Consider the following 57,671-nt stretch of genomic DNA (forward strand, 5'->3'; position numbering starts at 1 on the left):
AGTTCCAGCTCATGTTTTTGCTGACTCTCAACCAACAAAGTAGCATCTACATAACCTGCATCAACTAAGTGTTGTTTAGGTAATAATTCTTTGTCAGCTAAAGATTGATGAATCTCTTCTGTTTGGTCTACATCAGATAGATGAGCTTGGGTAGTCTCGATATTAGTAATAAGATGAATTTGATTTTTGTCACAAGTTTCCGTCAGATGTACCTTGTAGCCTATCCAAGTGGTATGACGCTTGCTACCATAACGAGCTTCTGTGTCATAAGGAGAGTTGCTTCTTAACCCAGAAGGAGGTAAGTCTTGATGATTGCGCCAATGAAGTTCACCATTATCTATCCAATATTGGTGTATCCAAGTAATTCGCAGAGTTTCTATTGCGGGAATTTCCCATAACCATAAAGGTGTATTTGGGTTGTCGTAAATTTCTTCTAAAATTCTCATTCCGTCGCACCCGATAGTGAGTGCCATGATTGTACGAGCTTCAGTTCCTCTAGGAAGACGGGATTCTTCCACTGGTCTGCTGTAGCGGTCAAACCAATCTTTTTCTACTACATTTGACAACCAATTTGGAGCTACTATAGCTAAAGCATTTAAAGCTGCTCTTAAAGTTTCTCCTACACATTCGAGTCGGTTGAGATTACGAATTGCAGCTAAGATATGAGTGGAATCAGTTCGAGCTTTTCCCTTGGCCTTGAGGAATCCTAGTTCTTGGCAGCGTTCTAAAAGTTTGTCTAGTAAGAGCTGTTCTTTACTTCCACTGAGTAATCGAGAGCGAAATAAACTTAAAACAGAAAAGTCAAAACCAGGGTCGGTTAGTTCTAGCCCTAAAGCGTACTTCCAGTCAATACGGCCTGCTACTGCTTCGGCAGCACCTCTATCGGATAAATTAGCCATATACTGCATCACACATACTAATGCTAAATTCCCAGGATGCAAGGCTGGTTGTCCTTCAATTGAATAGAGTTCTGCAAAATCGGTATCCTGATAAAATATACCTAATTCATCTCGAATGGTCATGTAGAGATTCCCTTTGGGAAAAGCTTGGTGTGCTATTTCTTTTGTTAAGGGTGGAACAGGTTTCATCGATTGAGGATGTAGAGCCATAATCTTTATCAGGACTTACGCAATCTTTCAACATTTGTTAAACTTAGTTTATACTTCGCGAATATAAATCGCGAATAATCTTCCCCTTTTCTTAATGTTTCTCCTGTATGAATCAAAAACAAGCATCATCAGACCAAATTGAACGAATTGATCGTATCACATCCGCGATCGCTACTCTTGAGAACCAAAAAAAACAAATTATTGCTCAAGGTGAAGTTGCTCCTCCAGGGACAGTAGTTTCTCGCTATCAAGTACGACAGCAGCAAAACATTTATTGGTACTACAAACTTCAAGCACAAGAGCCAATTTTTCCTAAAGCCAATGAGACTAGGAGTTTTAGTAAATATAAGCATTTAGGAAAACCTGGTAGTCAAGCTCATATTACCGCAGTAATGCAGGTGGTCAGACGTTCTCAAATTGATGAAATTCAACGTACTATTGATACTTTGTCACAAAATTTATTGGACATTGGTTTTGACGAGCAACCAAAACAAAAATCAAATAATTAACTGGACATATTCGCGGATAATATTCGCGAATACATCTCTTTTGTTAAGTTCATCAACAGTATCAGTTGCTACTCAAACCCCAGAACGTAAATTCACGAATTATGATTACTAAAAAGAATCAAAAAATTAAATATCTGAGCATTTATCTCTTAATGCTGTTAACTGCTTGTGCAACACCAGACAATACCAATACCACAAAAAACAATCAAGGTCTGGAAATTAAACTATTAATGGGAAGTGCTTTGGGAGACTTTTGTGAACAAGCAGCAGAACGTTTCAATCAACAACAACCAAAACTGAATGATGGTACTTCTTACTATATAAGTTGTGATGCTAAAGGTAGTGGGGATGTAGTAACCACAGTCATGTCTTTTGCAGAACAATTTCAAACCGGAATATTATCTGCTGATGCACCTGAATTTCCCACAATTATTTCTGTGGATGGTGAGATATATCATGCTCAATTGAAGTATCGAATGGAACAATTATTTCCTGGGCAAAACTATATTCCAGAAATTACAGATGCACCAATGTTAACAAATAGTCCGATGGTTTTTATGGCACAAGAAGACATTGCCAATGCTATAGAAAATGTTGATGATTTATTTAAACCTCTAGTGACAGCAAAAATCCATCGCGACATCAACTCTTCTGCACCACCAACTCCTATTTATTACGTTCACACCGCCCCCACTCGCTCCAATTCAGGTTTACAAACTCTTGTATCTCAATTTGCATCAGTATCTGGCAAGCGACCAGAAAATATGACAGTGGCAGATGTAACGCGCTATCAAAATCAGGTACAACAAATTCAAAGTAAAATTACTCGCTACGGTAAGTCAACCAGTTCCCTAGCGAAATCAATGGTCAAAAATGGGCCGTTTTGGGCATCTATTGGTTCGGTTTATGAGTCTTCGGTAATTGCTGCTAATACCCATCGGCAACCAGGACAACCAAAATACAGGGCAGTTTATCCTCAAGCAACTTTTACTTCTAATATGAGAGCAATTGTAGCTAATGCGCCATGGGTAAGCGAGGTAGAAAAAGCTGCTGCTACAGAAATTATTGCATATTTGCGATCGCCAGAAGTCCAAAAAATTGCTACTGATTTAGGATTACGGCCTGCTGTACCTGGTATTCCCCTCGGTACGAAGATTAGTCCGGCTTTTGGAGTTGACCCCAATGCTAAATATGACTCCTACCGCCCACCAAAACCAGAGGTAGTAGAGGCGATGTTAAAATCTTGGCAGGTGTATGCCAAAAAGCCTTCATTAGTCGTAGTATTAGTTGATTCATCAGGTTCGATGCAGGGGGCGAAATTACCTGCTGTTCAGAATACTTTACAAACTTATATTAATAGTCTAGGGCCTAATAACCAAATTGCTCTGATTGATTTTGATAATATGATTCGGCCTCCAGTAGTAGTTGATGGAACTCCAGAGGGACGCGATCGCGGTCTACAATTTATTAGTAATTTGAAAGCTGAAGGTGGCACAATGTTATATGATGCTACCCTTTATGCTCGTAACTGGTTACAGCAAAATCTCAGAAATCAGGCTATTAATGCCATATTAATTTTAACTGATGGGGAAGATTCTGGTTCTCAAATTAAGTTAAATCAGTTAAAAAATGAATTACAAAAAAGTGGTTTTAATTCTGACCAGAGAATTGCTTTATTCACAGTTGGATATGGTAAAGAAGGAGAGTTTAATCCTGATGTTTTGGAAAAAATTGCGGAATTAAATGCTGGTTATTATCGCAAGGGCAACCCAGAAACTATTTCTAAATTAATGTTAGATTTACAAGTAGAGTTTTAAAAGAAGGAAGAAGGAAGAAGGAAGAAGGAAGAAGGAAAGAAGGAAGAAGGGAGAAGGGAGAAGGGAGAAGGGAGAAGGGAGAAGGGAGAAGGGAGAAGTAAAAATCAAGGAATCAAATAAGGAAGGAATCAAATAAGGAAGGAAGAAGGAAAAAGGCAGAAGAAAGGAAGAAGTAAAAATCAAGGAATTAAATTATGAAATTAGTCAACCCACTTTATCATCCCCTTACCATTTTAATTGGTGGCATTACTTTAATTGTAGGAGTCAGATTTGTAGGTTTACCTAGCATAATTATGTTACCAACCGCAGCCCTAATTTCCACGGCTGGAGCAACATTATTAAATTCCTCAAAATCTGAATCCATACAACTAAAAAATCCAGCTTTAGTCAAAGAAATAGAATCTGTTAAACAGCAGGCAAATTTATTAGCAGAAAAAGCCAATAATCTTCGCCAAGAAGCTGGAAAACTTCTGACTGGAACTCCAGAAATGGAACTCTTAGGATTTGTACAATATGCTTGCGATCGCTCCTATGAACTTCCGATAAAAATTGACAAAATGGTAAAACGTTTACAAGGAGATGATTCTTTATTATCCACTTCTGAACTCCAGCGACAATTAAATGAAGTTGAAGCAAAAATGTCTAGTAGTAGAGGTATTGCCAGAGAACAATTAACTAAATTAGCAACAAGTTTGCAGCGAAATATTCAACTAGCAAATCAAGGGCAAGATGCTAGACAAGCACAAGTTATTAGTCTTTCTACTATGATTCAAGAGTCGGCTGGGGTTTTACAACAAATGCAAAATAAACTGAGAATGGCTGATTTAAGTAATTATCAACAACAACAAGAATTGCAGGCACTATCTCAAGAACTTCGCAGTTTTCAAGAAAATATTGATTTCTTAACTAGCTATTAGCTTTTAGCATTTCCTGACGGAATGCTCCGCAAACAGCTAGCCTCTTGCAGAGGAACTGCGTTAACAGCTAGCAGCTCTGGATTTAAGCCCCCTAAATCCCCCAATTTTGGGGGACTTTTAGAAGCAAATAGACTCTTGTTCCCCCCAAAGTTGGGGGGCCAGGGGGGCAAAATTCAGTATCAAAAAACTTTTCAGATATCCTCTAAACGTTTACTGCTGACCGCTTTTTTAATATGCTTCATTGACCTAAAAAATTCTATAATCAAACTAAAAAACTATGAAACCTACTAACAAGAAAAAATCTCTAATTACATCTTTAGCAATTATTTTAGCATCCCTGGGTTTAACATATATTCCACTCCCAGAAATCTCAAAAAATATTGTAGTTGTTAGTGGCACTGAACTACAAGAAATTCTGCCTGAATTAGAAACTAAATTTGAACAAAAATATCCTCAGATTAATTTAGAGCTCAAATATCAAGGCTCCCAAGATATTATTAATAAATATGTTGATGACCAAAATGATTTTACTCCCACAGTTTTAATTCCTGCTAATAGAGAAATTTTAGAAGAGTTAGAAACAAGATGGAAGGCACAAAATAATAGTGAACCTTTTTATGACAAACCACAACCAATTGCCAAAACAATATTAGTAGCGATCGCTTGGCCGGAACGCGGTCAAGTTTTATTTCCTAATAATCAATTTAGTTGGCGAAAAATTGCTCAAGCAATGCAAGTTGGAAATTGGGAAAAAATTGGAGGTAAACCACAGTGGGGTAGCTTTGATTTTCTCACTACTAATCCTACTCGCTCCAATAGTGGTCAATTAACATTAAGTTTATGGGCAAAATCAGAAATTGGAGGAGCAACTTTCACCAGTCAAAGTTTAAATAATTCCTCAGTCAAATCTTTATTTAGTTTAGTCAAGCGTTCAGTTTATTTGCCTCCACGTTCGACTGATATTTTGTTACAAGAATTTATTGCCAAAGGTGAAAATGATGCGGATATAGCAACAGTATATGAAAGTATTGCCTTGCATCGATGGGAACAGTCTCGCACTACCCAAGGGCAACCATATCAAATTTATTATCTCAATCCTACCATTGAAACAGTTTCCACAGCAGCGATCGCTAGGCGTGATGTTAGTAGTGGTATGGTTGACGCAGCCAGAAAATTTATTGATTTTCTCAGACAACCAGAACAGCAGAAACTATTTGTACAGTATGGTTTTCGTCCTGTAGACCAGAGTTTTGATTTGCAGAGTGTACCAAATAGTCCCTGGAGTCAAAATATCCCTGGAGTCAAAATGAATCCTGGGGTGCAAACTATGTCCACTCCTAACGCGGAGGTGTTGACAGAAATTAAGCGTTTGTGGGAGAGGGTAAATTAGGGAGGGGTGAGCAATTAATAATTACAGCAGTTATCGAATTGATGAGGTACAAAGTTTTATTGCTTTAGGCCACAGGCCACAGGCCACAGGCCACAGGCCACAGGGAATAGAGTTGTCGCTAAATAGATAGAAAAAATCGCTCAAATTAAGACACAGTAGTAATTCCAGACGTTTTTATCTAAAAATGGCGAAAATTCTTACATGATAAGGGTTTACCAGTTTTTTATAGTTATAAAGCGACAAGTCTAATATAGGAATAAATAGTCTTATAACTGTACCTCACTATCTTCAAAAGTGCTGTAATAATTAATAATTAATAATTAATAATTACTGGAGTTTAGACTAAATTGTCTTGAGAGTACAAAGTTCCTCTGAAAAAAATTTCTTTGACTTTCTCAAGAGTAATCCTCCTATATAGTTTCTAAACCCAGTTTTTTGAGATGAGTGTCTTTAATACATCGTTAAAGCGATTTGCTTACGCAACGCTACCGCGAACGCACCATCGATGGAAACAAGAGGGCATGGCCACTGAAGTTGTTTCTTTGATCAAACTTACCCCCGGCCAGTAATTAACGTAAAATATATACCTGATATGTATTATACCCTTTTTTTACTGTTTTTTCACTAAAGTCCCGTTAAGTCTCATTATGATTTTAAATCTTTTTTTTACGAAAAAGTGAGGTATAAAGCCTCCCCTTTTAAGGGGATGAAAAAATATTCAGTTCAGTATTTCAAGCCTCCGGCTTTAGTGGTCGGTACTGATAACTGATAACTGATAACTGATAACTGAAATGACCCTTGATCTTAACCCTCTTTGAACACAAGATATTTTCAGTTAAAAAACAGGAGTCAGGAGTTAAAATAAATAACTTAAATATCATTGATCCTTGTGAGTATCTCTTTTTAATCAAAGAGGTATCTTAACGATAATATTTTAAGTCTCATTATGATTTTAAATCTTTTTTTTACGAAACAGTGAGGTATAAATCCTCCCCTTTTAAGGGGATGAAAAAATATTCAGTTCAGTATTTCAAGCCTCCGGCTTTAGTGGTCGGTACTGATAACTGATAACTGATAACTGATAACTGAAATGACCCTTGATATTAATCCTCTTTGAACACAAGATATTTTCAGTTAAAAAACAGGAGTCAGGAGTTAAAATAAATAACTTAAATATCATTGATCCTTGTGAGTATCTCTTTTTAATCAAAGAGGTATCTTAACGATAATATTTTAAGTCTCATTATGATTTTAAATCTTTTTTTTACGAAAAAATGAGGTATAAAGCCTCCCCTTTTAAGGGGATGAAAAAATATTCAGTTCAGTATTTCAAGCCTCCGGCTTTAGTGGTCAGTACTGATAACTGATAACTGATAACTGATAACTGAAATGACCCTTGATATTAACCCTCTTTGAACACAAGATATTTTCAGTAAAAAAGAGATATTTTATTGGCAATTTGCAAATTATACCAATTCCCAAAAATAATTCTATACTTAATTAAGATTTCACTTATTAAGTAATAATTCGGTATTAAGCCAAGATATCTTATGTCTTTAAATCCTACTGCCTACTCCCTACTCTCAAGAAAACGTAGCAAAAATGCGTGAGATTTGATATTACCGAATAATTAAGGTTTAAAGCCTCTCCTTGGCTGCGCCACGAGCTGTCGCTCTACAAGGAGAAACAAGCGGTCGAGAGATGGCGAGGTCTCGGAGCCATATCCAATCGACCAAGAGAGAAAAATTTTTCATGATTAGTCAATCCTCTTCTTTTCAAGGAGAAGTAATAATTAATTATTAATTATTAATTGTTGAATATATCTTTTAATTGAGCGCCATAATCGTATAACTGCCAAATATTTTTAGAGTTTCCGTATAGGTTTTCAATTCCTCTATTGCTACCTCGATCAAATCATCATTATTCTTAGCTTCTATATCAATAAAAAATAAATAATCCCCCAGCGATCGCTTAGTAGGACGAGACTCTATTCTACTCATATTAATTCCCCTTTTAGCAAATACTTCCAAAGGCTTCACTAAAGCTCCTGGTACATTTGCAGGTACACTGAAACCTAGAGAAATAAAAACAGAATTTCCCGGTTGATTTATCCTATTAATTATTAGTTTTAAATCAGAATTCTCTATTTCAGAACATCCTTCTTTCAATACCCAAAAGCGAGTACAATTGTCAGGATAATCATTAATTGGATAAGCTAATATAGGTAATTTATAAAGTAGAGCCGCTCTTTGAGAAGCGATCGCTGCGGCACTCCGATCCTTACCTAAATGTCGCAATGCTTCTGTGGTAGAATTATCCGGAATTTGCTGGACTTGTGGCAAAAATCTTTCTAACCAACCTTGACATTGAGCTAAAGCTTGTGGATGAGAATAAACTGTTTTAATCTCCTCAAAACTATCAGCTAATGATATTAACCCATGAGAAATAGGCAATACTAATGCTGTTTGAATCTCTAAAGAGTCCAATTGCCAAAGTGTATCCAGAGTAACAGTAACACTCCCTTCAATAGAATTTTCTACAGGTACAACTGCCAAATTAACTTCCCCTTGAGAAACTGCCCATAAAGTTTGAGCAATACTAGGATATGGACACAGAAAAGATTTTTGACCAAGCTGACTCAGTTTATTAGTAAATGCTACTGCTGCTGTCTCGGCATTGGTGCCAGCAGGGCCAAGATGTGCAATTGATATGGTCATTTCAGTTATCATTTATCATTTATCAGTTAGCCTCCTGAGGAGGAGCTACGCTAACAGTATCTCCTGCAATAAGAAAGTTTGACATCAGGAATATTATCTTTTCTCTTGGTCAATTGGATATATCCAGGACACTCGCTCTTTACAGAACCGCTCCGCAGTCCGCCATTCCACCCTACGGGAAGCTCCGAAGATCGACCGCTTCTTATCCCCTTAAAATGGCAGGGCTAATTCTTTGTCATCAGAGAATATTTACAGCTCTATATTTTTGGTTAACTAATTCTAGCAAGATGTACGAAATTTCAAAGGATACAATTTTGCTCTAGTGACAATAAATTGACCCTACTTCCCCACTCCCCCACTCCTTTTATTCTCTAGTAACAATCAATTATCCTGCCTTAAAAGCTATCCATTGCCCACATCTTTCTTAATATAAAACTTGACAAAATAGACAAGTCATAAGTGACTCTTGGTTAGGCTTTTTCGGTAGAAAAAATGTATTTTTTCATACATTCTCTTTGATAACTTCAGTAGTTTTATTGAGCTACTATGATTCTTTCTCCTTTCTCCCCTGCTCCCTGCTCCCCTTCCCCTCCTGGGAGGGGGAGGGGCTAGGGGTGGTTCCCACAAGGGTTTCAAGACTTATGGGTAAGAGATAGCTTAAAAGGGAGAGGTTATTGACCAAAATTTTTCGGTCATAGAATCTCCATTTTATTTTAGATTTTAGATTAAACCCAATTTATTTTCTATATAGCAATGTGCGCTGGCATATTTAAAAATTGCAGGAGGTCTCCAATAGCTAAAAGTCTTATATTATCAGCTTTTTATCAAAATAATATGGGTCGCGCAACCCCGCCTTTTAAAGCGAAATATTTTTGGAGCGGGACTCAAATCCCCTACTTCCCCTCCTGGGAGGGGGAGGGGCTAGGGGTGGGTTAACTTATGACTTATGACTTCTGATTTTTGAGTTCTGACTTCGTCAACCCCCCAAATGAGCTATTGCTGCTTTCCGGAGCTGTTGCCTGCGCGCAGCGCTATAAAATTGAATAAGTTACACTTCGTAAAATTACGTTATATTTCTTCAATTAGTTCTCATCCATTAACGATTATGATTACTAGAATTACTCAATTTTACCTAAATCCCCTGCTGGTGAATGACTAAACTTGAGTAAATACTTCAGTATGATCCAAGTCACATGAATAAATGTGAAGATTTCATAAAATTTAGATATTAAAATATTTATTTTTTATACAAATAATGATTACTAGATTTACCGCATCCCAATCTGTAAATATTCCCGTAGTTGAGCAACAAGTTCCTATTCATCACTATCTTCGTCAACCGAAGCGCCTAGTCAATGCTTTAGTAGATCCAACAAGATTGGAGCAATTAGACAAAGATAGCTTCCGCCTCAAAATGCGTCCACTACACTTTATGATGTTAACTATTCAACCAACTGTAGATATACGGGTTTGGGCGAGCGCTAATGGCACAATTTACTTAAAGTCAGAGGGTTGTGAAATTCGTGGCGTAGAATATATTAATCAGCGTTTTGCCCTCAATCTAGTTGGTATTCTCCAAACCTACCAAATTAAAGGAGTTACTCATCTCAAAGGCAAAGCAGATTTAGAAGTTAAGGTAGAATTACCTCCTCCATTATGGTTAACACCTCTACCAGTTTTAGAAACAACTGGTAATGGTTTACTTAAAAGTGTATTAATGACAATTAAGCAAAGATTGACCCATCAATTATTAGCTGATTATCATCAATGGGCCTGTAATGAAACTGAGGTATTAGCTAATAGTCAACAAGGTTCTGTTTTATCTGCTGGTAGTCAAGCAATTTAACCTAGCAGTATTTAGTTCTCTCCACTCCAGCTTGACGGAAGTTGTTACAAAATTTAATATCTTCTAATATAAGGTAATTAATAGTTTTAATAAAAATTACTTAATTCTACTAGCTACTATGTATAATAATTTTTTTGCATCTCAATCCGTCAATATACCCGTTCCAGAGCAGTCTATAAGTATTAACAGTTATTTAAGTCAACCACAACGTATTGTAGAAGTCCTAGCAAACCCTAATTGTATAGAAAAATTAACTAACGATATATATCGTTTGAAAATGAACCCTCTCAAATTCTTTATGTTGAAAATTGAACCAATTATCGACATGAAAATTTTAACAACCTCTGAAGGAGTAGTCCAATTAAAGTCTGTTGGTTGTCAACTAAAAGGGATTGAAATGATTAATGAACATTTTAAATTGAATCTCAATGGTACAATGCAGCCTACCAAAATTCAGAATAAAACTATTCTAGAGGGAAAAGCAGAGTTGTCCTTAAAAATATTTTTGCCTCCTCCTTTCAACAAAATACCCAAATCAATTTTGCTATCCACAGGTAATAATTTATTAGGTAGTATCTTACTCAAAATGAAGCAAGGATTGATGCATAAATTATTATTAGACTATAGCAACTGGGTAAAGTCAGAAGAGAGGAGTTTACTAGCTGCTTAGTTTACTAAAAAAGTACTTTATGACCTTGTCACAAAGTTTATGGAAAAATTAGATTTAGGAAGTGAGTCAGAAACTACAATTAAGTAGCTTCCTAATTCCCACTACCAATTATTGAGCTATATATTCTATTAATAACTTTCTCTAAACAAAAGCCTTGAATTTATACATCATTCATTGCTAAAGTTTATTTTAAAGTATCTTTCAGAACAGTTCTAGCTGCAAGATGATTGCGAGTAGATGTGAGAATTTCTACTTCTCTTTCCAACCTAGTAGCAGTATCTTGCATCTCCAAAAGAGCTTGCTGTTCAGTTGCTACCCCATAAAGATTGCTAGCTACCCAATATGACAATTCTTTTGGTAAAGTAGGAATATCAGTGGGCAATTCTATACTCTGGTCCATAAGTTTACCTGAAAGATGAACTACATCTTTTAGCAAAGCTTCAACTTGATTTGATAACTCTCCAAGAGTATTTTCTGAAGAATCATCTTCTATCCACTCAACCAAACCAACTAGATAAGGTTTCTCTCTAATTGTGTCTAAAACTCTAAATCTCTGCTCACCTACTGTCAAAATCTTAATCCGATCATCAGGTAAGCGTTGGTAATTCTCAATCTTAGCGCAACATCCAGTGGCCACAACTAGGTCTTGAGTAGAATCCCACATCAAAATACCAAATCTACTATCGCTTTCTAGAACTGTATTCATCATAATTCTATAGCGAAATTCAAATATATGTAGTGGTAAAGGTCTACCTGGAAATAATACTACTTCTGGTAGGGGAAATAGGGGAAGTTCTCGAACAGCTACAGAAGAAGATGCCATTTTCCTAGTATTAATGATTTTCGATAGTTATAGTTCATAAAAATATAGTCAAATATGACATATCCTTATTTTGCAGCTATTGCCCTGACTGGGTGAACTACAACACCCTCTATCCCATAGCTAAAAGCATTTGAGACTGCTTTATCTTTTCCTCGTTGCATGATTATCTCCCTGATTCAATTTCTGCTTGGTCATAATACAGAGGCTTGGACTTAGGTTCTTATGTGTCTAGAGGTAGGGTGTCAGTCCAGGAATTTCACCCTATTGAACTCAGATCGTTGACTCTTGAGGATTTTTGATTTTCTATTATAAGCGATAAAGTTAGACTATCTCAATACCCGCCCCAATTTCTGGATACCATATGATTATATATAACTATATTTAACTATATTTATGTACAACGTTTATTATACATTCTATACTTTAGCAGATTTTTCTATGATTGGATATCTATAAACTGGAGAGTGCGAAGTTATCACAAAATACGACGAGCGCCCTGAAGCCGAAACCAATGCGGCGAGTGCTTACAGCCCGTAGTCGCCTGCCTATTGCCCCCTGAAGGTAGATCAGTCTCAAATGCCTTGTGACAAGAACTTCTCCAAAGAACTTCGCACTGTCCAGTTAGACTACTTAAGCCTCCATAAGGAATGTGCAATTCCAGGAGCCCAGTTAGGGTCCCCGTAATAAGTAAATTGCCGGATGCACATGTATTCATTGCCTTGATAGGACACTACATCGCCCACAAAGTATTCCTTCCGATTATTTGGATTCCATTCGCTGGTGGAGGATTCTGTGGGGGATTCTAGAGCGCTCAACGCCTGATTTCCCTGGACAACGCCGTAGCCACTGTGTTGATTCCATCCGCGCAATCCACCGATTTGTGCAGCCGTTTCTTGTAAAGCTGTTTTAATTTGCGCAGGTTGAGCGGAGGAGTTTGCTTGCTTGAGCAACGCGACGACTCCAGCGACAACGGGACAAGCTGCTGACGTCCCCGCATCGGAGTTAAAGTATCCCGTAAAGTGACTGACACCACATACATCGGGTTTATTCTGGTCTAAAGCCGCCGGCCCGGAACTGCTATATCCAATGAGTTGATAGTTTGAATTAACAGCGCCCACAGTGATGACTAACGGGTGACCGTTGGCTCCCCAAATATCCCTGCCTGGACCAGTCGAATCGCCACATCTAGGATCAGGGCAAGTGGCACCGCAGTTCCCCGCCGCAAACAACACAATAATGCCTGCATTGACAGCTTCGACGACTTTGCGATTAAAAGGGTGATTGGCATTATCGATGTAGTCAAGCGCCAAATTTTGCTGGTATATTCCCCAACTGTTAGACAGGATCTGAGGTGTCCCATTACTTTGGTATTGATTGATTGCCCATTGAAATCCTTGTAAGGCGTTTGAAAGCAGATCACTAGTGTCCCCCCCAGAAACTCGGATATCGTAAATTTGTGCTTGAGGTGCCATAGCCAAAGCATCAGTAGAACTCATATTTCCATGTTCGTCCCACTCAGCCCGAGTTCCCCAGTCATTATTAGGCCAACCACCAATAACATTTGGAATTCGACCGTTTTGTGTACGTCCTTCGGCGCTAATACCACCATCGACAATACCGATGACAATGCCCTGCCCTTGGTATCCCCTAGCCCATATTTGAGAAGCTCCCATTACCTGAGCGGCACGTAATCTATCGCCTTTTGGCGTTGTCGGAACACAATCGCAAGGTGGGATGGGACAATTCGTAAATGGTTCTATGGGTGGATCGCTCCATACTTTAATAACGTTATAAGACGACTCTAGTTGTTGAATGTTCCCTCTTGATACTGTCCCACGGACAACGACAATTTCTTCATCCGAACGCAACCTCATTGACATAGACTGTTCCGGAGTCGATTCTACTGTCACCGGAGCGTAACTACTATCAACTTGGAATCCTGGCAGGTTGATTGAAGAATCCAAATTATCCATTGCTAGACCCGCTCCTGCAGACCGGGGAACCAGCACCTCCACTAAAACCCTTACTTGTTCCGAAGGGTTTTCGCCACTAGCTACCATAGTGTATCCTTAAAAATCTACTCAACACCTCCATATAGTAACCTTCCGATCTTTTAGTGTCAATAGGGGCTTTGTGGCATAAAGAGAACAAATAGGGTGATTTTTTGCCTAGTTAGGGCTTGCTGAAAAAGTATGCATGGGTGAGGGCAGGAGTCAGGAGTCATATCAAATCCGGTTGAATACTTATTATATGGTTGGGGGGATGGGGGGATGGGGAGATGGGGAGATTCGGAGATGGGGAGATGGGGGGATGGGGAGATGGGGAGATTCGGAGATGGAGACCTACCCCAAACCCCTCTCAGGAGAGGAATTTAGGGAATGTAGGAAGATATCTATGTAAAGTAATTATAGAATTATCAATATATATCTTAAATATAGGATTCTATGTGCAATTAACCGGATTTGATATCAAAAGTCGTAGGGGCGAACGGCCGTTTAGCTAAAGCATAACTAACAATCGGAATTTTACGCAAACGTTAACGCTGCGCGACATGGAAAGCCTAGTATTCCGTAGGAAAACGCCCGTACTGGAGAATGGAATTACAGAGGATGTCGTTGGAATAATTGCCCCTTAATATCAAATCCGGTTAAACAGTTATAGATTCCTTAAGTCTTTAGGAGTCAGGAGTCAGGAGTCAGGAGTAGAAAGAATCACAGAGATTAAATGATTATGACGATTGGAGATTTTTTTTATGTCCAATCAAACGGATTTGATATAATTCCATAGCCCAAGTCTTGTCAAAATCCTAACATGCATGAGCATTTTCAACTGAAAATCCGGCTCTTTTTTCGCTCCTAAAAACCATCAAACCTTTATATGCCAATGCTTTTAGATTTAATCAGCAAACCCTAAATCTGTGTTTCGCTATGCTACATGAAACGCGTAGCGTTGCCTTAGCAAAACAAGAATCTTCCGTTATAATCTTTGATGTAACGGTGAAAGTCTCAAAGCTTCACTTCAATATCTACACCTGCTGGTAAATCAAGTTTCATCAGCGCATCAATTGTTTTTGATGAAGGTTGATAAATATCTATAATTCTACGGTGTGTCCTAGTTTCAAAGTGTTCTCGTGAATCTTTATCAACGTGGGGCGATCGCAGCAGACAGTAAATGCGTCGTTTTGTGGGCAATGGTATTGGCCCAATAGCTGTAGCTCCCGTTCTATTTGCCGTATCTACAATTTTTTCACAAGATGTATCAAGTAAACGACGGTCAAATGCCTTGAGGCGAATCCGAATTTTTTGCTGTTGAATTGTGGCCATTTATCTTCTTTAATTTTCTAGGTTCAGATTTTAATGAAGTCAGTAGTCAGTAGTTATTTTTGCAACTCGGACTTTGAGCAACCCCCTTTTTTTGAAGTTAGAAGTTGCTTTTGTAAAGGAGATTTTAAGTAACCCTCCAAAAAAATTATTATTTTGATCAAAATTAACCTTCATCAATAAGCAGCAGAAAAGCAAATATCAATAAGTTATGTATGTACTTTTCTGCCACTTAATCTTTGAGGAAGTTGTCCTACTCTATAATCTTAGAAACAACACCAGCGCCAATAGTTCTCCCACCTTCACGAATGGCAAAACGCATACCTTGTTCAATTGCCACTGGGTTAATTAGTTGAACCGTCATTTTAATCCGGTCACCAGGCATTACCATTTCTGCCGCACTGCCATCATCAGCAGTAAAAGACTCAATAGCACCAGTCACGTCTGTTGTCCGGATATAGAATTGAGGACGATAATTAGGGAAGAAAGGTGTATGACGACCTCCTTCTTCCTTTTTCAGAACATAAACTTCAGATTCAAATTTTTTGTGAGGAGTGATAGAACCTGGTTTGGCCAATACCATACCACGTTGAATATCATCTTTCTGCATACCACGCAGTAGCAATCCCACATTATCACCAGCCATTCCTTCGTCCAAAATTTTCTGGAACATTTCCACACCGGTAACTGTAGTATTACGAGTGTCTTTAATACCTACCAATTCCACAGTTTCACCGACTTTAACCTTACCACGCTCAATCCGGCCTGTAGCTACAGTACCACGACCAGTAATAGAGAATACGTCCTCTACCGCCATTAAGAAAGGCTTATCAACATCACGTTCTGGTGTAGGAATATATCCATCAACTTCATCCATCAGAGCGAGAATTTTATCTACCCACTCATTTTCACCCTTTCCTATGTTCGGGTTAGCCGTTAATGCTTCTACTGCCTGTAAAGCAGAACCAGCAGCGATGGGAATATTATCTCCATCAAAATCATAGTCACTTAAAAGTTCCCGAACTTCCAGTTCAACCAGCTCCAACAGTTCCTCATCATCCACCATATCTTGCTTGTTGAGGAAAACAACTATATTAGGAACCCCTACCTGCTTGGCCAATAGAATATGCTCGCGAGTTTGAGGCATTGGACCATCAGCAGCAGAAACTACTAGAATTGCACCGTCCATTTGAGCTGCACCTGTAATCATATTTTTTACATAGTCAGCGTGTCCAGGACAATCAACATGAGCATAGTGGCGTCCTTCTGTTTCGTACTCTACGTGAGCAGTATTAATGGTGATACCCCGTGCTTTCTCTTCTGGAGCTGCATCAATATCAGCATAATTCCTTGCCTTAGCTTTTCCTTGCGCTGCTAGACTCATGGTAATTGCAGCAGTCAAGGTTGTCTTACCATGGTCAACGTGGCCAATAGTTCCGATATTGACGTGAGGCTTATTTCTTTCAAATTTTGCGCGTGCCATTAATTACTTGTTCCTTTTTTTTTCCGTTGTTAATTCCGCCTCCCTTGGATTAGGAAACGGACGCACTGATTAATAATAGATAAATTTTGAAAACTCTGCCGAGCCGTTTAACTAATTAACTAATCTTTTTTGGCTGTTGCTCTAGACAATCACCTATTTTTTTAGTCAATTGTCAGTTTTCATTTAGTGGTCAGTTATTCTATTTTCACATTATTCAACCCAAAACTAAAATTTTAATCTAAGAACTAAATAAATTTCAGAATTGCTAGAGATATCCTTTGATCTTAACAATGATAGTCTCTGCCACATTACGAGGCACTTCCTCATAGTGACTAAATTCCATCGAAAATATACCACGACCTTGAGTTTTTGACCTCATGTCAGTAGCATAACCAAACATTTCTGCCAAAGGAACTTTTGCTGTTACCTTAGCCATACCTGATTCTACTCCCTGCCCCTCTATTTGTCCTCTTCTAGAGTTAAGGTCTCCGATAATATTACCAATATATTCTTCAGGTACTTCTATCTCAATTTTCATCTTTGGCTCTAATAACACAGGTGAAGCCTTAGTAACACCTTCCTTAATTGCCATAGAGCCAGCAATTTTAAAAGCCATTTCCGAAGAATCCACATCATGGTAAGATCCATCTACCAGAGTAGCCTTAACATCTATTAATGGATAACCAGCCAAAACCCCTGCTTCACAAGCCTCTTTCATTCCTTGTTCTGCTGGACTAATAAATTCTTTAGGTACTGTCCCTCCAACAATCTTGGAGACAAACTCAAAACCACTACCTAGCTCTCCTGGTTCCAGTTCTATGACTACATGGCCATACTGACCTTTACCACCACTTTGACGGATAAATTTACCTTCGGCCTCAACCTGTTGGCGAATAGTCTCTCGATAAGCCACCTGTGGTTGACCCACATTAGCTTCCACCTTATATTCCCGCAGCATCCGGTCTACCAAAATTTCCAGGTGAAGCTCACCCATCCCAGCAATTACTGTTTGGTTAGTTTCTGGATTAATACTAACTCGGAATGTAGGATCTTCGTCTGAAAGAGCCTGAAGTGCCTGAGATAGTTTCTCCATATCTTGTTTAGTTTTGGGTTCCACGGCCACAGATATAACTGGCTCAGGAACATAAAGAGACTCTAGAAGAATTTGATTATCCTTATCACAAACAGTATCACCTGTCAAGGTATGTTTCATACCTACAACTGCCCCCAAGTCTCCTGCCCGAAGTTCATCTACATCTATTTTTTCATCAGCTTTGAGAACAATTAGGCGAGAAATTCTTTCTTTCTTATCCTTAGTAGAATTGAGGATATAACTACCTTTGGAAAGGACTCCAGAATATACCCGCAAAAAGGTGAGACGACCATAAGGGTCTGACATAATTTTAAATGCCAGAGCTGCTAGAGGAGCTTCATCATCTGAAGGTCTTGTACCTAGCTCGCCATTTGGCAATGTTCCTTCAATTGCTGGGACTTCTGTCGGAGCAGGCAAATAATCTACTACTGCATCAAGTAGAAGTTGAACACCTTTATTTTTGAAAGCTGAACCACATAACATTGGTACAACTGTACCTTTAATAGTGGCTTGACGTAGAGCTTTACGAATTTCTTCTTCTGTAAATTCCTCTCCTTCAAGGTACTTTTCTGTCAGAGCATCATCTGTTTCTGCTACTGACTCAACTAGCTTCAGGCGATATTCCTGTGCTAACTCTTCTACTTCTGCTGGAATTTCCGTTTTTTGAATATCTGTTCCGAGGTCATTGGTGTAGAGAAAAGCTTTCATCCCCACCAAATCTACAATTCCCCTAAATTCATTTTCACTACCGATAGGAATTTGGACCGGGACTGCATTAGCTCGGAGGCGATCGCGAATTTGCTCATATACCTTGAAGAAGTTAGCCCCTGTCCTATCCATCTTATTAACAAAGGCCATACGAGGCACTTCGTAACGATCTGCTTGACGCCAGACAGTTTCTGACTGAGGCTGTACTCCTCCTACCGAGCAGAATACAGCTATTATTCCATCCAGAACCCTCATAGAACGTTCTACTTCTATTGTGAAGTCTACATGTCCTGGAGTATCAATAATATTAATTTGATGGTCTAACCACTTAGTGCTAATAGCAGCTGCAGTAATAGTAATTCCACGTTCTCGCTCTTGAGCCATCCAGTCGGTAACTGCGGTCCCATCGTGAACTTCCCCCATTTTATGTACTATACCGGAATAAAATAGGATTCTTTCTGTTGTTGTTGTCTTACCCGCATCTATATGAGCTGCGATACCAATATTTCGCACCTGCTCAAGTGGCATACTACGTCCCACAGTTACCTCCTTTATCTGTGCTTCAGATTTTTACGCTTAATTAAAATTCTATATTTTAGGGACAAGTGGTTATATTCTTCTTAATAACGATAGTGAGCAAAAGCCTTATTTGCTTCTGCCATTCTATGAGTTTCTTCTCGCTTACGAACTGCATTACCTGTTTCGTTAGCTGCGTCCATTAACTCATTTGCTAATTTCATGGCCATTGTTTTTCCCCCTCTCGTTCTAGAATATTGCACCAACCAACGCAGAGCTAGGCTAGTTCCACGATCTGAGCGTACTTCCATTGGCACCTGGTATGTTGCACCACCCACACGACGAGCCTTAACTTCTACTAAAGGAGTTACATTCCGGACTGCTTTTTCAAATAGCTCTAAAGGGTCTGAATCTGTCCTTTCTTCAATAGTTTTAAACGCATCGTACACGATATTAAAAGCTAAAGATTTTTTACCGTGACGCATTATGCGTCGTACCATCATACTTACTAATCGACTATTGTACTGTGCATCTGGAGGAACAGGACGTCTTTGAACAACTCTACGACGAGACATATTATCACAACCAATAAACTAAACTTTAAATAATTTATATTTGACTTATCAATACAAAATTCAATATCTATTACATACTAATTTTAGCTAATGTTTTCTTGAATTTTGCATTCTACTAACTTAAGCTTTAGGCTTTTTCGCCCCATACTTAGAACGACTTTGTTTACGATCTTTAACTCCTGCGGTATCTAATGTGCCACGAATAATGTGATATCTCACACCAGGCAGGTCTTTAACCCTACCACCTCTAATCATAACTACAGAGTGTTCTTGTAGGTTATGACCAATACCAGGAATATAGGCAGTTACTTCAAACCCCGAAGTTAGACGTACCCTAGCCACCTTACGGAGAGCTGAGTTAGGCTTTTTTGGTGTAGTGGTGTATACTCTTGTGCATACTCCACGACGTTGAGGGCAACTTTTAAGAGCCGGAGATTTAGTTTTCTTCTGAGTTTCTTGACGAGCTGAACGAATTAGTTGTTGGATTGTTGGCATGAGTTATGAGTAACAGTTTTTCTTGTGATTCTTCTTAATCCCCTCGCTACAAAATATAATACTTTTGGGCGAGCTTACTTAGAAAATTTGTTCCCAATTTTTTTCCTAATAATTTATTTAAAAAGCGTTTCGTTCTGGAATTATCCGCAAACACCTGTTCAGCTTTTAGCAGTTAGCTTTGCGCAAAGGTGATACGCGACCCCTCCTCAAATTAAACGACAAGCTCACAGAGAAGAAGTCGGGGATTTAAACCCAAGCTTTTAGCCTGCTGAAAGGTGAGTGCTGTTTGCAGAGCATTCCGGTACGGAAAATGCTGATAACTATTTAAAGAAGAAGTATATTTTGGTAAATTACTTTGATATTTAAAAAAATATCCACTTTATAAATTAGCCTCTTTAACTATTAGGAATAAATTACCGTTGCGCCATAGGAACCTTTGGTGCAACGGCCTATTTTTCAGGAAGTTTAGGGAAATTATCAAAACATTAATTTTTTGCTTTATCCCTTGTTATTCTAAAAAACTTTACAAACAATCTTTAATTATAGGTTAGTAATACGTTTTTGTCAACATCAAATCGAAAAGGAATTTCCACAACCACAGGTAGCTTTAGCATTAGGGTTGTTAAATCGGAAGCCTCCACCCATAAGGTCCTCAGAATAGTCCAAGGTTAATCCATTCAGATAGTTTAGTTGTTGAGAGTCAACTACGACTTTAACTTTCCCACAGTCATAAACTCGATCATTACTAGCTAACTGTTCGTCAAACTCCATTATGTAAGAGAAACTACAGCAGCCACCAGATTTAAACTTTAAACGAAATAAGGAATTTGGGCTTTGATGTTTGGACCTAAGACGAATAATTTCTTGGACTGCTGCTTCGCTCAAGTTAATCATTCACAAATTTTTTTTTGCTTACAAGTTAAAATTAGGACTTTGTGCGGGCATAATCATCTTGAAAACGAACAATATCATCTTCTCCAAGGTACTCTCCATTTTGTACTTCAATCAATACTAAAGGAATAACTCCTGGATTTTCTAAGCGATGAGAAGTACATTGAGGTACATAGGTAGATTGATTGTTTTGCAGAATTTCTTCTTTGTCTCCGCAGACAACCTTAGCAGTTCCTGAAACAACAATCCAATGCTCGCTACGATGGTAGTGCATTTGTAGACTAAGTCTATGGCCTGGTTTGACTTCTATTCGCTTGATTTTGTATCCAAGTCCATCTTCTAAAACTGTGAACGATCCCCAAGGACGTTCGGTGGTAGCCAGTCCTTTTAAGGAAGAAGGTATAGACAATTTAGGAGTTTGGGCTACTTCTTTAACTTGTTGTACCATTTTTTGACTATCTCCAAAAAAAATAAAATACTTATGGTTATTTATAATCTCCTGAACTCAGAGATTATGAGAGACTATATCTCTAAAATCTGGTAAACAAATAATTCTCCCGCCTAGTACTTCTAGAGGTTTGGACTGAAGACAAATAATCTAGGGGTCGAGTCAAATTATATACCATATCAACCATAGCAAAATTACCCCTATTACTGTCACCCCCTATTCAAGCTTTTTGAATATCTATATCAAATCTTCATATATCTATCTAGATATATAGAGTTAGAGAAAATCAAAAACTATTTATAGTAGACATCTGGTGAAAACTTAGTTTTTGCCCAGGTATGCCAAGGGTTTGAGATGAATTCTTAAAGAGGTCTAGTGCCTATAGCCCTCATAACTAAGTTTTGCTTAATTCTGCTTCAGATTTTTTAAGCTGTTTAAAAATCATAGATATTTTCGAGCTTTATACACTATGTATACTATTTACTCTAGTATCATAATTAACTCGATCCTGAAAAATTATACTGTGAGTATGTATAAGGCCACCATGATAGAAGTAAGGCCTAATTTTAGAGGTATGTCCTTAACGCGCGTCAGAAGTCAGAAGTCAGAAGTCAGATAGGGGAGCCGTCGGATTGGCGACGTACAGAAGTTATTTTTGTAACGGGGATTTGAGGAACTCTCCAAAAACCCGATCGCCATTTCCCGGCGGGGTTGCGCGACCCATATTATTTTGATAAGTAAATATTTTTTATCTAAAGTCTAAATATGATCATGGTCAAAAAGTTAAAAAATATATAAGCCTACTCGATCTAATAAACACTGGACTATAATAATTAAAATAATTCTAACTAAATGATGAGCTATAAGCGATAAGCATGAAAGCAAGATTCAAGCTCATATTCATATTAGGTTAAAACATAATTGGGAAAGATCGCACTTAAAAATTTAACTTAATCGACAAACAAGAAATTAGCGTGAGCTGCGTGTTTCATAATACATTAGTTGAGTATAACTTAGAGTATTTTTTGTATCATAATTATTTTGAAGGAATCATTAAGATAGTTGAGAAAATAGCAAAACAGCGGTTTTGTAGGCTTTCGTGCTTAATAATATAGCTTGCTATTTTTGTCAAATCTTATATCTTTATAAAGAATAATGAGGAAAGCACGAAATATTATACCAAGTATTATATTAACCTTCAAAAAATATTAAATTTTCACTCAATCAATTGTGTGGCTTGTTTTTTAGTGTATGTATCCCAAGCAAATAGCAATGGGATGAGATGAACACTTATGGTGAAACCCTTACTTAAAGTTTACAATATTGCGAGTAAATTAAACATGAATCAAATCAGTAACGATTCCCAACACAAACAAATCTCCGCGCCCATAAATCTCAAAGCAAACAAAGAAACTTATAACGGGCAAAGATGGCTAGTAGACGAACGAGATGCTTGTGGAGTAGGTTTCATTGCTCATCCATCAGGAAAAAAGAGTCATGAAATAATTATCCAAGCTTTACCTGCTCTCACCTGCTTAGAACATCGTGGTGGCTGTAGTGCTGACCAAGACTCAGGAGATGGAGCTGGTTTAATGAGTCAAATTCCGTGGAAATTACTGTCTGAAAATTGGGAATTAGATCCCGAATGCTGTGGGATCGGAATGATATTTTTACCCCAAACAGAAGATAAGGCAGCACAGGCACGCCAAATAATTGAAAAAGTAATTACTAAAGAAGATTTAAAAGTGGTTGGTTGGAGAGTTGTACCAGTCAGACCAGAAGTATTAGGAGCACAAGCACGAGCAAATCAACCAAAAATTGAACAGCTAATTGTAACTTCAGAAACATTGCAAGGTGATGATTTAGAACGATCGCTCTACTTAATACGGCGTAATATTGGTTGTGCTTTAGAAGCAGAGGATTTTATTTGGGGAGTAGATGCTTATATTTGTTCTTTCTCCAGTCGCACTATTGTATACAAAGGAATGGTGCGTTCAGCTGTTCTGGGAGAGTTTTACACAGACCTGCAAAACCCAGCTTACGAGAGCGCCTTTGCAGTTTACCACCGACGCTTCAGCACAAATACAATGCCTCGATGGCCTCTGGCTCAACCGATGCGTTTGCTTGGTCACAATGGAGAAATTAATACTCTGTTGGGAAATATTAACTGGATGAAAGCTCGGGAGTCTAGCCTAAGTTCATCGACTTGGGGAGCGCGGTTAAATGAATTAAAACCCTTTGTAAATGCTGACAGTAGTGATTCGGCAAATCTAGACAACGTGATGGAATTAATTGTACGTTCCGGACGTTCACCACTGGAAACATTGATGATCATGGTGCCGGAAGCATACAGAAATCAGCCGGACTTGTCAGAATATCCAGAAATTGTTGATTTTTATGAATATTACAGTGGTTTGCAGGAAGCTTGGGATGGTCCGGCATTATTGGTGTTTAGTGATGGCAAACAGGTAGGAGCAGCTTTAGACCGGAATGGTTTGCGACCAGCACGTTATTGCATTACAAATAACGATCTAATAATTGTGGCATCTGAAGCAGGAGTGGTAGAAATACCAGAGGCAGAAATAGTCGAAAAAGGTCGCCTCGGACCGGGACAAATGATTGCTGTAGATTTAGCGACTAATGAAGTTCTGAAAAATTGGGAGATTAAAAAACGTATTAGTAAGCAGTTTCCTTTGGGAGAATGGTTACAACAAAGAAAGCAGATAACAAAGCAACCTTTTGTTACTAATACTAAGTTGGATTCACAAATTTTGCTGAGGTCACAAACAGCTTTTGGCTATAGTTTAGAAGACCTAGAAATGGTAATTTCTGATATGGCAAATCTAGGGAAAGAGCCAACATTTTGTATGGGAGATGACATTCCTCTGGCAGTGCTTTCTCAAAAGCCTCATTTGCTGTATGACTATTTCAAGCAAAGGTTTGCTCAAGTGACAAATCCTCCTATAGATCCTCTCCGGGAAGGTATGGTAATGTCACTAAATATGTTGTTAGGTAAGCGGGGGAATTTATTAGAAATTAGCCCAGAAAATGCACGGTTATTAAAGATAGAATCGCCACTATTAAATGAAGCAGAATTAAGGGAAGTTTACGAGTCAGAATTTGCGACAGAAACTTTATCTACTGTCTTTCCTATAGCTAATGGACCGGAAGGATTACAAATAGCAGTAAATAATTTGTGCGAACAAGCAGCAACAGCAGTTAAAAATGGTCAGGAAATTATTGTTTTGTCTGACAAAATGGAAGGAGGAATTAGTGCGGAGTTTGCTTATATTCCTCCTTTAGTAGCTGTGGGTGCAGTTCACCATCATTTGATTAAAGAACAGTTACGGATGAAAGTGTCTTTGGTGGTAGAAACAGCTCAATGTTGGAGTACCCATCATTTTGCTTGTTTGATTGGTTATGGAGCTAGTGCAGTTCATCCTTATTTAGCATTAGAATCTGTGCGTTCTTGGTGGTCGAACTCAACAGTTCAAAAACAAATGGAACGGGGTAAAATTGCAAAAATTACTATCGAAGAAGCTCAAAAAAATTATCGCAAAGCAGTAGAAGCAGGATTGTTGAAAATTCTCTCTAAAATGGGAATTTCTTTGTTGTCTTCTTATCAGGGTGCACAGATTTTTGAGGCGATCGGTATTGGTGGAGATTTGCTGGAACTTGCTTTCCGAGGAACTACTTCTCGGGTAGGTGGTTTAACAGTAGCAGAGTTAGCACAAGAGACGATCGCTTTCCATAGTCGAGCGTTCCCAGAATTGAATATTAAGAAGTTAGAGAATTATGGGTTTGTCCAATATCGCCCCACTGGGGAATATCACATGAATAGTCCGGAGATGGCGAAAGCACTTCATAAAGCAGTTGCTACTTTTAATAATAGTAATGGCAATGGTAAACAGCCAGAAAAATCGGGGTACGACCACTATGAAGTTTACCGGAAGTCTTTGCAAGAGCGACCTATAACTGCTTTGCGGGATTTGTTGGATTTTAATAGCGATCGCTCTCCCATCTCTGTAGAAGAAGTGGAACCCGTAGCAGAAATAATGAAACGTTTCTGTACTGGTGGAATGTCTCTGGGAGCATTGTCACGGGAAGCTCATGAGACTTTGGCGATCGCGATGAATCGTATTAATGGTAAGTCTAACTCTGGTGAGGGTGGAGAAGACTCCACAAGATTTAAAGTGTTGGATGATGTAGATGCTGAAGGTTTATCCACTTTGTTCCCCCACCTCAAGGGATTACGAAATGGTGACACAGCTTCCTCCGCCATCAAACAAGTAGCTTCTGGTCGGTTTGGTGTTACCCCAGAATATCTGATGAATGCCAAACAAATTGAAATCAAAATGGCTCAGGGGGCGAAACCAGGGGAAGGCGGTCAGTTACCAGGTAAAAAGGTGAGCGCTTATATTGCTACATTACGTCGCTCTAAACCTGGGGTGTCATTAATTTCACCGCCTCCTCACCACGATATTTATTCTATTGAAGACTTGGCACAATTAATTTTTGACCTTCACCAAATTAATCCTAATGCTGGTGTGTCAGTGAAGTTGGTAGCAGAAATTGGTATTGGTACGATCGCTGCTGGTGTAGCAAAAGCAAATGCTGATGTGATTCAAATTTCTGGTCACGATGGCGGTACAGGTGCTTCCCCTTTAAGTTCAATTAAACACGCAGGTAGTCCTTGGGAGTTGGGTTTGAGCGAGGTGCATCGAGTATTGATGACTAATCAGTTACGCGACCGGGTGACTCTCCGTGTTGATGGCGGTCTGAAGACTGGTTGGGATATACTCATGGCGGCTTTAATGGGAGCAGAAGAATTTGGTTTTGGATCTATTGCTATGATTGCTGAAGGTTGTATCATGGCACGGATTTGTCATACCAACAGTTGCCCGGTGGGTGTGGCAACTCAGCAAGAAAAACTGCGTAAGCGGTTTACTGGTATCCCAGAAAATGTTGTTAATTTCTTCTGGTTTATTGCTGAGGAAGTACGGAGTATTTTGGCAAAATTAGGTTATCGCTCTCTAAGTGAAGTGATGGGTCGTGCTGACTTGCTGAAAGTACGGGAAAATGTACAGTTAACAAAAACAGCAGCTTTAAACTTAGATTGTTTGCTCAAATTGCCTGATACTCGCAGTGACCGGGGTTGGTTAAACCATGAAACTGTTCACAGCAATGGCTCTGTTTTAGATGATGTGCTACTGGATGACCGAGAAATTCAGGCTACAATTCGCAACCAGGGAACTGTTACTAAGACAATAAAGTTAGTCAATACCGACCGTACAGTGGGAGCAAGGTTGGCAGGAGCGATCGCCGAGCGTTATGGTAATACTGGTTTTGAAGGGCAGATTAATCTGATGTTTAATGGTAGTGCGGGTCAGAGTTTTGGCGCTTTCAACTTACCAGGAATGACTTTAACATTACGAGGTGAGGCGAATGATTATGTTGGTAAGGGAATGCACGGTGGAGAGATTATTATTAAGCCACCTGCCAAAACTGGTTACGACCCGGCAACAAATGTAATTATTGGCAATACTTGTTTGTATGGTGCTACTGGTGGAATTTTGTTTGCAAATGGTCAAGCAGGAGAACGTTTTGCTGTCCGGAATTCTATGGGTAAGGCAGTTATTGAGGGTGCTGGCGACCATGCTTGTGAATATATGACTGGTGGTGTGATTGTTTGTTTGGGTAAGACAGGTCGGAATGTCGGCGCTGGTATGACTGGGGGAATTGCTTATTTCTTGGACGAGGATGGTGATTTTCCAGCCAGGGTGAATAATGAAATCGTTTCTATTCAACGTGTTTGTACGCCAGAAGGTGAGGCGCAGTTGCAGGATTTGATTTCATTACACGTCGATCGGACTGGAAGTGAGAAAGCGAAAATTATTTTGGCGAGTTGGTCTGAGTATTTGCCGAAGTTTTATCAAATTGTGCCTCCTTCTGAAGCTGATACACCACAAGCAAGTGTTGGTGCTGAGGAGAAGGTTGCTGTGAAGGTTTAGAATATTCAGGTTCAAACTGAAGGTAGAGTATTGAATAATTGTAGGGGCGATGAATAGCGATCGCCTCTTTTTTGATCGAGACAAAGCACAAAATATTGTGGAATATTCCAAAGAAATACCAGAAAATTTGAGAAATGTTTGGGGAAAATTACAGAAACCGAATAATTGGAAAAAATAGGAAGAGCGATCGCTATAATTGTAAATATTAAAAATAATAATGAGTGAGGTTGGCCAGAAAAGAAACTCTTATTTCAGGAATTTTCTGGGACAAGGGACGAAATATGAGGGAGCGATAATGATCCGTATCGCTTAAGCGATCGCTTTTTGGCTAAAATTGGGAAAACTGGAGAAAGTAAATTGGGAGTAAAATAGTAAATGCAAAGTACAGAAAAACAGTATATGGAAGCCCGGCAGCAACGAAGTAAGAGATTGAAAAAGATAATGTCCCTAATTGGGATTGTATCTTTTGGTGGTACAGCCTTGTTTGGGATAGCAAATATGTTTAAGAGTGCTTTTCAGGAGTCTCCACAGGTAGAGACAGCAGCAGTTGTGTCGGTAGAGGAGCAGTTGCAGAAAAGAGCGCGGGGATATGAGAGTGTGTTGGAGCGGGAACCTGAAAATGTGACTGCTTTAGAGGGGTTGGTTAAAGTAAGGTTGGAGATGGGGGATAAGGAAGGGGCGATCGCTCCTCTGGAAAAATTAGTGAATTTGTATCCTGAGAGGGAAGATTATAAAGTGGTGTTGGAGCAGGTGAGGTTAGAGGTTGGAGAGAATAATTTATGAAAATGACCAATATTATTCTTTTATTTGATATTATGAGTTGAGAAAAAGTCATAGATTATTCGATGATTACTATTTACTATTGGTTTTATTATGCAGTCAATAAAAGGTATTTTTAAAGATGGCGTGGTTCATCTAAGTGAGCCAGTTTTTTATCCCGAATCTCACCCAGTTATTATTACTTTCTTAGATGTAGCGACGAGTTCTAAAACTGTAAATGAACAAGAAGCAAAAAATCAAGGCGAGTGGGATAAGTTATTCTCTGTGATAGAAAGTTGTCAGATGGAAACAGGAATATCAGATTTAGCAGACCAACACGATTATTATTTGTATGGTACACCAAAGCATGATGATTAATTCCCAGAAAGTTTTTGTGGATACATCAGCTTGGATAGCCTTGATTAATAGTAGTGATAACTTAGCAGCTAAAGCTAAACAAATTCTGGTTAGACTGAACCAACAGCAAGTTATTTTAGTAACAACAGAATTTATTTTGTTAGAAGTAGCTGATGCTTTATGCAAAACTCATCTACGTCAACAAACTTATGCGTATATTAATGGAATTAAACAAGTTCCAGATATTATTAAAATTATCCCTTTAGAACAAAGCTTATTAGAGGAAGGTTGGGAAATTTACCATCAGTATTCTGATAAAGATTGGGGATTAACTGATTGTATTAGTTTTGTTGTGATGAGGCAAGAAGGTATTACAGAAGCTTTTACATCTGATAGACATTTTGAGCAAGCTGGATTTATTAAATTAATGTAGCTAATATATTCGTTGGGGCGATCCTTTGGAAAATTTGATATAGCTGAAGGCTACAAACGGGATTGCTAGAGATAAAAATAAAGATTATTAAAGGAATGAAAAATGTCAAAGGATAAAGTATTGGGTGAATTAGAAAAAGCTCATAAATTTTTTAGGCAAGGCAAATTTAAAGAAGCAGCACAGTCATATAAAGAATTAATTACTAATAACTCTAATTTAGTCAGGAGTGGAATCAATATAAACCTAGCCCATAGTATTATTTTATCTATAGATTGGTCTGATGTTTCACAAAATTTACCACCTGGTATAAGTTATCCAGAATCATCAGGCTGGATAAAGTCTTTAATGACTGGTTTACCTATCAATTATGATTCAAAACCTATTCCGTGGTACACCTATCCAGCTATAGAGTTTATAGAAAGTAAGATAGCATCAAATTTTCGAGTTTTTGAATACGGAAGCGGGCAATCAACATTGTGGTGGGCTGAAAGAGTATTACAGGTGATTTCGATTGAAAGTAATCGAAATTGGTTTTCTTATCTTCAGGAAAAAATGCCCAAAAATGTAGAACTCAATCTTAGTGAGAATGAAGAAGAATATGCAGCCAACATCAATAGATATCAAAATAACTACTTTGATGTAATTATTATAGATGGTATTAATAGAAATAAATGTGTAGAATTTAGCTTAAGCAAGCTCAAAGAAACAGGGTTTATTATTTTTGATAATACAGATGATTGTAGGTACGACTTGGGTGTAAAACTTTTAGAATCAAAAGGATATAAAAGAATAGATTTCTATGGAATGATTCCGGGGTACACTTACAAAAATTGTACGTCAGTCTTTTTTAAAGATACTAAAGTTTTAGATAGAGGAGGATTACCTAGCGAGAAAGAGTCTTGCTTAGGACTTTCCTGTTTTCAAGTAACTAACCCCAGACCTAAAAATAATTATATGTTAACAGAATCTAATATAGCTGAATGTCAAGCTAAATTTCACTTGAGTTATCACGTTACTTTTGCCCGTATATGTCAAGATTTAGTAGGTTTTGAAGGTAAAGATGTTTTAGAAGTTGGTGGGAGTCTACCACCAGAATTTGTGTTTGATTATCTTCATGTTAAGTCTTGGTCAGCAATAGAAACTCCAGATTATGAAGAGTCCCTCAAGGAAGCAGGAGGTTTATCTCATAGGGGAACAATTATTCCTAATATTAAAGATACTTCTAATTTAGGTTTTGATAATAGAAAACTAGAAAAATATAACTTTTTTTTGGAAAACATAGAAAACCTTCCCCAAGAATACTATGGAAAATACGATCTAATTTTTTCTATTGCAACTTTTGAGCATATTCATAAATTATCTGCTGCTTTAGATAAAATGTTTCTGGCTTTAAAACCAGGAGGCAAACTATTCTCTATGTTTTCACCTATTTGGTCAGCATACGATGGTCATCATTTACCAAAAATAACCGATCGAGCAGGCAAAGTTTTTGACTTTGGTAATTCGCCTATTCCTCCTTGGGGACATTTGTTAATGAAGCCTGATGAACTATGCCATTACCTATACCAATATACTGATAAAGAAACAGCAGAATTGATGGTTGATTATGTTTATAATTCACCTCATATTAATCGTTATTTTACAGAAGATTATCTAGAAATTATTAAAGCAAGTAAATTTTTAAGTAACCAAGTAGAATTAATATTTGAAAATCCTATTGATGAGAATACTAAAGAGAATTTAGAAAGATTATATCCAGGTCGGAAAAAATTTAAAAACAATGGGTTATTGGTTGTACTAGAAAAACTAAAAAACAAACTCGGGAAACAACAAATAATAGACAGTAAAAAAAATATGACTGATTCATATCAATCGCCACTAGAAAGAATAATTCCTCCTGAAATCAAAAATGATGAATTTTATGTCGCGATTGAAAAAATTGTCAGAGAAAAAAATATTAAAACTGTTTTAGAAATAGGTTCTTCATCAGGAGAAGGTAGCACCGAAGCTTTAGTTAAAGGCATAAGTGCTAATCCCAATAATCCTACTTTATTTTGCATAGAAGTTTCTCAAACTCGGTTCAAAGAACTAGAGAAGCGTTATCAACATCAATATTTTGTGAAACCCTATAATGTTTCATCAGTTGATGTTAAAGACATACCAAAAGAACAAGAAGTAATTGATTTTTATCAAGGCTACAAAAGTGGGCTGAATAACTACCCCCTAGAAACTGTTTTAAGGTGGTTTAATGAGGGGAAAAAGTATGTCATAGAGACAGGATTAACTGATAATGGAATTGACAAAATAAAGCAAGAAAATAAAATTGATAGTTTTGATGCAGTATTAATAGACGGTTCAGAATTTACAGGTAGTCTAGAACTAGAGCAAGTTTATGGTGCAAAATACATTATGCTGGATGACATCAATACTTTCAAGAATTATAAAAGTCATCGTCGGTTACTAGCAGATGCAAATTATGACCTAGTAGCTAAAAATTTATTAGTGCGTAATGGATATTCTATTTTTAAGAGAAACGAGCAAAAAATAGTTAGTCAAGATTTAGATTTACCCATTAATTTCTTTACCATTGTTATTAATGGCGAACCATTTATCCGTTACCATATTGACATTTTTAAACAGCTTCCTTTTAAATGGCATTGGCATATTATTGAAGGTGTCGCCGACTTAAAACATGATACAGGTTGGAGCTTGCAACTAGGCGGAAAAATAACTGATGAAATTCATCAAAAAGGTAGGAGTAAAGATGGTACATCAGAATATCTAGATGAACTTGCAGCCAAATATCCGGATAATATCACTATTTACCGCAAACCAGAGGGGGAATTTTGGGATGGCAAACGGGAAATGGTGAATGCACCTTTAGCAAATATCAAAGAAGAATGTTTGTTGTGGCAGGTCGATGTGGATGAAATTTGGAGTTTAGAGCAGATTTGTAATAGTCGGAAGTTGTTTATTAAAAATCCAGAAAAAACAGCAGCGTTTTATTGGTGTTGGTATTTTGTAGGAGAAAATTTGGTTATTAGTACCCGCAACTGCTACGCTCAAAATCCTAAACAAGATTGGTTACGCACTTGGAGGTTTAAACCAGGGTATGTTTGGGCAGCTCACGAACCACCAATATTAGTAGAAAATTTGCCGGACGGTGAACAAAAGAATGTTGCCACTGTTAATCCTTTTATGCACCCAGAAACGGAAAAAGAAGGTTTAATTTTCCAACATTTTGCCTACGTTACTCCAGAACAACTAAGCTTTAAACAGCAATACTACGGTTATCGGAATGCAGTAAGTCAATGGCAAGCTTTGCAGTCACAAACTAAGTTCCCAGTTTACCTGCGCGAATATTTTGCCTGGGTAGGAGATAACACAATGGTCGATCGCGCTGAATCATTAGGTATAGTTCCACTGGTGCAAAAAGATATAACTGGAAATAATTGGAAATTCTTGCAACCAGAATATTTACAACAACCAGTAAAGATGGAAAGGCGATCGCCAACTATTCTTATTGATGGTGTATTTTTCCAACTTTATAGTACGGGTATTGCTCGTGTGTGGCGCTCTGTATTAGCAGAATGGGCGAAAACAGAATTTGCCCAGCATATAATTGTACTAGATCGCGTCAACACTTCACCTAAAATTCCTGGCATCCGGTATCGCCAAATTCCGGCATATAACTACAACAATACTGACGCTGACAAGCAAATGCTACAGCAAGTCTGCGATGAAGAGGGAGCAGATTTATTTATCTCTACTTACTACACGACTCCCATATCTACACCTTCGGTATTTATGGCTTATGATATGATTCCTGAAGCATTGGAAACTGACTTAAACAAAGCCATGTGGCGAGAAAAACATCACGCTATTAGTCATGCTTCCTCCTACATTTCCATCTCAGAAAGCACTGCCCGCGATCTAGTTAAGTTTTTCCCAGATATTCAACCGGATGAAGTGACTGTAGCTCATTGCGGCGTTGCTCCCACTTTTACTCCTGCTACAACAACAGAAATAAATGGGTTTAAATATAAGTACGGTATTAGTAAACCCTATTTTCTTTTGGTGGGCGCTGGTAGTAACTATAAAAATGCGATTTTATTTTTCCGAGCTTTTGCCCAACTATACAGCAAACAAGGATTTGAAATAGTCTGCACTGGTAGTGGTTTAAACTTTGCTAACGAATATAGGGAATATACTGCTGGTAGTGTCTTACATTCACTGATACTCAGCGATGAGGAATTGAAAGTTGCTTATTCTGGTGCAGTAGCTTTAGTTTATCCTTCTTTATACGAAGGTTTTGGGATGCCAGTTGCTGAAGCATTAGCTTGTGGTTGTCCGGTGATTACTTGTGCTAATTCTTCTATTCCTGAAGTTGCAGGGGAAGCTGCTATATATGTTGATGCTAATGATGTTGATGGTTTAACGGACGCGCTGTGTGAAGTACAAAAGCCAAAAGTTCGTAATTCTCTAATTTCTGCTGGTTTAGAACAAGTGAAGCAGTTTTCTTGGGGTAAAATGGCAGATATTATGAGTGCTGCTTTAATGAAAGTGGGGGCGAATGCCATTCGCCCCTACATAGGGGATTTGAATCTCAGGGAAATTAATTTGATTATTTTCCCAGACTGGTCGCAACCAGAAGAAACCGTGGGATTAGAATTACAAAAGGTAATCAAAAGTCTGGTGACTCATCCAGATAGAGCTAAGATGACTATATTAATAGATAACAGTAATATTTCTGCTGAAGATGCAGATTTAATTTTATCTAGTGTGGCGATGAATTTGTTAATGGAATCAGAATTAGAGGTAGATGAAGGACCAGAAATTTTTTTGGTTGGGGAGTTGAGTCAAATACAATGGTCTGCTTTAATTGCTCAGTTGCAAGGTCGGATTAAATTAGAACATGAGAATGAGGAAGCGATAACTGTTGTCGATGAAAATCTGGCTGTTTATGAGATTCAAGGTATAGAGAGGTTGCGAGCTATTAAGCTAGAAACTGGTGGATGGGAACTTTTTAAACTAAGTGAAATTAATTTGATTATTTTCCCAGATTGGTCGCAACCGGAAGAAACGGTGGGATTAGAATTGCAAGAAGTAATCAAAAGTCTGGTGACTCATCCAGAGAAAGCTAAGATGACTCTATTAATAGATAACAGCAATATTTCTGCTGAAGATGCAGATTTAATTTTATCTAGTGTGGCGATGAATTTGTTAATGGAGTCAGAATTAGAGGTAGATGAGGGACCAGAAATTGTTTTAGTTGGGGAGTTGAGTCAAATGCAATGGTCTGCTTTAATTCCTCAGTTACAAGGTCGAATTAAGTTAGAGCATGAGAATGAGGAAGTAAAGGTTCAAGTCAAAGCAGACAGCATTCCATCGATAGCGGTGGATAGCTTAAAAGAAAAGTTGGATTGGATTGATTTATCATCAAAACAAATTATTCCCAAGCAGGATAATTTTGAGAATCAATCTATTAACAAAATTAAATCTGAATCATTAACTGAGAAAGATGAAGCTGAAAAGATTTTAAGTGAGTTAGAAATTTTAGAAAAAGGAACGATTGAAAGTGGTCAACCTCTAGGTTTTTTTAGACAAATAGGAGATGTAGAAAGTTACTACGAACAGACGCAAAAAGTAGTCAATGATATTCATTCTTTTATTTTCCAAAACCCAGATAATCAGACTGCTCATCAAATAGCTAAATGGTTTACTCTCAAAGCAAAATTATTTCTCTATTTTAGTCAAGCAAATTTAAAAGAAATTTATCAAAAACGGGCAGAAATTATCGAATTTGCTTTAAAAATTGAAGGGTATCAGGTAGATTACAACTTTCCAGAAAGAACAGGCGATCGCCAGAAGATTCGTCTGGGAATTATTGCCAATAATTTTGCTCCTCATCCAGAAACTTTTGCTACTTTGCCTGTATATAAGCACTTAAACAGGGAAGAATTTGAAATTATTCTCTATTATTTACAAGCAAGCGGTCATCCTCTGGAAAGATATTGTTTCGACCATGCTAATGCAGCAATTGAATTGCCAGAAGACCTCGAACTTCAAGTAAAAGCTATTCGTAAGGATGAGTTAGATATTCTGTTTATTTCTACTAATATTACTTCCCAAACTAATGCCATAACTTTGTTAGCATCCCATCGTTTAGCACGAATACAAATTGTGGGAATGAATTCTCCTGTTACTACGGGGATGCGTCATATCGATCGCTATATTTCAAGCAAACTTACTGACTCAGAAACTAATGCTAAAGAACATTACACAGAAAAATTAGTAACTTTAGACGGACCAGATCAATGTTTTGATTTTGGGACTGAAAAGGAATTGTCGGTAACAACAACTATTAGTAGGAAAGAACTAAATATTGATGAGAATACAGTAGTTTATATATCAGGTGCTAATTTTTATAAAATAATCCCAGAAGTAGAAGCAACTTGGGTACAAATAATTGCTCAAGTTCCTAACTCTATGCTCCTGTTATATCCATTTAATCCTAATTGGGCACCAACTTATCCAATTGAAGCTTTTCAAGAGCGATTTTCAGCTACTTTAAGTAAGTATGGAGTTAGTGAAAAGCGACTACTTTTTCTCAATGCTTTACCAAATCGTGCTGATATTAAAGAATATTTGAAACTAGCAAATATTTATTTAGATGCTTATCCATTTTCTGGGATGACTTCATTAATCGATCCATTACAGATTTGTTTACCTACTGTTGTTATGCAAAAAGAATCAGCTCGCTCTCGGAGGGGAGCATCTTTGTTGCGCTATCTGGAGATACCAGAATTAATTGCAGATAGTGAAGATAGTTATATTCAATTAGCAGTTAATTTGGGAAATAATTATGATTTACGAGCAGCTTATCGAGACAGAATAGAGACAAAAATGCAGGCTAATCCGCAGTTTTTGGATAGTCGCTATTACTCTACTCAAATGGGATATTTATTTCAAAAAGTATTTCAGGAATATTTAGCATCAGATAATTAGGGATCGAATATTGTCTGCTCAAAATATCAGTATTTAACAACTCCAGTGACTGAAAGTTGGCACTTTAGCAGGCACTAAATAAGGTTTGCTGAAAAAGTATTTTTTAAGGAGTAGGGGAGCGGGGAATTAGGGGAGTAGGGGAGTAATTTTTTGGCTATACTCTTGCCCAAAATGCTAACTTTTTGAGCATAAAGAGCTGAAAACCGGGTGCATCTCAATTTTGAATAAAGCCAAAAATTTATCACTTTTAGTAAATGGGGAACAGGTGAATAGGGAATAGAAAAAAAAGTATTTTTGCAAATATGAGATGCGCGGTGAAAACCAGGTACTTTTTCCAGACCTAAAAAGACACTTACCTTTATCTGTAAATGCTTTTAGATTTAATCAGCAAACCCTAAATAAAGCCAAAAAAACCAAATATTTAAATTTATGATGTAAATTATGATGAAAAATTTTAATCAAAACCAGAAAAAGATATTATTTTCTGTCGGTGTGGATAAACTTGAATCAAAATTTAGGAAACTTTCTAGTCCCCGCTTTCGAGAGTATGCCTCGTTTTACGATTTTGAATACCACGAAATTACTGATTATCCTTCCCTCGATAGAAAACCTCATTGGATTAAGGTTCACTATATTCTTAAACTGATGAACCAATTAAATGATGGAGATTTAATTGCTTTTTTAGATGCCGATATTGCAATAGTCAGAGGCGACATAGAATTAACAACATCTAAAAGCATAGGTTTATCCAAAGCTTGTGGTGACGTTTTTAATACAGGGGTTATTGCAGTTAGAGTTAATGATTTTAGCCGAAAATTTTTTGAAGCTGTCTGGAACAGAACTGATTGCTTTGAGCACCTTTGGCAAGAAAATTTAGCTGTCATTAAGTTACTGGATAATCTCTCAGAAGCAGAGATAGAAAAACACATTGAGATTTTGCCAAACAGTCTCAATGTCACCCTAGTCAGGGGAGAAGTTCCTGCGTATGACAAATATATCACTAATCCTTGTAAAGAACCCATTTCTAATAGTTAAACTTAAAAAAAACTAAACAAAAGAGGATATTTTAAGGATGCCAATATTCGTTGATAACTTAAATAAAAATGGCAAAATAGATGATATTCATTTAACCATAGCCATTGTAGGTTCTAGAAAGTATCAAGGCCAAGATTATGAAGGTACAAATTGGGATTTAATGTCTCCTAATTTAACGATATATGGCTTTGATGCCGATCATAAATCCTGCGAGCAAATGAATTCCAAGCTGCAAAAACAACAAATTAGTCACCAATAAAAACACATACCTCTAGCTCTTTGGGATTCAGTAGGAACTCAAACTTTATATATTACTAAATCTCCTTACTGTAGTTCTTTGTATCCTCCTAATAAGTCTTATATTGATCGCTTTATAGAGAACCCCAGAATAATAGAGTTAGTATCTACAGAAAAAATTCAAACAACTACTTTAGATGATTTTTGTCATTCTGAGGGAATCAATGAAATTGATTTTATGCAAGTTGACACCCAAGGTGGAGAACTAAAAGTTTTAGAAGGTGCTAAGGATATTTTAAAAAGCGTTCTCTTCCTAAAAGTAGAAGTAGAGTTTACAAGTATGTATGAAAATCAGCCTTTGTTTGCTGATATTGATTTATATATGAGGAAAAGCGGCTTTACCTTCTTAGATTTTGAAACTTTGTATAGAGATTACCGTCGTAGAAGTTCCATAATTTCTCAACAGCATCCCGGTCAATTAATATGGACAGATGCTTTTTACTTTCAGGATTTGATTCAAAAGTCATCCGATGAGGAGTCGTTTAATAACACTCCAGAGAAGTTGTTAAAGTTAGCTTGTATTGCTGATATCCTAAATTTTTATGACGTAGCAATGGAAACCCTAGAGTGGTTAACTTGGAAATATGGCGATAATCCTAAGTACAATTTTGCTAACAACATAGCAGAGGTTTTATCTCAATTCCCTGATGTGGTTAAGCAAGAAGTGGGTGCTTTACCAGCGATGGAAAGAATCAAAGGTTATCTTGATAGTAAGTATTTTTTAAATCATCCAGTAGTTAAAGAAGATGAGTTATATTCAAATTTAAAATTAAGAAAATTTAATCTGATAATTTTTCCAGACTGGTCGCAACCAGAAGAAACGGTGGGATTAGAATTACAAAAAGTAATTAAAAGTCTAGTGACTCATCCAGATAGAGCTAAAATGACTCTATTAATAGATAACAGTAATATTTCTGCTGAGGATGCAGATTTAATTTTATCTAGCGTAGCAATGAATTTGTTAATGGAGTCAGAATTAGAGGTAGATGAGGGACCAGAAATTGTTTTGGTTGGGGAGTTGAGTCAAATACAATGGTCAGCTTTAATTCCTCAACTGCAAGGTCGGATTAAATTGGATAATGAGAATAAAGAAGCGATCGCTAAGGCAAAAGTACAAGAATTTTTTTCAATATAGAAAGCTAAAGTTATTACAGGATAATTTATTAATATTATGATAACTGAAATTGTCGAAAAAGGTGTTTACTTTATCTTTTCACCAGTTAAAAAATGCTCTCATATATCAATTTGTATAGCAGAAGGTTTGAAAAAACTAGGAATTCCTATTTTTTCTAACATGGATTGTTGGTTAATCGACTTGAAAAATCAAGAATATTTGTTTAAAAACGATCGCCAATTACATCCTAACAATTGTGCAATCGTAGTGGCCGATATTTATTTCATAGAAATGACAAATAACCACCCTTTATTTGATTTATTTTACGAACTCAATGAAGAAGTTATTTTAGTTATAATAGATCCCAATGATAGCGATCATGTATTAACTGGTAGAACAGAGAGATTAACAGCCGTAATTCGCGTGCATATGCACAAATTTAGGAAGTATCCAAGCCAATATATTCCCTGGGCATTTGGCATTTCTGAAAGGATAAGAATTGCTACGGAAAATAGTAAATTATTTTCCGAAAGAAAGCGACAAGTTTTAGCGGTATTTAGAAGTTCTTTAAACCAAAGTGTTAGAGTAGCAATGAATTTCTGTTTTATTTCTCATCTGCAAGATAAAATTGATATTAATCAAAATCAAATTACAGAAATAGGCAATAATATTTCATTAAATGATTTCGATTACTTATATTGGTCTCAATTCCCGACTCATCACATACCAAAATGGTTTGATTCCTTAAAAAACTCTATGTTTTGCTGCGCTTATGGAGGCAATTTTTATTACGCAGATTTAGATGAAAAGCTGTTAGAAAATTCTAATTTAGGACAAAAACCAGCTATAGCTAGATGGGATAGCTGGAGATTTTGGGAATCCCTGGCGGCCGGCTGTGTTTCGATTCATTTAGACTTTGATAAATATGGTTTTTTATTACCTATAAAACCTGTTAACTGGAAACATTATGTAGGAATAGATTTAGCCAATCCCCAAGAAGCAGCGCAAAGAATTATCGACGAACCAGAACTAATGGTTCAGATTGGATTAGAAGGTCAAAGATGGGCTTTAGAAAATTATGGTTCTGTACCTGTAGCTTGTCGCTTTTTAGATATTGTCTTAGGAGAAGAATTTGGCACGATAGAAAATTTGATTGATGCTGTAGAAGATATTTCTTAGTTTCGAGAAAAACATTTTCTTTTGATTTAGTATTAGCAATACCCAAGATTGGTCGCAACCGGAAGAAACTGTGGGATTAGAATTACAAGAAGTAATTAAAAATCTGGTGACTCATCGAGAGAAAGCTAAGATGACTCTATTAATAGATAACAGCAATATTTCTGCTGAAGATGCAGATTTAATTTTATCTAATGTGGCGATGAATTTGTTAATGGAGTCAGAATTAGAGGTGTAATATAAAATCCGGATAATTACTATAGCTTGCGTCATTGCGACTGGAACGGAGTGGAAGGAAGCAATCTCCGCGCATCCCTGAGATTGCTTCCTATCGTCGCAATGACCACTATTCAACCGGATTCAAGATAAATTGGATAATGAGAATAAGGAAGCGATAATGCTGCGCATCACTACCGTGAACGCTCAAGCTAAAGCTGAGAAAATTCCATTATTCAACTAGACAACTAAAAATCAAAATAAAAATTGATTATGACAACCAGTATAGCTACTGAAAAATTGAATAGTAAACACAGTTTTTCTGGTTCAGTTTATTTTTATCTATGCCATGAACAAGCTTATGAGCATTTAATGATTAATATCGCTGATGGCTTGAAAATATTAGGAATTCCATTTTATGCTAATTTCAATTATTGGAAAACAGGATTAGATTCAGAATCATATCTTTTTAATTATGACTATAGTGTCAATCATTGGGATTGTTCAATTGTAGTTTTAAGTAATCACTGGTTTGAAAATCATCAAAGCATACCTGAAGGTTTGTTCGATCAGAAAAGAAAATATATAACTGTTTATTTAGACGATACAGATGGTCCTAGCCTCCTATTATATGACCTAAATCCTACTTTAGTGAACAATTTTGATATTGTTTTAAGAACGGGTTGTAATAATTTTTTTCAACATCCAAATAATTTACACCCTTGGTTTTTTGGCATTTCTAATCGAATTTTAAAATCAATTCAACAAGTTAGCAGATTTGAGGATAGAACCAAAAACCTACTAATTAATTATAGAGTCAAACATGACACATTATTATTATTTGGTATAGATGCTTCGGTGCAGATTCCAGGAATACAAAGAACGAATTATATACAAGATGATAAATGGGTAGAATACACTGTAAATTTTCCCCTAAGAAACATTGCTGACGAACGTTTTTACCCTTTAATTAAAAATATTCTCAAACTTGACTTTTCTCGTGAAAATTTTGATACACCACCAGAAGATATTTATGATTATTTTCTTTGGCAGCAAACTGGTCAACGTCATCATCCAGCATATTATCAAAGACTAACTAAATCTCTTGCTTGTGCTGCTTTTGGAGGTTGCGTGGTTCAAGATAACGATAGTCAAAACTTTCATGCAGAATGGTGGGATAGTTGGAGATTTTGGGAGTCTTTAGCTGCTGGATGTGTCACTTTTCATATTGATTTTGATAAGTATGGTGTTAATTTACCAGTAATGCCAGAAAATTGGAAACATTATATCGGTATTGACTTAGATAATATACAGGGAACGGTCGATCGCCTTGTCGAGGAACCTGAAATTTTAGAAAGCATATCTATTGCAGGTAGACAGTGGGCAATTGAAAATTATTCACCTGTTCCTACCGCTTTGCGTTTTCTGGAAATAGTCAGCGACAAGCAAAAAACGAAAACTAGAGGGAAAATTCTAGGACACTTTGTTACCCAGAGATTGCCCTTTTCACTAACAGAAATCAATTTAATTGTTTTCCCAGACTGGTTGCAACCGGAAGAAATAGTAGGATTAGAATTACAAGCAGTAATTAAAAATCTGGTGAATCATCCAGATAAAGCTAAGATGACTTTATTAATAAATAACAGCAATATTTCTGCTGAAGATGCAGATTTAATTTTATCCAGCGTGGTGATGAAATTGTTAATGGAGTCAGAATTAGAAGTAGATAAGGGACCAGAAATTGTTTTAGTTGGAGAGTTGAGTCAAATACAATGGTCAACTTTAATTCCTCAACTGCAAGGTCGTATAAAATTGGAAAATGAGAATGGGGAGGCGATAGCTCAAGTTAAAGCAGATAATATTCCCCTAATTGAATTATCAAATTTCTCAGATAAAACCTCAAATAAAATTGATTGATGACTAGATTTTTTCACGACCAATTTGCCAAACAATATTTAGAAGAATTACTATCAACTATTGGAGAAGTTAAAGCACCCCAGAAACTCTCTGGCTGAGAATTTTGGGTAGAGGAAGAGTTCAATCAACAGCAATTGATGAATTAGAAGCATTGCCAGCGGATAATTTGTTTCGTTCAAATGCGCTATTGTTATTAGCAGATTTGCTAAGTAATATAGAAGTAAATCAAAATTTAGAATCAGAAGATAGGGAGTTAATTATGCGATTATCACCACTTTTTTCACAAAGATTAGAAGAGGCTACAAAACAAGGTATGCGAGAAGAACGCCGAGAACAAATAGAAAATATTCTCAAAGTTCGTTTTGGTACAATAGATAACCAACTAGAGGCAATAATTGAGCCATCACTTTCTCTTTTACCTGCTGAGTTAGTACCTTTGTTATTGCAATTATCTCGTGATGAATTGTTAGCTAGATTTGTTGGGCAAAATGGTACTCAAAATTGAGTAGTTTAATCCTGAGCTTGAGGAAGAAAAACCAAGCTACACAATTTGAAATATTGCTTTTACCTTATTCGTGGTTGACTAGCAGTTACAACCTGTTCTACAGTCAACTCTAGTTCTGGGAAAGTAGGGGAAATAATCCGATCCTTTCCCCGAAATACTTGACTCTGATATTCGCCGTTAATAAGTTGATAAACAAAAACGGTGGGAACTTTAGAACGACCTAAATAAGACCGAGAAGCGATCGCTAAATAATCCACTATCCAATACTCGGAAATCCCTAAACGCCCATACTCGTCCAATTTGTCAACATAATCGTCCTCCCAGTTAGTAGATGTTACCTCCACTGCTAGTCTCAAGGGTTCCCTAAACCCCTGATATGTGTAAAGGTATCTGTCCCAAATCTCACCATCCACCACAGACACATCAGGAATTCGCCCTTGTTCTTGCCCTTCTTTTGTTACCGTTCTGACCAATGCGGTGCGCGTCACCACTAAACCCAAATTTAGCCGTTCGATTTCCCGGTCCATAGTTCTCTGGATTAAATTCGCAACGTTTTCATGGGCACCAATGGGTCGCATTTCTCTAATTTCTCCATCCACAAGTTCGTAAATAGCCCCATCTTCTGGGTATTGGTCGATAAATTGGTCAAAAGTTAGTCTAGTTTTTGTTGTATTCATGGCGATCGCTCCTATACAAAACTGGGGTAATTAACTGTTAAACTTAAACTGTAGAAAATAGTTGTCAAACGTAGAAAAGTATTGTAATATTAAACAGTTAATAGAAAACGTAAATTTAGGCAATGAATGATTTCGAGCATTATAGTAATCACGGGCTCCGGGCCACTTTATTTGAATAGACAGACCCATGAAAGTTGTTGACAGACATATAATTAGACGAACACATAACTTTTGGCAGGTGTGTGATGAGTTAGCTTTTAAGTCAAAAAACTTATATAACTTAGCTAACTATCACTGTCGTCAGCATTTTTTCTGTACTGGTAAAAGTCTCTCACTAACTAAACTGTACCACGCCACTAAAGATAGCGATGCTTACAGAGCATTACCAACTAAAGTATCAAAACAAATAATAAAATGCTTGGTGGCAAGTTGGCGTGGCTATTTTCAAGCTATAAAAGAATGGTCAAAATATCCTGGGAAGTTTTTAGGTAAACCCAAAATACCAAAGTATAAGAATAAAACTCAAGGTAGGAATGTAGTTATATATTCCAAAGAATCAGTCTATAAAGCACCTCTCAAAGACGGTATTTGTCACTTATCAATGAGTGAAATCAAAATACCTGTAATTGTAGAAACTGTAATCGAAGTCAGGATAGTACCTGCTACTAGCTGCTATATAATTGAAGTAGTGTATGAAAAAGCAAATCAGCCACAAATACACTCAACATATGTAGCCGGCATAGACTTAGGGATTGACCGATTAGTTGCTCTATCTACAAACAAGCCTGGTGTTAAGCCTATGCTTGTTAACGGGAAGCCACTAAAAAGTGTTAATCAGCTTTACAACAAGCGAAAAGCCAAGTATCAAAGTCATCTCAAAGGCAACAGAAAAAGCAGTCGTAAGATTGAGGCGTTAACCTATCACCGAAATCGTTTTGTAGAGAATTATCTGCATAACACCAGTAAATTAGTTGTCAATTATTTAGTGACTAATAATATTGGTACTGTAGTCATAGGCAAAAATGATAACTGGAAACAAGGTGCAAATATCGGCAAAAAAAACAACCAAAATTTTACCCAAATACCACATGATAAGCTACTCAAGCAAATTACTTATAAATGTCAGCTAGCAGGAATCAAGGTGATTGAAACAGAGGAAAGCTATACAAGCAAAACATCTGCTCTTGACCTAGAGCAACCAATAAAACATGAAACTTATAGGGGTAAACGAGTCAAACGTGGTTTATTCAGGAGTGGAACTGGTATAGTGATTAATGCCGATGTTAATGGCAGTCTTCAAATAATTAGAAAGAAATTCCCAGAGGCATTTAGTGCCGAGGGAATAGTGAGCTGTGCCGTACAGCCAGTATTGGTTAATCCAATATCAAGATAAAAGCTGTTACGATTTTCTACAGTTTTTTTCGTACGGTGAATAGGCAAAAAAGCCTAAAGTATTCAACTGGACATGATATAATTAGACAGTTCCCGCAGCTACTACATTTGCTTCTCGTCCTAAATATTCTCGATGTTGGGGATGTATAAAACCCAAACTAATTTTATCTTCAGAAATACCCATTTCTATTAGCTTGGTAACGATGGGTTCTTCCGTATCGTTACACTGAATCAAAATACAATGGCTTTCGCCCATGTCTAATATCATGTCCGGTTGAATAGTTATAATTAAAGCTTGTAGTAGGGCTTCAGCCCGAAATATAGATAGATAGGGCTAAAGCCCTACTACAAACAAAAACTTTTTTATCACTGATTATCCGGACATGATATAAATTACTATCAATAATATCAATATGCAAAACACATTGATGAATGGGTTTGTCATCAATAAGCGTGTTTTCTGGGTTAGGAAGTTTCATAACTTTTCTCAAACATTCTTTTCTGGTTTATTTAACTTTAAGTTTGACCATACATTAATTTAACAGTGGCGATCGCTTATCGGCTAAATAAACTAGAATCTACTTTAAAAAAATCCCCTAATATTTTAGCTTGTTCAGTATTAATCTCACCTCTACCATTAATCAACTCAATTACTATACCCTCCGAGCCAATAATTTCGACTAAATTTTCAAGTTTTACTCCCTGTTGTTCCATCAAAAATCGTAACATTGAATCAGGAGTTGATGCGGAACCTGGATGATAAAAATCTTGCTCAAACTTTTCAATTAAAACAATTAATAATTCATACAAAGTTTCTTGCTCTGGAGTAAGATTTTGAACGTGCATTAGTTCCTCTACAACTGCCAGTGCTTTTTCATTTTCTTCCTCTGTTTTTATTAGTTTCGGCTGATATTTAACTAACAACTCACTATATTTTTTTGAACTAAAAGTAAGGGTCATTTTTCCAATACTCCTTATCGTATTCTGCATGGGTAAGAATGTATTTAATATAAATCAATTTTCTTTGATAATCAATGCTAACAATTAAACGATATTTATTGCCCTTAATATTAAATACTGTAAAATTACCAACTGCCTCTGCTGAAGGAAAAACGGATTGTACCTCAATCAAATTTGACCAATTAGCCTTGCTGGCAACTTTATACCAATTATCTAAAGTATCACTCGAATCGCTATGGTTAAGTGCATATTCTCTTAAACGTCTATAGCTAATAACGTGCATTTGAAAACAATTTATTAGTAAGTGTAGGTTGGGTTGACGAAAGGAAACCCAACATATATGCGCTAGGGATTAGAGTAGCCATCTTAATTAAAGCATTTAGCGTGTATCTGATATTGCTGCGAAGGCAATAATTTGCTAAAATAATAGTCACTTCAAAACCATCCCTCCTCGCAATGACAATCAAAAATCATCAACTCTCACCTTCAATATACCTCTGCCACATTCCTTCGTAAGCTTTCTCCATCTCACGGGTAAACTGTTTGGCATTCCACAACGGAGCAGTTTGCCTGGACTTTCTCAATTTCCAGGATATCTCCTGACGTAACTTTTCATCTTTCCCTAATCTAATTCCCCACTCCACATATTCTTCATCACTCCAAGCAATACCTTCGCTGATGCCAGCATTCATCATCATTGTGTAGCTGTTACGTGCTGCAAATTGTTGGCCAACTCGCGTTACCATTGGAATGCACATCCAGAGAGTTTCTAATGTTGTTGTTGCACCGTTGTAGGGATAAGTATCTAAAACAATATCAGCAATACCTAAGTTAGCTCTGTGAATTTCCTCTAGAGCAACTTCTTCTATAGGAATTAAGCGATCGCTACTAACCCCCTCTGATTCGGCAATGTCAATTAATAATTCCGATAAAACGTCTGACTCACCAAATTTTTTAAATAAAAAGTAACTATTAGGAACTTCTTTGAGGATTTTCATTTGCAGTCGAGCAGTATCGGGATTACACTTAAAACCTCTCTGAGCAGTAAAATAAACCACTGCATCATTGGGAATTCCTAAATCTTGTCGTTTCAGACTGGGTATGTTTACTTCAAAACCATCTACAGCAACATAAGTTTGAGGTAGTCGCCAAATTTTATGTGGGTAATAATCTTGAGCATTTTCTGGCAGCACATAAGGATCGGCAATATAGTAGTCAATGGTTGGTATTCCTGAAGCATCCCACCCTAACCATGTTGCTTGAATAGGTGCTGCTCTCATTGCCATAATCGAACAACTATTAGTTAATGTTGTACTATCTAAATCAATTAAAATATCTATTTCATCTTCATAAATATCTTCTGCTACTTCTGTACTGACAATACCGTAAACATGAGCTTTTGTAGCTTGATTAATATACCACTGTTGCATAGTATCGTTACGGTTTTCTGCTGCTAGTAGATACAAATAAATTTCATATTTATCTTGATTATGATATCTAAATAACCACCGGGCAATCCATCCTACAGAATGTCTTCTCAAGCAGTGGGATAAATACCCTATCCTCAGAGGTTTTGTCTTTGAACTTATATTCTTTCTTTTTTCTAACTTTTTATGGTATTTGCTAACTTCTTCCTGACAAGCTTTTTCTAAATTTACTTGACAAAGTTGTGCTACCTGACTACGAATTTTGATATTTCTTTCTGGGCAATCTCTAGCATAGGGGAAGAAAAAACCCATATTATACAAACGCATAACAGCTCCACCCAGTTTTTCGGAAGCTTTTGCTACTAGTGATTGAATTAAAGACTCTTGCTTCTCTAATGTTTCTTTAACTTTTTGATCGCATCCTCTGAATGCTATCAGCGCTCGACAAATTTGGAGATGAGCGATCGTCTTTTCAAATAAATCTGTAGATAAGGAATAAGATTTTTCTGCATATTCTAATCCCAAAGCATAGTCGGTTAATTCTACACTAAACTGTGCCATGGTTCTTAATAATTCTCGATTATCTGGGGCAACATTTAATAATAATTCTGCATATTTCCTGGCAACTCCTACTGCTGCAAAAGAATATGCTATTTGATATATAACTGGAATTAGAGAGTTGACAAGAGTATTTCGAGCTTCTATTCGAGGAATGGCAACTGAGGCAAATTCTATTGATGATGAACTGGTCGGGTCATAAACCAATAGTTCGATCAAGATATGTAGCAATAAATTTTGCTCAATTTCTATAACTGTTTTATTTTCTAATAGCTCAATAACTCCATACTCACTTAGTTGTTCTCTTGTATAGTTTTTGAGAGCGATGGATAAATCAATCAACTGTAATAAATTATTAATATCAGTAGGGTCAATTTCCCTAATGTGTTGTCTGATGACCCAAGCGACAGAGAAATTTTCTGTTGCTACTCTTCTATTTGCTTCTGTTGTCAATACCTCTACTAATTCTTCTGTCCATAGCTCAACCTCTTCTGCTTCTCCATCTGCCATACCCAGCAGCCAAGTTGTCTGTGCTTCCTCTTCTTGCCCTTCCAACAGTAACATTAGCCCCAATTGCCAATAGTATGACTTATTTTGCGGTTCTGTAATTATCGCTTTTTCATATAGGTTAATAGCTTTGGCATAATTACTATTAACCAAACATTGATTTACCTGTTGTTGCCAATCAGTAGGTAATTTATCAGCAATCATAAAAATCTATAAGTTAATCAATCTAGCTAAAATTTAAAGGTAGCGCAGATAACGCTACCTTTGAGTTTTTGGGGTTAAAGGCTAGAGCTATAGAGATATTGTAAAACCACCAGTATCTTTACATTCAGCAGCATCTGTAGGTTTAGCAATATCAGCTGTTTCATCTGTTGATGCAGTCTCACTTTCACAAAGAGTTGTTTGGGAAGTCAGAGCACCATCAGCATCTGTTAAATATACTAAACCAGCATAAGGTCTCAAACCTTTGGCAGCTTTTGCTGTCCAAGCATTTGCTCCTGCTTGACCTTCAACAGTGCTTTCTACGATGTCATAGGTATAGTTGCCTGTAGCCGTTTTGATGCCTAGACCTAATTTTCCGATGTCATCTATTTGTGTGACAAAATTGCCTGTCTCTGCATAAGAAGCTTGCTGGCCCTTACTAATAGAAGCCAAATACTGCTTTGCTTCAGACTGCTTTGCCTTGTTAGCTTGGTTCAAGAATGAAGGCAAGGCAATAGCAGACAAAATCCCGATAATAATGATAACCACCAACAATTCAATCAGGGTGAAACCCTCTTCTTTTCTCTTCTTAGCAACGTGCTGTAGGAACTTGGCCTTAAATTCAGTCTTCATGTTTTCTCCTATAAAAATTGGACAAATAAAATTTATCTCCTGAATCTAACTTACCCAGTTTTGGATACCTTCATATCATCCTGACTGAAATTTTTTCAGAGATATCTAAATAACGTGTCACAGAAGCAAAATTAAAAATTAAAAATTATTAAATTTAACTATGTCATTGCGACTGGAACGGAGTGGAGGGAAGCAATCTTGAGAGTATCTAATAACTCCTTTGGGATTGCTTCGTTCCTCGCAATGACAAGCCAAAAGTAGGTTGGGTCGAGGGACGAAACCCAACACCATTAATCCAAAACCAATAAAGATTTGTTGGGTTTCACTATTGTTCTACCCAACCTACTAACGTTCCAAAAGCACATACAAAAAAGGGTCTAGGGTATCCAACAATTCCCTAACTTCTTCCCAACCCCTCTCCTGACTCACAGTTTCCAGAGTAATAGGGTCTAATGGCCGAATCTTCATCCACCGTTCCACCAAAGACTCAAAAGTACAAACACCATCCCACAATGGCAGTAGACAAACAGCAATACTACTATCTATATGGATAGGTTTTAAGGTGGGCAACTTCACATAACTGCTAATCTCGAAAGGTTTATGGTTATTGATACAGTTAATTAAATCCTCCCTAGCTTGAGAATTTTGCAACTGAGGATGGAGTTGTACTTTGGCCTTTTGCCAGTCAGAGTCAGTCCATTCTGAAACAGGGAGAAAAGACTGACTTTGTTGGGGATGACCACACCAAAAGTCCAACAGACGGTGCATGGGTTGTAACAGTTCAAATAAATGGAGTCGCTCCTCCACAGATATTTCTGGCAAACTCATTCCTAAAAAAGCTGGCAAATCATCCTCATTTTTAAACAAATCCATTATTTCCCACTGTCGCCACTTAACCATATTGATAAATTCCAGCTCGGCACTTTTCAAAGCAGCAAAAACTTCTGGGATGGTATAACCTTGATCCCCTAGAAATAAATAATTCATCTGTATCCATTCTTCCTCTTTTGCCTTTTCAGGATTCCAAACTTGCTTTTTAAGCATGATTGAATCTTTCAAAGCTGCGAGAGTTTCTCGCGCAATTTCCATCTCCATTTCTCCAGGATTTTCATTCATTAATCCCATCATTTTGAAAACTTCTTGCACCTTAAAATAGTTATGACGTTGAAGGGAACTATGGAGATTTGTTCTAATAATTCCATCAGGTTTTAAAACAGATTTCATTGCCTGTAAACCTACAACTATATCTGGCAATAAATAAAGCACTTCATCACAATTAATATAGTCAAATTCTAAACATAAACTAGACAATTCTTCTATGGGCAATACATGAAACTCTGCATTATCAAAACCATGATATTGCAGGCGCTGACGAGCTAATTCTACAGATTTTTCTGAAATATCAATACCAACTATTTTCGCTCCTGGATTTGCTTCTGCTAATACTAATGCTTTATAACCACTGCCACATCCTGCATCTAAAATTATTTTGCCTTCAGTTTCTATTACTTTTTGATTACTCAGATAATATGGTGTGACTAGATTATGAATAAAAAGTAATTCATAGTCATCTTTGGGAGATTCTTCTACAGGTATTCTTGGATAAGTTACTACATCAAATTGTTGACGAATTTTTGCTTGTAGTTCTGATTCTTGATAGTTCATAATTGTTTGATTGGTAGTGCTGAGTTATAAATATACCTATTCTGTATAATTAGGGTTTGCGTATGGAAAGTCTTTTTGCTGAGGTAGGAGACAGGAGACAGGAGACAGGAGACAGGAGAAAAGGGTCGGGAGCGAGGAGGTAGGAGCAAGAATTGTCAGAATGATTTTTCTGCCCAACTATGCGCCTAAAATACTAGCTTTTTGAGCGTTTTCAACTGAAACAGGGACACTTTTTTCGAGCATAAAAATGCTCAAACCTTTATATATCAATACTTTTATAATTAATCAGCAAGCCCTAATTATCAATCTTCTTAAATTTTGATTAATATAAACGTTTATCGTAACATCGTAATATGAATAATCAAATAACTTTCATTCTCAAAGTCCTAATTCTCTCTGCTGGACTGTCTTTGCTAATTAAATATTGTGGCCCCTATCTTTACATTTCCTCCACAGCAACCAACGCCATTATTGCCGTACTCACGCCTCCAATAGTTGTAGGGATATTATTGGGGTTGCGACTTTTGGAGCAAGTTGAGAATGTAGAGTGATATAGAATCCGGATAATTACTATAGCTAAGTCATTGCGACTGAAACGGAGTGGAAGGAAGCAATCTCAGGGGTTGTGCGAGATTGCTTCCTATCGTCGCAATGACGACTGTTCAACCGGATTTTATATGAGCGATCGCTCCAATCAAAACATTAAATATATTCTCAATTCAAGTTCAAATAATCACTATTTCTTCAAGATTAACTAACCAAGTATATCCAAGATAAATAAGCTTTTACAGTGTTAAATAAACGACGATCAGCAGTGTAAAAATCTGCCGATAATTATTCTGCAAGAGCAAGATAATGAGCATCATAAGCTGCTGAGAGGGTTAAATTTTGAGCTAGATTTAAAGCACGTCGATGCAAACTAGCATTACCGTGAAGGATAATTTCTAAACTCAAAATATATTCCAAAGCTTCTGTTGCTTCTTCTGAAGTCAATAAACCAGAAATAACGTAGCGATGAAAAGCATTAGTTACCTCGTAATAAAAGAAAGTAGGAGTAATTTTAGAATAGCCTTGCAATTCCCACTGAGTCCATAGATTACTAAAACGAGGTACTTCAGTACCAATAGTTGCTAACCTAATAATAAAACTTGATCTATGCAAATTATTTTTTTTTCATTCATTCTCTCCTTCCGGAAAGCAAACTTTCATTAATTTTTCTGTGCGTTCTTCTCTCATTTTGAGAATCAATTCTTCAGGAGTTATTTATAATACTTTTTTACCTCGACGCTTTTGTATTTTATCTCCTAGTTCTTGGAGTTTTTGCAACGTGTTTTGCTTTTGATATTTATGTTGAAGTTAAGTCTCTAATAAAGTTCTTTCTTCTTCTGGAAGAGAACGAATAACTTGAGCTAAAGTTTGTACTAATTCAAAATTCATAATCAAGATAGATATAATTTATGGATTTTTAACATGGTATAGCGGTACGCATTAAAGCGTTTGAAATTTCTAGAAGCTGTTTGCAGAGAATTCCGTAAAGAAAAACCTCTTGTAATAAACTTTTGCTTCTTGCCTGCTGTGTAGTAATATACTTTCTGAATATTAAGGATTGACAATAATTATTTCTATAATAGCATTAATAACTATAGTTTAATATCTAAGTTTTAGAAAAGCAAGAAAATTTGATGACCAGATTCCCTTATGACCAATTTGCTAAACAATTTTTAGAAGAATTACTATCAACTATTGGGGAAGTAAAAGCACCTCGTGAAGTTAGAGGAGAAGCTAGGCAAATCGATGTTTGGTTTTCACCTCAACCACAACTTCAAGGAAACCTAGAAATATTAGGATTATTAGGCCGTTTTGCCACAAAAAGTGCTTTATTTGAACCTTATCGAAATCCTGTCACCTCTGATGAAATTTGTAGTTGTTTGCTGAAATTACTAGAGGTGAGGGGAGAATTTCAAAGAGAAGCGAAGCGTAATAATAATCGTATTTATGAAGATGATTATCCGAAATTATGGATACTTACTCCTACTGCTTCTCAATCTATATTAAATGGATTTGGTGCTAATTTAGATGAAAAAAACTGGCTGAGAGGAATTTATTTTTTACCGGAATATTTACGCACGGCAATAGTAGTAATTCATCAGTTACCACGAGTTCCAGAAACAATGTGGCTGAGAATATTAGGTAGGGGAAAAGTACAGTCTCAAGCTATTGATGAGTTAGAAGCATTACCCAAGGATAATCCTCAGCGTGAAAATGCTTTATTGTTATTATCAGACTTGCTGAGTAATATAGAAGTAAATCCAGATATAGATTCAGAAGATAGGGAGTTAATTATGAGATTATCACCACTTTTTTCCCAACGTTTAGAAGAAGCTACTCAGTCGGGAATACAACAAGGTATACAGCAAGGAGTACAGCAACGAGATAGAGAAGTGATAGAAAATTTACTTGTGTTTCGTTTTGGGCAATTAGATAGCGAACTAGAGGTAATTATTCAGCGGTTACAATCTCTATCTCTACCAGAATTAATACCTTTACTATTACAATTGTCCCGTGATGAACTATTAGCTAGATTTGGAGGAGAAAATTGATTAAATTATCGATAAATTTTTCCCCATAACTTTCGCGTAGAGGCACTAGCTAATCCGACCATCTACTTGGATCTATTTATGGGTAAAATATAGACTAATACCATTTTTCTGTAACAATGCCCTTAATAATTCTTACCAAAACCTGAATTTTACTAATAGCTGTTATCTTTATATTAAGGGTAACTTCATGGATAAATGGTATAAAAAATGGGAAATTTTTGAATTATAAACACAGCTAATCCGTTAGCAAATACGGTTCATATTTAGGCAAAAATTCATTCAAACAACAATGTAAATATGGGTTTTTGCCACCATATATTTACCCAAAAATTTCTTAATTGAACTATATTGATCTATAAGCGATCGCCCCTCATTTCTTTTTTTTTTACTAAGTTAATAAATCATCTAAAATTTCCCAATTTATAATCAATTATCCTAAGGTTTATAAATTTTATAGAGACAATTTTTGTATCTGATTTAAAATTATTTCAGGAATTTATCCAAAACGCTTCCCCATTAGACGCAATATCCATTTAATTCTTCTTTAAAGCAAAGTCTGTCTTAGGGCTGATGAATCTCATCATAAATAATAAATATAGTATTGATATTTTAATTTGAGGTAAGCATTTCCTGCGGAATGCTTACAATTTGAGTAAAGTATTGCCTTAAATCAAGGTGTAAATTGTAATTAAATATTACACAAATTCAAGATAGAATACATTAACCTATATATTTAAAATCCATACTTTAATTATAATTACTGTGAATCTAGGTAATTGGATTGGGCTATTCGCCATCCTCGCTGCCATATATATATTGTGGCAAATCCGTCAATTATTACTGCTAGTATTTACCGCGGTGGTAATTGCTACTACTCTCAATAAACTAGCTAGATGGCTACAACGTTTCAGAATAAATAGACCCCTAGCTGTATTAATCTCGGTCAGCCTATTTATACTCATAATTGTGACTTTTTTATGGGTAATTGTTCCACCTTTAACAGAGCAGTTTCAACAGTTAATAACTATTGTTCCTTTGGGTATTAATAAATTAAATGATTGGTTGAATATACTCAAAGAACAATTACCTATTCAACTTAGAGAACAATTACCAAATATTGATATTAATGAAGTTATTACTCAACTACAACCTATATTTAATCAACTAATAAATAACGCTGGAGAGTTTGTTGGTAATACTTTCGGAATATTTCTAAGCTTACTACTAATTCTGGTTTTAACCATAATGATGTTGGTAAATCCTAGTGCCTACCGCCAAGGGTTTATACAATTATTTCCCAATTTTTATCGACAACGAGTAAACCTAATTTTAAACCATTGTGAAATAGTATTAGGAGGGTGGGTAATTGGCACTTTAATTAATATGAGTGTAATTGCTTTACTCAGTTTTATTGGTCTATCTATATTGCAGCTTCCTCTAGCTTCAGCTCAAGCTGTTTTGGCAGGGTTACTAACTTTAATGCCAAATATTGGGCCGACTCTTAGTGTAATTCCGCCGATGGCGATCGCTTTGATAGATTCTCCTTTAAAATCTGGTTTAGTTTTGTTTATTTACATTCTGATTCAACAAATTGGGGGTAATATTTTGACTCCTTATGTGATGGCGAAACAAGTGTCTTTGTTGCCTGCTATTACATTAATTTTCCAAGTGTTTTTTGCTAGCTTTTTTGGATTTTCAGGACTTTTACTTGCTTTACCTTTAACAATTATTGCTCAAGTCTGGATTAAAGAATTATTAATTAAAGATATTCTCGATAACTGGCAAGTTAAAAATTTTTCATATGAAAGAAATACTGTAAATACTATCTCTAAATTTGCTGAAATTAATCATAACCAGGTAGAAGATCAAATTGATTCTGAAGTAGAGGAAGTAGAAGATAAAACTACAGAAGATTTACCTAAATCTAGTTCACAAGAAGAAAATTAATGCCATATTGCTATAGAAGTATCAGTAAATAGATAATAGGAAATAATCACCTTATTTTGACTCTCTTAATTACTGAATAATTAAGGCTTCAAGCCTCATTTTTGAAGAATAAATAAAGACTAAATCCTATTCGCTAATCCTATGGATTTTCAGGACTAGATAAAACTAAACTTTCTGGAGTTAGCTTTTTCCTTCTTCCCTCGAACAAAGCAAGTGAAATTTTAAACCACATTAAGTGTCACAATTAAGTATCGCAAAAAATATTATTTCCTGATGAGAACAATTGCTGAAATTAACGACAAAATTATCAACAAACAAGCCGTTGTATCCACAGTAACAGAAGTAAAAACTAGAGTTGCTGAAACCAGTGTTACCCAAGTAGCAAAAGAAGTTGATGTAATTACCACCGGGACTTTTGAGCCAATGGAGTCCTCTGGAGCTATCATTAACCTAGGACATACTGACCCACCAATTAAAATTCGCTCCTGCTGGTTAGATGGTATTTCTGCTTATTCGGGCTTTGGGGCTGTAGATTTATATATTGGCGCTACTCAAATACCTGAAGATGGTGAAGAATCAAAAGAAAGAGGTGGTGGTCATGTAATTGAAGACCTAGTTGCAGGTAGACCTGTCCATCTTAGAGCAATTGGCCAAGTAACAGATTGTTATCCCAGGGCTACCTTTGAGACTACAATTACCCGTGAAACAATTAACCAGTTTTACTTATTCAATCCACGAAATTTATATCAAAATTTTATAGTTGGTGTGAACGGTGGCGATCGCCCTCTGTTTACCTATCTTGGGCCTCTGATGCCAAATTTAGGTAATGCAGTTTATTCTAATACTGGTGCTATTTCTCCACTATTCAACGATCCAGACTTACAAGTAATTGGTATTGGTACTCGTATATTTTTGGGCGGTGGTATTGGATACATCACTTGGGAAGGTACCCAACACTTTCCTTTACAAAAACGTTTACCTAATCGTACTCCCATTGGACCTGCTGCGACTTTGGCCTTGATTGGAGATGGGAAACAAATGCAATCTAAATGGGTGCGTGGTTGTTATTTCAAAAACCATGGTCCCTCAATTATGTTAGGTGTGGGCATTCCTCTGCCTGTTTTGAATGAGAAAGTAGTGGCTAACTGTACTATTCAAGACCAAGATATTGTTGCACCAGTAGTAGATTTTTCTATTCCCCGGAGGGTACGTCCAACTTTTGGTTTAGTTAGCTATGCTCAACTCAAGTCTGGTCGTATAAAAATAGAGGGCAAACTTGTCAGAAGTGCCCCTCTTGCCAGTATTTTCCTTTCTAATCAAATTGCTTTAGAGTTAAAACAGTGGATTGAAGCGGGAGAATTTACTCTAACTGAATCAGTTGCTCCAATTCCTATGGATAGAACTTTTTTACCATTTCTAGAAAGTTAATTTTGAATAAGATTTAGGGGAGCTGTTCGATTGGTGTGGTTTGACACTCCACGGGATAAATCCGCGTGGATTCTGACGGTTGTCAAAACAGGGGATAAATCCACCTGTTTTTACTTCTCATCAGTTGAGGAACTGTCATTGACCCCTACCTTTAAATCATCCATATCCTTCTTAATTACTGAGGTATATTTTCTGTTCCCTACTCCCTACTGCCTACGGACGTTGCAGGCAATGTCCCTACTTACAAATATTAAATTAATTTTGCATAGGTACATATTAAAGATATTGATATTTTATTAGATATAGCTGTCGAAGGAAAGTTCAATAATTAATAATTAACAATTAATCATTAATAATTACCTCTTCTTAAAAAGAAGAGGATTGATTAAAAAGGAAATTTTTTCTTTTTTCTCCTTTAAAGGAGAGGCTTTAAACCTTTATTTTTCGGTTAGGACAGTTCAAAAGTTTAAAACTCAGACAAAGTAAGACTTTTCCTTCTTTCTTCTTCCTTCTGCTATACTCCTTCCTTTCCTTTTTCCCAAGTATGCTAGTGATGATAAAATTCTTACAACTTTGTCGATCAAAACTCTAAACAAAACAAAAACAAATGATCCTACTCATCTAAATTTTTCTTTCTTTTAGTAGGTTTAGGAATAGGTTCTTTTCTAGTTGGAACTGAATTTGCCGAATTATAACTCTGGGAAGTAGGTCTGCGAGAATAATTACTTCTTCTATTATCATTAAATGTTTTCCTACCTTTAAATGAAGGCTTATGACGATTACTAACAAATAGACTACCTATATCATTAGCATATTGAATGACAAGAAATGTATCCTGCCTTTGAATATGTAAATCCCAGAAACGATTCAGTGGGCGATCGCCTAAATTCCCTTTGAGTTTCAGTTTAAAAAATCTGGGAGTCTCTTCATCTTTGCGAGGAGATTGTTTAACTCTAACTATTATATATTCTTCTTCTTGAGATTGATAAATTACTTCTCCTCGGATGGAAAAATAACCATCATTTAAACTCAATAAACTATCTGTTTGAGTTTCATCATCAGTAACAATAGTAGTTTGTTGAGAATTATCTATATCTTCTGATATTTGTGGTATTTCTTCACTTTGATTCTCCTCAGCAGTGGTAGAAATGGTCAAAGAAGAAGTAACATTATCTTTTGATTCAGTATTTTTGATTTTTCTGAGGGTTTCTGGTTCCCATACCCCCATAATTTGGATATGTAGGTCATCATTTTCTTGTCTAGTACGAGGATAAACAACCCACAGATGTTCTTCCTCTAGGTCTAAATGATTTTTTAATAGACTCATTACCCGACCTAACAATACAGCATCTATTTCTGAACCATCTGGAGTTTGTAAACTGCCCCGTGTAAATTGTTCTGTAGAAGGTTGATAACGACCTCGAACTAAACCTATAGCTCGATACTGTTTTGGTTCACTTGGGGGAGCAATTGGATGTTGTCGCACAATGGTATTATCTTGATTAGGAGTATCAATTTCAT

The 57,671-nt window shown here is 36.7% G+C and carries 45 protein-coding genes (2 of these 45 cut by a window edge); 25 read left to right on the forward strand and 20 right to left on the reverse strand.

Annotation, left to right across the window (positions count from 1 at the left end; all coding sequences use genetic code 11):
- Positions 1-1,109 carry the 5' portion of an IS1182 family transposase gene (locus F6K23_RS19150; RefSeq protein ID WP_293158780.1) on the reverse strand. 544 nt of this gene lie to the left of the window's left edge, so the window shows 1,109 of its 1,653 coding nt (coding positions 1-1,109); its start codon is at positions 1,107-1,109; the stop codon falls past the left edge of the window.
- Positions 1,110-1,216: 107 nt separating this feature from the next.
- Here F6K23_RS19150 and F6K23_RS19155 point away from each other — a divergent pair, with 107 nt between their 5' ends.
- The 4 genes from F6K23_RS19155 to F6K23_RS19170 all read left to right on the forward strand — a co-directional run bounded on the left by F6K23_RS19155 (position 1,217) and on the right by F6K23_RS19170 (position 5,742).
- Positions 1,217-1,618, forward strand: a complete 402-nt coding sequence (locus F6K23_RS19155) for a transposase (protein WP_293158782.1) — start codon at positions 1,217-1,219, stop codon at positions 1,616-1,618.
- A gap of 101 nt (positions 1,619-1,719) precedes the next feature.
- Positions 1,720-3,435, forward strand: a complete 1,716-nt coding sequence (locus F6K23_RS19160; RefSeq protein ID WP_293158784.1) for an extracellular solute-binding protein — start codon at positions 1,720-1,722, stop codon at positions 3,433-3,435.
- A gap of 194 nt (positions 3,436-3,629) precedes the next feature.
- A complete protein-coding gene (locus F6K23_RS19165; RefSeq protein WP_293158786.1) occupies positions 3,630-4,352 on the forward strand; it encodes a hypothetical protein in 723 nt (240 codons plus the stop codon).
- Positions 4,353-4,629: 277 nt separating this feature from the next.
- Positions 4,630-5,742 carry a substrate-binding domain-containing protein gene (locus tag F6K23_RS19170; RefSeq protein WP_293158788.1) on the forward strand — a complete coding sequence of 371 codons (1,113 nt, stop codon included), beginning with the start codon at positions 4,630-4,632 and terminating at the stop codon, positions 5,740-5,742.
- A 1,826-nt stretch (positions 5,743-7,568) separates the two neighbouring features.
- Here F6K23_RS19170 and pheA read toward each other — a convergent pair.
- Entirely contained in the window at positions 7,569-8,459 is an 891-nt protein-coding gene (gene pheA, locus F6K23_RS19175) for a prephenate dehydratase (RefSeq protein WP_293158790.1), read from the reverse strand.
- A 1,255-nt stretch (positions 8,460-9,714) separates the two neighbouring features.
- On the opposite strand from pheA, the gene F6K23_RS19180 reads away from it, so the two are divergent.
- Positions 9,715-10,305, forward strand: a complete 591-nt coding sequence (locus F6K23_RS19180; RefSeq protein ID WP_293158792.1) for a DUF1997 domain-containing protein — start codon at positions 9,715-9,717, stop codon at positions 10,303-10,305.
- Positions 10,306-10,423: 118 nt separating this feature from the next.
- Entirely contained in the window at positions 10,424-10,975 is a 552-nt protein-coding gene (locus tag F6K23_RS19185) for a DUF1997 domain-containing protein (protein WP_293158794.1), read from the forward strand.
- Positions 10,976-11,159: 184 nt separating this feature from the next.
- Here the strand turns inward: F6K23_RS19185 and F6K23_RS19190 are convergent, their stop codons facing one another.
- Together F6K23_RS19190 and F6K23_RS19195 are read right to left on the reverse strand one after the other, a co-directional pair.
- Positions 11,160-11,798, reverse strand: coding sequence for an LON peptidase substrate-binding domain-containing protein (locus tag F6K23_RS19190; protein ID WP_293158796.1), 639 nt, complete (start codon positions 11,796-11,798; stop codon positions 11,160-11,162).
- Positions 11,799-12,424: 626 nt separating this feature from the next.
- On the reverse strand, positions 12,425-13,858 hold the full coding sequence (locus tag F6K23_RS19195) for a S8 family serine peptidase (RefSeq protein ID WP_293158798.1): 1,434 nt from the start codon (positions 13,856-13,858) through the stop codon (positions 12,425-12,427).
- Between the two features lie 194 nt (positions 13,859-14,052).
- Here F6K23_RS19195 and F6K23_RS19200 point away from each other — a divergent pair, with 194 nt between their 5' ends.
- Entirely contained in the window at positions 14,053-14,301 is a 249-nt protein-coding gene (locus tag F6K23_RS19200; RefSeq protein ID WP_293158800.1) for a hypothetical protein, read from the forward strand.
- 502 nt (positions 14,302-14,803) lie between these two features.
- Here the strand turns inward: F6K23_RS19200 and rpsJ are convergent.
- From rpsJ to F6K23_RS19235, 7 genes are all read right to left on the reverse strand, one after another.
- Positions 14,804-15,112: a 30S ribosomal protein S10 gene (rpsJ, locus tag F6K23_RS19205; RefSeq protein ID WP_202219847.1), complete on the reverse strand. Its 309-nt coding sequence runs from the start codon at positions 15,110-15,112 to the stop codon at positions 14,804-14,806.
- A 259-nt stretch (positions 15,113-15,371) separates the two neighbouring features.
- On the reverse strand, positions 15,372-16,601 hold the full coding sequence (gene tuf, locus F6K23_RS19210) for an elongation factor Tu (protein WP_293158802.1): 1,230 nt from the start codon (positions 16,599-16,601) through the stop codon (positions 15,372-15,374).
- Between the two features lie 265 nt (positions 16,602-16,866).
- Complete coding sequence (gene fusA / locus F6K23_RS19215) at positions 16,867-18,942, reverse strand: elongation factor G (protein WP_293158804.1); 2,076 nt, start codon at positions 18,940-18,942, stop codon at positions 16,867-16,869.
- An 80-nt stretch (positions 18,943-19,022) separates the two neighbouring features.
- A complete protein-coding gene (rpsG, locus tag F6K23_RS19220) occupies positions 19,023-19,493 on the reverse strand; it encodes a 30S ribosomal protein S7 (RefSeq protein ID WP_293158805.1) in 471 nt (156 codons plus the stop codon).
- A gap of 120 nt (positions 19,494-19,613) precedes the next feature.
- Positions 19,614-19,988: a 30S ribosomal protein S12 gene (gene rpsL / locus F6K23_RS19225; protein WP_124146104.1), complete on the reverse strand. Its 375-nt coding sequence runs from the start codon at positions 19,986-19,988 to the stop codon at positions 19,614-19,616.
- A gap of 570 nt (positions 19,989-20,558) precedes the next feature.
- Complete coding sequence (locus F6K23_RS19230; protein WP_293158807.1) at positions 20,559-20,882, reverse strand: iron-sulfur cluster assembly accessory protein; 324 nt, start codon at positions 20,880-20,882, stop codon at positions 20,559-20,561.
- 31 nt (positions 20,883-20,913) lie between these two features.
- Entirely contained in the window at positions 20,914-21,327 is a 414-nt protein-coding gene (locus tag F6K23_RS19235) for a phosphomannose isomerase type II C-terminal cupin domain (protein ID WP_293158809.1), read from the reverse strand.
- Positions 21,328-22,667: 1,340 nt separating this feature from the next.
- Between F6K23_RS19235 and F6K23_RS19240 the strand changes: the two genes are divergently transcribed.
- The 13 genes from F6K23_RS19240 to F6K23_RS19305 all read left to right on the forward strand — a co-directional run bounded on the left by F6K23_RS19240 (position 22,668) and on the right by F6K23_RS19305 (position 42,155).
- Positions 22,668-27,338 (forward strand): glutamate synthase-related protein, encoded by a 4,671-nt coding sequence (locus F6K23_RS19240; protein WP_293158811.1) that lies wholly within the window; start codon positions 22,668-22,670, stop codon positions 27,336-27,338.
- Between the two features lie 49 nt (positions 27,339-27,387).
- Complete coding sequence (locus tag F6K23_RS19245; protein WP_293158813.1) at positions 27,388-27,516, forward strand: hypothetical protein; 129 nt, start codon at positions 27,388-27,390, stop codon at positions 27,514-27,516.
- Positions 27,517-27,779: 263 nt separating this feature from the next.
- Positions 27,780-28,121 carry a M48 family metallopeptidase gene (locus F6K23_RS19250; RefSeq protein WP_293158815.1) on the forward strand — a complete coding sequence of 114 codons (342 nt, stop codon included), beginning with the start codon at positions 27,780-27,782 and terminating at the stop codon, positions 28,119-28,121.
- Between the two features lie 90 nt (positions 28,122-28,211).
- Positions 28,212-28,475 (forward strand): hypothetical protein, encoded by a 264-nt coding sequence (locus tag F6K23_RS19255; RefSeq protein ID WP_293158817.1) that lies wholly within the window; start codon positions 28,212-28,214, stop codon positions 28,473-28,475.
- Positions 28,465-28,887 (forward strand): type II toxin-antitoxin system VapC family toxin, encoded by a 423-nt coding sequence (locus F6K23_RS19260; RefSeq protein WP_293158819.1) that lies wholly within the window; start codon positions 28,465-28,467, stop codon positions 28,885-28,887. The genes F6K23_RS19255 and F6K23_RS19260 overlap by 11 nt, the downstream gene beginning before the upstream one ends.
- Before the next feature lie 102 nt (positions 28,888-28,989).
- Positions 28,990-35,895: a glycosyltransferase gene (locus tag F6K23_RS19265; RefSeq protein WP_293158821.1), complete on the forward strand. Its 6,906-nt coding sequence runs from the start codon at positions 28,990-28,992 to the stop codon at positions 35,893-35,895.
- A 441-nt stretch (positions 35,896-36,336) separates the two neighbouring features.
- Positions 36,337-36,930, forward strand: a complete 594-nt coding sequence (locus F6K23_RS19270; protein WP_293099002.1) for a hypothetical protein — start codon at positions 36,337-36,339, stop codon at positions 36,928-36,930.
- Between the two features lie 37 nt (positions 36,931-36,967).
- Positions 36,968-37,189 (forward strand): hypothetical protein, encoded by a 222-nt coding sequence (locus F6K23_RS19275; RefSeq protein WP_293158823.1) that lies wholly within the window; start codon positions 36,968-36,970, stop codon positions 37,187-37,189.
- A gap of 78 nt (positions 37,190-37,267) precedes the next feature.
- Positions 37,268-38,362, forward strand: a complete 1,095-nt coding sequence (locus tag F6K23_RS41945) for an FkbM family methyltransferase (RefSeq protein WP_367267754.1) — start codon at positions 37,268-37,270, stop codon at positions 38,360-38,362.
- A 36-nt stretch (positions 38,363-38,398) separates the two neighbouring features.
- Positions 38,399-39,520, forward strand: coding sequence for a hypothetical protein (locus tag F6K23_RS19290; RefSeq protein ID WP_293158825.1), 1,122 nt, complete (start codon positions 38,399-38,401; stop codon positions 39,518-39,520).
- A gap of 70 nt (positions 39,521-39,590) precedes the next feature.
- Positions 39,591-39,755, forward strand: coding sequence for a hypothetical protein (locus tag F6K23_RS19295; protein ID WP_293158827.1), 165 nt, complete (start codon positions 39,591-39,593; stop codon positions 39,753-39,755).
- A 251-nt stretch (positions 39,756-40,006) separates the two neighbouring features.
- Positions 40,007-41,650, forward strand: coding sequence for a hypothetical protein (locus F6K23_RS19300; protein ID WP_293158829.1), 1,644 nt, complete (start codon positions 40,007-40,009; stop codon positions 41,648-41,650).
- Positions 41,651-41,753: 103 nt separating this feature from the next.
- Positions 41,754-42,155, forward strand: a complete 402-nt coding sequence (locus tag F6K23_RS19305) for a hypothetical protein (protein WP_293158831.1) — start codon at positions 41,754-41,756, stop codon at positions 42,153-42,155.
- Positions 42,156-42,214: 59 nt separating this feature from the next.
- On the opposite strand, the gene F6K23_RS19310 is transcribed toward F6K23_RS19305, so the two are convergent.
- On the reverse strand, positions 42,215-42,832 hold the full coding sequence (locus tag F6K23_RS19310) for a Uma2 family endonuclease (protein ID WP_293158833.1): 618 nt from the start codon (positions 42,830-42,832) through the stop codon (positions 42,215-42,217).
- Between the two features lie 187 nt (positions 42,833-43,019).
- Between F6K23_RS19310 and F6K23_RS19315 the strand changes: the two genes are divergently transcribed.
- A complete protein-coding gene (locus tag F6K23_RS19315) occupies positions 43,020-44,225 on the forward strand; it encodes an RNA-guided endonuclease TnpB family protein (RefSeq protein WP_124145851.1) in 1,206 nt (401 codons plus the stop codon).
- Between the two features lie 81 nt (positions 44,226-44,306).
- Here the strand turns inward: F6K23_RS19315 and F6K23_RS19320 are convergent, their stop codons facing one another.
- From F6K23_RS19320 to F6K23_RS19345, 6 genes are all read right to left on the reverse strand, one after another.
- Positions 44,307-44,480 carry an element excision factor XisI family protein gene (locus tag F6K23_RS19320; protein WP_293158836.1) on the reverse strand — a complete coding sequence of 58 codons (174 nt, stop codon included), beginning with the start codon at positions 44,478-44,480 and terminating at the stop codon, positions 44,307-44,309.
- Between the two features lie 299 nt (positions 44,481-44,779).
- Positions 44,780-45,184 (reverse strand): type II toxin-antitoxin system HigA family antitoxin, encoded by a 405-nt coding sequence (locus F6K23_RS19325; protein ID WP_293158838.1) that lies wholly within the window; start codon positions 45,182-45,184, stop codon positions 44,780-44,782.
- Positions 45,168-45,467: a type II toxin-antitoxin system HigB family toxin gene (locus F6K23_RS19330; RefSeq protein WP_293158840.1), complete on the reverse strand. Its 300-nt coding sequence runs from the start codon at positions 45,465-45,467 to the stop codon at positions 45,168-45,170. Before F6K23_RS19330 ends, F6K23_RS19325 begins: the two co-directional genes overlap by 17 nt.
- 190 nt (positions 45,468-45,657) lie before the next feature.
- A complete protein-coding gene (locus tag F6K23_RS19335; RefSeq protein WP_293158842.1) occupies positions 45,658-47,880 on the reverse strand; it encodes an O-linked N-acetylglucosamine transferase, SPINDLY family protein in 2,223 nt (740 codons plus the stop codon).
- 87 nt (positions 47,881-47,967) lie between these two features.
- Positions 47,968-48,510 (reverse strand): type IV pilin-like G/H family protein, encoded by a 543-nt coding sequence (locus tag F6K23_RS19340; RefSeq protein WP_293158844.1) that lies wholly within the window; start codon positions 48,508-48,510, stop codon positions 47,968-47,970.
- Positions 48,511-48,855: 345 nt separating this feature from the next.
- On the reverse strand, positions 48,856-50,175 hold the full coding sequence (locus F6K23_RS19345) for a class I SAM-dependent methyltransferase (RefSeq protein WP_293158846.1): 1,320 nt from the start codon (positions 50,173-50,175) through the stop codon (positions 48,856-48,858).
- A 353-nt stretch (positions 50,176-50,528) separates the two neighbouring features.
- Here F6K23_RS19345 and F6K23_RS19350 point away from each other — a divergent pair, with 353 nt between their 5' ends.
- Positions 50,529-50,726 (forward strand): hypothetical protein, encoded by a 198-nt coding sequence (locus tag F6K23_RS19350; protein WP_293158848.1) that lies wholly within the window; start codon positions 50,529-50,531, stop codon positions 50,724-50,726.
- Positions 50,727-51,009: 283 nt separating this feature from the next.
- Here the strand turns inward: F6K23_RS19350 and F6K23_RS19355 are convergent, their stop codons facing one another.
- Complete coding sequence (locus F6K23_RS19355) at positions 51,010-51,336, reverse strand: type II toxin-antitoxin system VapC family toxin (protein WP_293158850.1); 327 nt, start codon at positions 51,334-51,336, stop codon at positions 51,010-51,012.
- A gap of 521 nt (positions 51,337-51,857) precedes the next feature.
- Here F6K23_RS19355 and F6K23_RS19360 point away from each other — a divergent pair.
- From F6K23_RS19360 to F6K23_RS19370, 3 genes are all read left to right on the forward strand, one after another.
- On the forward strand, positions 51,858-52,775 hold the full coding sequence (locus tag F6K23_RS19360) for a hypothetical protein (RefSeq protein ID WP_293158852.1): 918 nt from the start codon (positions 51,858-51,860) through the stop codon (positions 52,773-52,775).
- A 762-nt stretch (positions 52,776-53,537) separates the two neighbouring features.
- Positions 53,538-54,722 (forward strand): AI-2E family transporter, encoded by a 1,185-nt coding sequence (locus F6K23_RS19365; protein WP_293158854.1) that lies wholly within the window; start codon positions 53,538-53,540, stop codon positions 54,720-54,722.
- A gap of 273 nt (positions 54,723-54,995) precedes the next feature.
- Positions 54,996-56,150, forward strand: a complete 1,155-nt coding sequence (locus F6K23_RS19370; protein WP_124145857.1) for a homocysteine biosynthesis protein — start codon at positions 54,996-54,998, stop codon at positions 56,148-56,150.
- Between the two features lie 613 nt (positions 56,151-56,763).
- Here the strand turns inward: F6K23_RS19370 and F6K23_RS19375 are convergent.
- Positions 56,764-57,671: the 3' portion of a hypothetical protein gene (locus F6K23_RS19375; RefSeq protein WP_293158857.1), read on the reverse strand. The gene runs 268 nt beyond the window's last position; only the last 908 of its 1,176 coding nucleotides appear in the window; its start codon lies off the right edge, out of view; it ends in the stop codon at positions 56,764-56,766.

The sequence above is a fragment of the Okeania sp. SIO2C9 genome, from assembly GCF_010672455.1.
In the GTDB taxonomy this organism is placed as follows: domain Bacteria; phylum Cyanobacteriota; class Cyanobacteriia; order Cyanobacteriales; family Microcoleaceae; genus Okeania.

Coding starts and splice junctions, on each gene's coding strand:
- F6K23_RS19190 (WP_293158796.1), bottom strand. CDS start 11,798: ATGGCATCTTCTTCTGTAGCTGTTCGAGAACTTCCCCTATTTCCCCTA.
- F6K23_RS19250 (WP_293158815.1), top strand. CDS start 27,780: ATGTCCCTAATTGGGATTGTATCTTTTGGTGGTACAGCCTTGTTTGGG.
- F6K23_RS19345 (WP_293158846.1), bottom strand. CDS start 50,175: ATGAACTATCAAGAATCAGAACTACAAGCAAAAATTCGTCAACAATTT.
- F6K23_RS19330 (WP_293158840.1), bottom strand. CDS start 45,467: ATGCACGTTATTAGCTATAGACGTTTAAGAGAATATGCACTTAACCAT.
- F6K23_RS19300 (WP_293158829.1), top strand. CDS start 40,007: ATGACAACCAGTATAGCTACTGAAAAATTGAATAGTAAACACAGTTTT.
- F6K23_RS19335 (WP_293158842.1), bottom strand. CDS start 47,880: ATGATTGCTGATAAATTACCTACTGATTGGCAACAACAGGTAAATCAA.
- F6K23_RS19170 (WP_293158788.1), top strand. CDS start 4,630: ATGAAACCTACTAACAAGAAAAAATCTCTAATTACATCTTTAGCAATT.
- F6K23_RS19340 (WP_293158844.1), bottom strand. CDS start 48,510: ATGAAGACTGAATTTAAGGCCAAGTTCCTACAGCACGTTGCTAAGAAG.
- F6K23_RS19245 (WP_293158813.1), top strand. CDS start 27,388: ATGAATAGCGATCGCCTCTTTTTTGATCGAGACAAAGCACAAAATATT.
- F6K23_RS19350 (WP_293158848.1), top strand. CDS start 50,529: ATGAATAATCAAATAACTTTCATTCTCAAAGTCCTAATTCTCTCTGCT.
- F6K23_RS19235 (WP_293158809.1), bottom strand. CDS start 21,327: ATGGTACAACAAGTTAAAGAAGTAGCCCAAACTCCTAAATTGTCTATA.
- rpsL (WP_124146104.1), bottom strand. CDS start 19,988: ATGCCAACAATCCAACAACTAATTCGTTCAGCTCGTCAAGAAACTCAG.
- F6K23_RS19320 (WP_293158836.1), bottom strand. CDS start 44,480: ATGGGCGAAAGCCATTGTATTTTGATTCAGTGTAACGATACGGAAGAA.
- rpsG (WP_293158805.1), bottom strand. CDS start 19,493: ATGTCTCGTCGTAGAGTTGTTCAAAGACGTCCTGTTCCTCCAGATGCA.
- F6K23_RS19310 (WP_293158833.1), bottom strand. CDS start 42,832: ATGAATACAACAAAAACTAGACTAACTTTTGACCAATTTATCGACCAA.
- F6K23_RS19360 (WP_293158852.1), top strand. CDS start 51,858: ATGACCAGATTCCCTTATGACCAATTTGCTAAACAATTTTTAGAAGAA.
- F6K23_RS19195 (WP_293158798.1), bottom strand. CDS start 13,858: ATGGTAGCTAGTGGCGAAAACCCTTCGGAACAAGTAAGGGTTTTAGTG.
- F6K23_RS19165 (WP_293158786.1), top strand. CDS start 3,630: ATGAAATTAGTCAACCCACTTTATCATCCCCTTACCATTTTAATTGGT.
- F6K23_RS19325 (WP_293158838.1), bottom strand. CDS start 45,184: ATGACCCTTACTTTTAGTTCAAAAAAATATAGTGAGTTGTTAGTTAAA.
- F6K23_RS19265 (WP_293158821.1), top strand. CDS start 28,990: ATGTCAAAGGATAAAGTATTGGGTGAATTAGAAAAAGCTCATAAATTT.
- tuf (WP_293158802.1), bottom strand. CDS start 16,601: ATGGCACGCGCAAAATTTGAAAGAAATAAGCCTCACGTCAATATCGGA.
- F6K23_RS19185 (WP_293158794.1), top strand. CDS start 10,424: ATGTATAATAATTTTTTTGCATCTCAATCCGTCAATATACCCGTTCCA.
- F6K23_RS19155 (WP_293158782.1), top strand. CDS start 1,217: ATGAATCAAAAACAAGCATCATCAGACCAAATTGAACGAATTGATCGT.
- F6K23_RS19275 (WP_293158823.1), top strand. CDS start 36,968: ATGCCAATATTCGTTGATAACTTAAATAAAAATGGCAAAATAGATGAT.
- pheA (WP_293158790.1), bottom strand. CDS start 8,459: ATGACCATATCAATTGCACATCTTGGCCCTGCTGGCACCAATGCCGAG.
- F6K23_RS19240 (WP_293158811.1), top strand. CDS start 22,668: ATGAATCAAATCAGTAACGATTCCCAACACAAACAAATCTCCGCGCCC.
- F6K23_RS19315 (WP_124145851.1), top strand. CDS start 43,020: ATGAAAGTTGTTGACAGACATATAATTAGACGAACACATAACTTTTGG.
- F6K23_RS19255 (WP_293158817.1), top strand. CDS start 28,212: ATGCAGTCAATAAAAGGTATTTTTAAAGATGGCGTGGTTCATCTAAGT.
- F6K23_RS19270 (WP_293099002.1), top strand. CDS start 36,337: ATGATGAAAAATTTTAATCAAAACCAGAAAAAGATATTATTTTCTGTC.
- F6K23_RS19180 (WP_293158792.1), top strand. CDS start 9,715: ATGATTACTAGATTTACCGCATCCCAATCTGTAAATATTCCCGTAGTT.
- F6K23_RS19160 (WP_293158784.1), top strand. CDS start 1,720: ATGATTACTAAAAAGAATCAAAAAATTAAATATCTGAGCATTTATCTC.
- F6K23_RS19290 (WP_293158825.1), top strand. CDS start 38,399: ATGATAACTGAAATTGTCGAAAAAGGTGTTTACTTTATCTTTTCACCA.
- F6K23_RS19260 (WP_293158819.1), top strand. CDS start 28,465: ATGATGATTAATTCCCAGAAAGTTTTTGTGGATACATCAGCTTGGATA.
- F6K23_RS19370 (WP_124145857.1), top strand. CDS start 54,996: ATGAGAACAATTGCTGAAATTAACGACAAAATTATCAACAAACAAGCC.
- F6K23_RS19230 (WP_293158807.1), bottom strand. CDS start 20,882: ATGATTAACTTGAGCGAAGCAGCAGTCCAAGAAATTATTCGTCTTAGG.